The sequence below is a fragment of the Pseudomonas sp. Teo4 genome (assembly GCF_034387475.1).
Lineage (GTDB): Bacteria > Pseudomonadota > Gammaproteobacteria > Pseudomonadales > Pseudomonadaceae > Aquipseudomonas.
The window spans coordinates 1-57159 of record NZ_JAXCIL010000004.1; the positions used below are offsets into that span (position 1 = coordinate 1).

Sequence of the window (57159 nt, forward strand, 5' to 3'; positions counted from 1 at the left end):
GATTGGGGCGCGGAGCGGCCCTTGGAGCAGGCGACGAAGACCTGTAACAACAAGAGGGCGGGACACCTTGAGCACTGCCGGAAAATCGATCCTCATGGTCGACGACGACCAGGAGATTCGTGAACTGCTGCAAACCTACCTGAGCCGTTCGGGCTTCCAGGTGCATGCCGAGGCCGACGGCCAGGGCTTTCGCCAGGCACTGGAAAGTACCCCCTGCGACCTGGTGATCCTCGATGTCATGCTGCCCGACGAAGACGGTTTCAGTCTGTGCCGCTGGGTTCGCCAGCACCCGCGTCAATCGCGGGTGCCGATCATCATGCTCACCGCCAGTTCCGACGAAGCCGACCGTGTGATTGGCCTGGAGCTGGGCGCCGACGACTACCTGGGCAAGCCCTTCAGCCCCCGCGAGTTGCAGGCGCGGATCAAGGCGCTGCTGCGTCGCGCCGAGTTCGGCCAGGCCGCGCCGAACGGCGTCGTGCTGGCCTTCGACGACTGGCGTCTGGACACGGTCAGCCACCGCCTGTTCCATCGCGATGGCGAGGAAGTCACGCTTTCCGGCGCCGATTTTGCCTTGCTCAAGCTGTTTCTCGATCACCCTCAGCAGATTCTCGACCGCGACACCATCGGCAACGCCACTCGTGGCCGCGAGCCGATGCCGCTGGACCGTATCGTCGACATGGGGGGCAGCCGCCTGCGCCAGCGCCTGCGCGACACCGACAAGCCGCCACGGTTGATTCGCACCGTGCGCGGCAGTGGTTACCTGCTGGCTGCCAATGTCCGCTGCACGTCCTGAGCGGCGCTGGCGCCTGCTGCCCCGCTCGTTGCTGGGGCGCATGCTGCTGCTGACCTTGTTGGTGGTGCTGATCGCCCAAGGCCTGTCGAGCGTGATCTGGGTGGCCCAGCTACGCGCCAGCCAGTTGCAGGGCCTGCGCGCCAGTGCCGGTAGCCTGGCCCACTCCATGAGTGCCAGTGTCAGTTACTTCCGCTCGTTGCCGGTGGGCTACCGGCCGATGGTGCTCGACCAGTTGCGCAGCATGGGGGGAACGCGCTTTTTCGTCTCGCTCAACGACAAACCGCTGGAGATGCCGGTGTTGCCCGTCACGCCGCGCAAGCAGGCGGTGATCGATGTGTTCCAACAGGTACTGCACGAACGGTTGGGGCCGCAGATGGAAATCTCTGTGGAGTTTGTCAGCCCTGATGACCTGCGTATTTTCAACAGCGGCCTGAAGCTCGACGAGCTGCCGCGTTCCTGGGCGCACTATTCGCTGACACTGGAACCGCTCAACCCACCAGTGCTGGTGACGCAGATTCGTCTGGGCGAGGGCGAGTGGCTGTACATCGCTTCGCTGCTACCTGAGCCCTACACCAGCCTCGAAGCAGAGCGCCTGCCACGCCAGCAGATCGGTTTCATCGTGCTGACCACCGCCTTGTTACTGTTGTTCATTGGCCTGCTGGTGCACTGGCAGAGCTGGCCGCTCAAGCGCCTGGCACGGGCGGCGCGGGAGATGTCGCTGGGGGCTGATGTGGCGCCGGTGGCTGAAGGCGGTGGCAGTGAGGTGGCCGAAGTGGGGCGGGCCTTCAACAGCATGCGCGAACGCATCAGCCGCTACCTCACCGAACGCTCGCAACTGTTCAGCGCCATTTCCCATGACTTGCGAACGCCCATCACCCGCTTGCGACTGCGGGTCGAACTGTTGGAAGACGAGCGCCTGCAGGCCAAGTTCAGCCAGGATCTGGATGAACTGGAGCTGCTGGTCAAAGGCGCGTTGCAGTGTGTGAAGGATACGGACATCCACGAGAACATCGAGCTGATCGACCTCAATCAGGTATTGGAAATTCTCGTTGGGCCGTATCTGGTCGATGGCCGCATCACGGTCGAGGGCTGCGCCCTGGCGCCGTATCCGGGCAAACCGCTGGCCTTGCGTCGCTGCATCGGCAACCTGATCGACAACGCCATCAAATATGGCGAGCGGGCGCATCTGCGCATCATCGACAGCGACCAAGGGTTTGTCCTGCAGGTGGACGACCAGGGGCCAGGCGTGCCGGAACAGCGCCTGGAGCAGGTGTTCGAGCCGCACTTCCGATTGGCCGGGCAGCAGCAGGGGTATGGGCTGGGGTTGGGGATTGCGCGCAACATCGCCCACAGCCATGGAGGGGAGGTGAGCCTGCTCAACCTGCGCGAGGGTGGGCTGCGGGTGACGCTGTTCCTGCCGCGTGGTGATTGATTGTGGTTGTGTCAGTCCCGGTCCTTTCGCGGGTGAATCCGCTCCCACAGGTTCTGTGTTGTTTTCAGACGCAGGGTAAAAGGCAATGTAACCAAACGATGACATTCACACATCGCTTCGTTACCTGGCGCGGCCTGCGCGCTGATTAGACTCATGTCATGCAAGCGTCAGACTTGCCCGGCATAACAACAAGAAAAGGTGCTCTCATGTATTCCACGCTCCGCCTCGCTGCCGCGATCTCCTTCGCCTCGCTCCTTCCACTCAGCGCCTTCGCCGCCGACTCCAAAGGGAATGTCGAGGTGGTGCACTGGTGGACGTCTGGTGGAGAAAAAGCGGCGGCCGATGTGCTCAAGGCCCAGGTCGAAAAAGATGGGTTCACCTGGAAGGATGGCGCCGTCGCAGGCGGTGGCGGTGCCACGGCCATGACCGTGCTCAAGAGCCGCGCAGTGGCCGGCAACCCGCCAGCCGTGGCCCAGATCAAGGGGCCGGACATTCAGGACTGGGCTGCTACCGGCCTGCTCGACGCCGATGTGCTCAAGCCTGTGGCCGAGCAGGAAAAATGGGACACGCTGCTCGACAAGAAAGTGGCTGCCGCGGTGAAGTACGACGGTGACTACGTCGCGGTACCGGTGAACATTCACCGCACCAACTGGTTGTGGATCAACCCCGAGGTGTTCAAGAAAGCCGGCATCGACAAGGCACCGACCACGCTCGACGAATTCTACGCCGCCGCCGACAAGCTCAAGGCTGCCGGTTTCATCCCGCTCGCCCATGGCGGTCAGCCCTGGCAGGACAGCACCGTGTTCGAGAGCGTGGCGCTTTCGGTCATGGGCGTCGATGGCTACAAGAAGGCGCTGGTCGACCTCGACAAAGAGGCGCTGACGGGGCCGGCAATGGTCAAGACGTTGACCGAGCTGAAGAAGCTCGCCACCTACATGGACCCTGACGGCAAAGGCCAGGACTGGAACCTCGAAGCGGCCAAGGTCATCAGCGGCAAAGCCGGCATGCAGATCATGGGCGACTGGGCCAAGAGCGAGTGGACCCTGGCCAAGAAGACCGCTGGCAAGGACTACCAGTGCGTGCCATTCCCAGGCACCAACCAGGCCTTCCTCTACAACATCGACTCGCTGGTGGTGTTCAAGCAGAAGGACGAGGGTACCGCTGCCGGCCAGCAGGATATCGCCCGGATCGTGCTGGGCAAGGACTTCCAGAAGCTGTTCAGCACCAACAAAGGTTCGATTCCGGTGCGTAACGACATGCTCGCCGACATGGGGCAGTACGGCTTCGATGCCTGTGCCCAGGCCTCTGCCAAGGACTTCCTGGCCGATGCCGGAAACGGCGGCCTGCAACCGAGCATGGCGCACAACATGGCCACGACGCTGGCCGTGCAGGGGGCGTTCTTCGATGTGGTGACCAACTACATCAACGACCCTCAGGCCGACCCGGCCGATGCGGCGAAGAAGCTGGCGGCGGCGATCCAGGCTGCCAAGTGACGATCTGACGGCCTCATCGCCGGCGAGCCGGCTCCCACAGCAAGAGCACTGAACTTGGGATCTGTACGGCCTCTGTGGGAGCCGGCTTGCCGGCGATGAGGCCAGTACTGACAACACAAGCGGCAGCGCCAGACACTGCCCAGCCTTCGGGTAACCATCCATGACAACAGCAACCGCCCAACTGCGGGCCTCACCCCTGGACGCTCTACAGCGCTGGCTACCGAAACTGGTCCTGGCGCCCAGCATGTTCATCGTGCTGGTGGGCTTCTATGGCTACATCCTGTGGACCTTCATCCTCTCGTTCACCACCTCCACCTTCCTGCCGACCTACAAATGGGCGGGCCTGGCGCAGTACGCACGGTTGTTCGACAACGACCGCTGGTGGGTCGCCAGCAAGAACCTGCTGGTGTTCGGTGGCCTGTTCATCGCCATCACCTTGGTCATCGGTGTATTCCTGGCGGTGCTGCTCGACCAGCGCATCCGCCGCGAGGGCTTCATCCGCACCATCTACCTCTACCCGATGGCGCTGTCGATGATCGTCACCGGCACCGCCTGGAAGTGGCTGCTCAACCCCGGCATGGGGCTGGACAAGCTGCTGCGCGACTGGGGTTGGGAGGGCTTTCGCCTGGATTGGCTGATCGACCCTGACCGGGTGGTGTACTGCCTGGTCATCGCCGCCGTCTGGCAGGCCTCGGGCTTCATCATGGCGATGTTTCTCGCAGGCCTCCGGGGCGTAGACCAGTCGATCATTCGTGCCGCTCAGATCGATGGCGCCAGCTTGCCGCGTATCTACTGGACTGTGGTGCTGCCGAGCCTGCGTCCGGTGTTCTTCAGTTCGCTGATGATCCTTTCGCACATCGCCATCAAGAGCTTCGACCTGGTGGCGGCGATGACGGCGGGCGGGCCTGGGTACTCCTCCGACCTGCCGGCCATGTTCATGTATTCCTTCACCTTCAGTCGCGGCCAGATGGGCATGGGTTCGGCCAGCGCCATCCTGATGCTTGGGGCGATTCTCGCGATCCTCGTGCCGTACCTGTACTCCGAACTCAGGAGCAAGCGCCATGCATAGCCCTTCGGACAAGCCGGCCATGAGCCTGAGTCGCCTCGCCATCCACGCGGTGCTGTTGCTGGCGGTGCTGCTGTACCTGGTGCCGCTGGTGGTGATGTTGCTCACCAGCTTCAAGACCCCGGAAGACATCGGCAGCGGCAACCTGCTGAGCTGGCCGGCGGTGGTTACCGGCATCGGCTGGGTCAAGGCCTGGAGCACGGTGAGCGGTTACTTCTGGAACTCGATCATGATCACCGTGCCGGCCGTGCTGATCTCCACGACCATTGGTGCGTTGAACGGCTACGTGCTGTCGATGTGGCGCTTTCGTGGTTCGCAGCTGTTCTTCGGCCTGTTGCTGTTCGGCTGCTTCCTGCCGTTCCAGACCGTGCTGCTACCGGCGTCGTTCACCCTCGGCAAGCTCGGCCTGGCCAGCACCACCAGTGGCCTGGTGCTGGTGCATGTGGTGTATGGCCTGGCGTTCACCACGCTGTTCTTCCGCAACTTCTACGTGAGCATCCCCGATGCGCTGGTCAAGGCGGCACGCCTGGATGGCGCCGGGTTCTTCACCATCTTTAGCCGCATCATCCTGCCGATGTCGACGCCGATCATCATGGTCTGCCTGATCTGGCAGTTCACCCAGATCTGGAACGACTTCCTGTTCGGGGTGGTGTTCTCCAGTGGCGATTCGCAACCGATCACCGTGGCCCTGAACAACCTGGTCAACACCAGCACTGGGGCCAAGGAATACAACGTCGACATGGCGGCGGCGATGATCGCCGGCCTGCCAACCCTGCTGGTCTACGTGGTGGCAGGCAAGTATTTCGTCCGCGGGCTGACCGCCGGCGCCGTCAAGGGGTAAGTCATGGCAACGCTTGAACTTCGCAACGTCAACAAGACCTACGGCAGCGGCCTGCCGGACACCCTCAAGGACATTCAGCTGTCGATCAAGGACGGCGAGTTCCTGATCCTGGTGGGCCCTTCGGGCTGCGGCAAATCGACCTTGATGAACTGCATCGCCGGTCTCGAGCAGATCACCGGTGGCGCGATTCTGATCGACGACCAGGACGTCAGCGGCATGAGCCCCAAGGACCGCGATATCGCCATGGTGTTCCAGTCCTACGCCTTGTACCCGACCATGAGCGTGCGCGAGAACATCGAGTTCGGCCTGAAGATCCGCAAGATGCCGCAGGCTGCCATCGATGAGGAAGTGGCGCGGGTGTCCAAGTTGCTGCAGATCGAGCATCTGCTCACGCGCAAGCCCGCCCAGCTTTCCGGTGGCCAGCAGCAGCGTGTGGCCATGGGCCGGGCCTTGGCGCGGCGGCCGAAGATCTACCTGTTCGACGAACCGCTGTCGAACCTCGACGCCAAGCTGCGGGTAGAGATGCGCACCGAGATGAAACTGATGCATCAGCGCCTGCGCACCACCACGGTGTACGTCACCCATGACCAGATCGAGGCGATGACCCTGGGCGACAAGGTGGCGGTGATGAAGGACGGCATCATTCAGCAGTTCGGCACGCCGCAGCAGATCTACAACGACCCGGCCAACCAGTTCGTCGCCAGTTTCATCGGTTCGCCGCCGATGAACTTCATTCCCGTGCGCCTGACTCGGCAGGAGGGGCGTCTGCTGGCCTTGCTCGACAGCGGCCAGGCACGTTGCGAACTGCCGCTTGGGGCGGCCAGTGATGCACTTGATGGGCGCGAGATCATCCTGGGTGTCCGCCCGGAGCAGATCACCTTGGGCGGTGGCGAGGGCAATGGCCTGCCGGGCATTCGCGCCGAAGTGGAAGTGACCGAACCCACCGGGCCGGACCTGCTGGTGTTCGTCACCCTCAACCAGACCAAGGTCTGCTGCCGACTGGCGCCGGATGTGGCGTGCCGGGTCGGCGACAACCTCAACCTGCAGTTCGACCCGGCACGGGTGCTGCTGTTCGACGCCGCCACCGGCGAGCGTCTGGACCCTGCCAGCAGCAGCGCTGCGGTCAAGGACAACGTGGCCCGCTTCAAGGGGCGTTGAAACGTCTACACCATCAAATAAGAAAAAAGAGGACGCAAAAGGATGGAACAGCGCAATCGCATCAGGACTTTAGGCTCGCTTGCCTTGCTGGCCCCGTTGGCCATGCTCGGCACTGGCGGGGCGCAAGCTGCCGAAGCATTTTCCAGCGAGTCGAAGTGGATGACCGGCGACTGGGGCGGTGCCCGCACCGAGCTGCTGGAAAAGGGCTATGACTTTACCCTCGATTATGTCGGTGAGGTGGCCGGCAACCTGCACGGCGGCTACAACGACGACAAGACGGCCCGTTACAGCGACCAGTTCGCCCTTGGTGCGCACCTGGACCTGGAAAAGATCTTTGGCTGGCACGACACCGAGTTCAAACTGGCGATCACCGAGCGTAGCGGGCGTAACCTGTCCAATGACCGCATCAGCGACCCACGCGCCGGGCAGTTCAGTTCGGTGCAGGAAGTGTGGGGGCGTGGCCAGACTTGGCGCTTGACCCAGATGTGGATCAAGCAGAAATATTTCGACGGTGCCCTGGATGTGAAATTCGGCCGCTTCGGCGAGGGCGAGGATTTCAACAGCTTCCCTTGCGACTTCCAGAACCTGGCGTTCTGCGGCTCCCAGGTGGGCAACTGGGTGGGTGGCATCTGGTACAACTGGCCGGTCAGCCAGTGGGCGCTGCGGGTCAAGTACAACATCACCCCGGAGTTCTTCGTGCAGGTGGGGGCCTTCGAGCAGAACCCCTCCAACCTGGAAACCGGCAATGGCTTCAAGCTCAGCGGCAGCGGCACCAAGGGTGCGATCCTGCCGGTGGAGATGGTCTGGTCGCCCAAGGTCAATGGCCTGCCGGGTGAGTACCGGCTGGGCTACTACTACAGCACCGCCAAGGCAGACGATGTGTTCGATGACGTCAACGGCAACCCGCAGGCGCTGACCGGTGAAGCCTTCAAGTCGCATTCGAGCAAGCACGGCTGGTGGGTAGTGGCGCAGCAGCAGGTTACCGCCCACGGCGGCGACGTGAATCGTGGCCTGAGCTTGTTCGCCAACTTCACGGTGCACGACAAGGCCACCAACGTGGTCGACAACTACCAGCAGGTCGGTCTTGTCTACAAAGGTGCCTTCGATGCCCGGCCCAAGGACGACATCGGCTTCGGCGTCGCCCGTATTCACGTCAATGACGATGTGAAGGACCGTGCCGAGTTGCTCAACGCCCAAAGCGGTATCAGCGATTACGACAACCCAGGCTTCGTGCCGCTGCAGCGCACCGAATACAACGCCGAGCTCTATTACGGCTTCCACGTGACCAACTGGCTGACCGTACGGCCGAACCTGCAGTACATCAAGAGCCCAGGTGGCGTGGATGAGGTGGACAATGCATTGGTCGCAGGCTTGAAGATTCAGTCGTCATTCTGAGAAAAATTGTTGTAAATTTACGCCAATCCAATTCCGACCCCGGCACCCACTGGCTTGCAGTGGTTGTCGAGGATACGGCAAGACAGCGCTATCTCAAACAACAAGAGCTTCGGAACCATGCCTGAACATCCGCTACATCGCTTCTTTTCCTCGCAAAGGCCCAGGCCGACCTTCGAGTGGGAGCGTTACCAGCAGCGCGATGTGCTGATCATCGATCATCCTCGCTGCCAGGCGGTATTCAGCCGCCAGGGTGCGCAGTTGCTGCACTTTCAACCGGCCGGCGAACGGCCATGGTTGTGGTGCGCCGAACAGTGGCCGCAGGTGGGCGCAATCCGCGGCGGTGTGCCGGTGTGCTGGCCCTGGTATGGCCGCCACCCCAGTGAGGACCTGTGGCCTGCCCATGGCTGGGCGCGCTTGCTTGACTGGAAACTGGTGGACAGCCGGGAGGACGAAGAGGGGGTGACCCTCAAGTGGCGGCTTGACCTGTGCGACTGGCAGGTCGACCTGCATGCAAGGCTGGGCAGCCGTATGGAGCTGAGCCTGAGTACCGAGCATCAGGACAGCGAACCCTGCCAGCTGAGCCATGCGCTGCTCGCTTACTGGCGTATTAGCGACGTGTCCGAGATAGCGCTGTCTGGGCTTGAAGATATCGAAGGTTACGACCGCCTGAACCGCCAGGCCTGCCGCGAAGATGGCGCGCTCAAGCTCAACGGCGGCTGCCAGAAGGTGTTTCCAGGTACGCCCCGGGTGCAGTTGCAGGACCCGGCCTGGCAGCGCGAATTGTGCATCGACACTGGCGACAGTGACGACACCGTGGTCTGGCACCCTGGTAACCGGCCACTGATGGGCGTGAGCGGGCGCGAGTGCCTGGGGTTCGTCTGTGTCGAAGCGGCCAGTGGCAGCGGTGAGGGACTGAGCCTGGCGCCAGGGCAACGGGCCCACCTGCGCCTGCAGGCCCACCGCCTCAGTTGAGTTCGTCGTCCTCGATGGGGTAGCGGCTGGCGTTCAGGCTTTCCTTGATCTTGCGCAGGTGTGGCTGGAAGTCCACGCCGCGGCGCAGGGTCATGCCGGTGGCCAGTACATCGAGCACAGTCAGCTGGATGATTCGCGAGGTCATCGGCATGTAGATGTCGGTGTCCTCGGGCAGCGGGATGTGCAGGCTCAGGCTGCAGGCGTTGGCCAGCGGCGAGCCTGCCGCGGTCAGGCCCAGTACCGAGGCGCCGTTTTCCCGGGCCAGGCGCGCCACCTCGACCAGTTCGCGGGTGCGCCCGGTGTAGGAGATGATCACGAACAGGTCGCCGGTGTGGGCCACCGAGGCCAGCATGCGCTGCATCAGTACGTCGGCATGGGCCGACACGGCCAGGTTGAAGCGGAAGAACTTGTGTTGCGCATCCAGCGCCACCGGGGCCGAAGCGCCGAGGCCGAAGAAGTGGATCTGCCGGGCCTGGATCATCATGTCCACGGCGCGGCTGACCTGCTGCGGGTCGAGCTGCTGGCAGGCGCTGTCGAGGGAAGCGATGGCGCTGCCGAAGATCTTCTGCGTGTAGGCCGCCGGATCGTCGTCGGCTTCCACGGCGCGGCTGACGTAGGCGGCGCCACTGGCCAGGCTCTGCGCCAGTTGCAGCTTGAGCTCGGGGTAGCCGCTGACGCCGAACGAGCGGCAGAAGCGGTTGACGGTGGGCTCGCTGACCTTGGCCGCCTGGGCCAGCGCGGCAATGCTGAAGCGGGTGGCTTGTTGCGGGTTGAGCAGGATGACTTCGGCGACTTTGCGTTCGGCCTTGTTCAGCTCGTCGAGGCGTCCCTGGATCTGCTCCAGGAGGTTTCGCACGCGGTCCATGGTATGTCCTTGGGTCGAGAAGACAGCCGGCTGCCGGGGCAGCAGGCTTTTTGCACAGTCGTCTATCGTACTGTCGGTGCGGTTGGCGCACCACTTGTCTGTTACGTTTACCGGTAATGTTGTGTTTTTTACTACATTATCCCTTGAAAACCGTATGTGAAAGCGGTATTCCTAGACCAACTTTAGGAAAGAACCAACATCATGGCTGCGATCAGTGTCGAACCTTGCACCTTTGCCCTGTTTGGCGCCCTGGGCGACCTGGCATTGCGCAAGCTGTTTCCTGCGCTTTACCAGCTCGACCGTGCCAACCTTTTGCACCCGGACACCCGCTTGCTGGCGCTGGCCCGCGAGCCTGGCAGTGCACAGGAGCACCTGAGCACCATCGAAGCCCATCTACGCCGGCACGTGTCGGAGGCCGACATCGAGCCAGCGGCGCTTGGGCGTTTCCTCGGGCGCCTGAGTTACCAGCATCTGGACTTCCTGCAGCCTGAGGGCTATCAGGCGCTGGCCCAGCAACTGCCGGGCGAGCTGCCGTTGATTGCCTACTTCGCCACGGCGGCAGCCGTTTATGGGGCCATTTGCGAGAACCTCGACAGGGCTGGCCTGGCCCCGCGTACCCGCGTGGTGCTGGAAAAGCCCATCGGCCATGACCTGGAGTCATCGCGCCGGGTCAATGATGCGGTGGCGCGGTTCTTCCCGGAAAGCCGGGTCTACCGCATCGACCACTACCTGGGCAAAGAAACGGTGCAGAACCTGATCGCCCTGCGTTTTGCCAACAGTCTGTTCGAGACCCAGTGGAACCAGAACTCCATCTCCCACGTGGAAATCACCGTGGCCGAGAAGGTCGGTATCGAAGGCCGCTGGGGTTACTTCGACAAGGCCGGTCAGCTGCGCGACATGATCCAGAACCACCTGCTGCAGCTGCTGTGCCTGATCGCGATGGACCCGCCCAGCGACCTGTCCGCCGACAGCATCCGTGATGAGAAGGTCAAGGTGCTCAAGGCACTGGCACCGATCACCGGGGAGGGGTTGAGCACTGCTGTGGTGCGTGGCCAGTACATCGCCGGCTACAGTGACGGCAAGCCGGTGCCCGGTTACCTGGAGGAAGACAACGCCAACGCCCAGAGCGACACCGAAACCTTCGTCGCGCTGCGCGCCGACATCCGTAACTGGCGCTGGTCGGGCGTGCCGTTCTACCTGCGTACCGGCAAGCGCATGCCGCAGAAGCTGTCGCAGATCGTCATCCATTTCAAGGAAACACCGCACTACATCTTCGCCCCGGAACAGCGTTTGCAAATCGGTAACAAGCTGATCATCCGCCTGCAACCGGACGAAGGCATATCTTTGCGGGTGATGACCAAGGAACAAGGCCTGGACAAGGGCATGCAACTGCGCAGCGGCCCGTTGCAGCTGAACTTTTCCGATACCTGGCGTAGTACGCGCATTCCGGATGCCTACGAGCGGTTGTTGCTCGAAGTGATGCGCGGCAACCAGAACCTGTTCGTGCGCAAGGACGAGATCGAGTATGCCTGGAAGTGGTGCGACCAGCTGATTGCTGGCTGGCGCAACGCTGGCGACGCGCCCAAGCCCTACGCAGCAGGGTCCTGGGGGCCGATGAGCTCGATTGCATTGATCACACGCGATGGGAGGGCGTGGTATGGCGATATCTGAACTGAATTTGCCGGCAACAGTGAAGGCCCATCAGTTGGCTGATGCCCAGACCCTGGCGACGACGCTGGCCCATGATGTGGCCGACCGCCTGCGTGCAGCTATCGCCGCCAACGGCCAGGCTTGCGTGGTGTTGTCGGGTGGCCGAAGCCCGGTACCGTTCCTCGAGCAATTGGCGGCGCAGCCGCTGGATTGGGCGAAGGTCACGGTGAGCCTGGCCGATGAGCGCTGGGTGCCGGTGGAGCATGCTGACAGCAACGCTGGCCTGTTGGCCCGGCACCTGCTCAAAGGGCCTGCAGCCAAGGCGCGTTTTGTAAGCCTGTACCAGAATGCTGCCAACCTTGAAGCCGCCGCCGAGCAGGCCGATCAGGTTGTGGCCGAGCTGCCGCCGATCGATGTGCTGGTGCTGGGCATGGGCGATGATGGCCATACCGCTTCGCTGTTCCCCGGCAGCCCGCTTCTGCGCGAAGGCCTGGACCTTGCCAGCCCGCGCCGCATTCTGCCGATGCTGGCACCTAGCGTACCACGCCAGCGCTTGACCATGAGCCGTTCCTTGCTGGCCAGCGCCGCATTCATCGCGCTGTCCGTGCAAGGCGAGGGCAAACTCGCTACCCTGCGCGCCGCGCTGGCGGGCAACAACCTTTCCGAAATGCCGATTCGCGCCTTTCTTCACGACCCCCTGGACATCTACTGGTGCCCATGAGCAAAGGATCCACTGTCATGACCACCCTCGAACGCCCACAGCCCAAGCTCTCGATGGCCGAGAAAGCCGCACGGATCGACGCCATCTGCGAAAAGGCGCGCATCCTGCCGGTGATCACCATCGCCCGTGAGGAAGATATCCTGCCCCTGGCCGACGCCCTGGCGGCGGGTGGTATCCGTACCCTGGAAGTGACCTTGCGTTCGCAGCATGGCCTCAAGGCCATTCAGGTGCTGCGTGAACAACGCCCGGAGTTGTGCGTGGGTGCCGGTACCGTGCTCGATCGCAGCATGTTCGCCGCCGTCGAAGCGGCCGGTGCGCAATTCGTCGTCACCCCGGGCATCACCCAGGACATCCTCGAAGCCGGGGTGGACAGTGAGATCCCGCTGCTGCCAGGCATCAGCACGCCGTCGGAAATCATGATGGGCTATGCCCTGGGCTACCGTCGCTTCAAGCTGTTCCCTGCGGAAATCAGCGGTGGCGTGGCGGCGATCAAGGCTTTCGCCGGCCCGTTCGGTGATATCCGCTTCTGCCCGACTGGCGGCGTGAACCCGGCCAACGTGCGTAACTACATGGCACTGCCCAATGTGATGTGCGTGGGCGGTACCTGGATGCTCGACAGCAGCTGGATCAAGAACGGCGACTGGGCGCGCATCGAGCAATGCAGTGCAGAGGCGATTGCGCTGCTGGACGCCAACTGAATTTGTTGTGTGCTTTACGGCTTGTGGGGCGCTTGGTCGGCGCCCCTTTTTTTTGCCTGATGTTTTTGTATGGCGTGTGCCGGCCTCTTCGCGGGTAAACCCGCTCCCACAGATCCATAACTGACCTCAAGGCCTGTGGTGTGCCTGTGGGAGCGGGTTTACCCGCGAAGAGGCCAGCACAGGCAAAAAAAAGCCCGCATCAATGATGCGGGCTTCCGGTATCGCGCTACTACTTACGCCGCCTTGGCCTCTTGCTGGCTCAGCGACCGGTTCAGTGCACTGAACAGTGCCTTGAAGCTGGCGGTGGTGATGTTTTCATCGATGCCCACACCATGCACCGGACGACCACCGGCCACGCGCAGTTCGATGTAGGCCGCCGCCTTGGCATTGGTACCTGCGCCGATGGCGTGTTCGTTGTAGTCCATGATCTCAACCGAGATCGGCAGGCCGGCTACCAGGGCTTCCAGGGCGCCATTGCCCTTGCCGCGCCAGTGCAGGGTGGTTTCGCCTTCACCGGCGACTTCCACTTCCACGGCACTGTGGCCGTTCTCTTCCTGCAGGCGATGGCTGACCAGCGCGTACGGGCTGTTGGCCTGGAGGTATTCCTTGTGCAGCAGGCTGTAGATCTGCTGGGCGGTCATTTCCAGGCCCAGGCGATCGGTTTCACCTTGTACCACCTGGCTGAACTCGATCTGCATGCGGCGTGGCAGGCTGATGCCATATTCCTGCTCGAGCAGGTAGGTGATGCCGCCTTTGCCCGACTGGCTGTTGACGCGGATCACCGCCTCGTAGCTGCGGCCGATGTCGGCCGGGTCGATCGGCAGGTACGGCACTTCCCACAGCTCGCCTTCCTGCTGCTTGGCGAAGCCCTTGCGGATGGCGTCCTGGTGCGAGCCGGAGAACGCGGTGTGAACCAGGTCGCCAACGTACGGGTGACGTGGGTGCACCGGCAGCTGGTTGCACTCTTCGACCACTTTGCGCACGCCGTCGATGTCGGAGAAGTCCAGTTCAGGGTCGATGCCCTGGGTGTAGAGGTTCAGCGCCAAGGTCACCAGGTCGACGTTGCCGGTACGCTCGCCGTTGCCGAACAGGCAGCCTTCGGCGCGGTCGGCACCGGCCATCAGGCCCAACTCGGTAGCGGCAATGCCGGTGCCACGGTCGTTGTGGCAGTGCAGGCTGATGATCACGCTGTCGCGGCGGCTGACGTTGCGGCAGAACCACTCGATCTGGTCGGCGTAGATGTTCGGCGTGGAGACTTCCACGGTGGCCGGCAGGTTGAGGATGATCTTGTGCTCAGGGGTCGGGTTCCACACCTCGATGACCGCGTCGCAGACTTCCTTGGCGAACTCCAGTTCGGTGGCACTGAAGGTTTCAGGCGAGTACTGGAAGGTCCACTGGGTTTCCGGCTGCTGGGCGGCGTATTTGACGAACAGTTTGGCCGCGTTCACCGCGATGTCCTTCACGCCTTGCTTGTCCTGGTTGAAGACAATGCGGCGGAACGATGGGCTGGTGGCGTTGTACAGGTGGACGATGGCCTTCTTCGCGCCGCGCAGCGACTCGAAGGTACGGGCGATCAGGTCTTCACGGGCCTGGGTCAGCACCTGGATGGTGGTGTCGTCAGGAATGTGGCCGTCTTCGATCAGCATGCGCACGAAGTCGAAATCGGTCTGCGAGGCGGACGGGAACGAGGCTTCGATTTCCTTCACGCCTACCTGCACCAGGGTCTTCCAGAAACGCAGCTTCTTCTCCGAATCCATCGGCTCGATCAGCGACTGGTTGCCATCACGCAGGTCGGAGCTGGCCCAGATAGGCGCCTGGGTGATGGTTTTCGACGGCCAGGTACGGTCGGGCAGGTCGATGGTCGGAAAGGCGCGGTATTTCTTCGAAGGGTCTTTGAGCATGGTCATGGAAGCAATCCTTTTATGTGCGGCCGAGATCGGGCCTGCCGAGCGATAACGAGATGAAGAGGCGAGGCGACGCGATTCAGCCTGGTAGTCGGGCGCTGACCAGGCAGAGGCTGCGATGTTGTCGGAGCAGAATGAGGGTGCTGAAGGTTTTCATGCCTTCAACCCTAACCAGTGAGATGGGGGATGGCAAGCGTTTGGGGAAAATTGAGAGGAATGCTTAAAAAAAGCAGTTTTGCGAGATTTTATGGCTGAGATTAATGGGTTGCATATGGTTTTTTGCGCGGTATTTTTCGATGGCGCAAGCCGCTGAAATCGATGTCGATGGTACTGGCCTCATCGCCGGCAAGCCGGCTCCCACAGGTATTGCGGGTTGCGGCAGGTGTGGGAGCCGGCTTGCCGGCGATGGAGGCGACTCGGTCTCAGGGCTGGAACGCGCCAATAAAGATCGCCGGGTCCACCCGCGCATCGTTCAGGCTGACGTTCCAATGCATATGTGGCCCGGTAGCCCGCCCGGTCGAGCCAACCCGGCCGACCACATCGCCACGGCGCAATTGCTGTCCGACATTCACATCGATCTTCGACATGTGACAGAACATGCTGATGAAGCCCTGACCATGGTCGACGAACACGGTGCGGCCATTGAAGAAATAGTCGCCCACCAGAATCACCTTGCCATTGGCCGGCGTCTTGATCGGCGTGCCAGCAGGCACCGCGAAGTCCAACCCCGCGTGCGGGTTGCGTTCCTCGCCATTGAAGAAGCGGCGTACGCCGAACTTGCTCGACAGCGGGCCGTTGACCGGTTTGTCGAGAACCAGGTTGCTCGGCAGGGCCGGGCTGAAGCTGCGGTAGGCCTTGATCTGCTCGGCCAGTTCACGGTCGATGCGCTTGAGGTCGGCTGGGTCCGGGTTGACCTGGCGCTTGTTCTTCAGGGTGATGTGCTGTTCGGGGTATTTCTTGCTGCCGACAGTGAAGGGCAGGGTGCGGCCGCCCTGGCTGAGCGTGGCGGTGCCTGGCTTCTGCGTCAGCGGAATGCCGACGATGGCCAGCCAGTTGTCCTGCTCCTTGACCACCAGCACCGGTTTGCCATCGAAGCGTGCACTCGGCGCGGTAGCCGAAGGGCCGAGGTCGACCACCGCGACACCGCCGGGCACCGGCTTGTTCAAGGTGCGGGTGATGTAGCTGGCCTGGGCGCCGCCAGCCAGCAACAGCAGGGAAAGGGCAAGCAGGGGCGCGATCAGGCGGGGCATGAGTCAGTCCAGTAAAGAGAGAGTGACCGGAGTCAGGTGGTTGTCCTCGACCCGCACCAGCAACTCGCCTTCATTGAGGCGGGCGGTCAAGCGCTGGCCGTTGTGGGTCTGGTCGGCGCTGCGGATGGCCTGGCCACGTTCGTCGAGGAGGATGCTGTAGCCGCGGGCCAGGGTGGCCAGCGGGCTGACCACCTGCAATGTCTGCAACTGTGCCTGGAAACGCTGGCGCCGGTCCTTGAGCACTTCGCGCATGGCCCTTGGCAGGCGTTCGGCGAGGCTGTCCAGGCGCTGGCTCAGCAGCTTCAGGGAGCGGCCAGGGTGCTGCGCGGCCAGGCGCGTGTCGAGACGCGCCAGGCGCTCGCGGCGTTGGTTCAGGTTGAGCGTGAAGGCCCGGCGCAGGCGCATGTCCAGGTCGTCCAGGCGCTGGGCCTGCTGACGCAGGCGTTCGCCGGGGTGGCGCAGGCGGCGGGTGAGAGACTCCAGGCGCAAACGGTCATGGGTCAGGCGATTCTGCATGCGCAGCAGCAAGCGCCGCTGCAGTCCATCGAGGCGTTGCTGCAGGCCGCTATTGTCCGGGGCCAGCAGTTCGGCTGCCGCCGAGGGAGTCGGTGCCCGCACATCCGCCACGAAGTCACTGATCGAGACATCGGTTTCATGGCCCACGGCGCTGACGATCGGCGTCACGCAGGCAGCCACGGCGCGGGCCACGGCTTCTTCGTTGAAGCACCAGAGGTCTTCCAGCGAGCCACCGCCTCGGGCCAGGATCAGCGCATCGAAGCCACGGCTGTCGGCCAGTTGCAGGGCGCGGACGATCTGGCCGATGGCTTCACGGCCCTGTACCGCGGTGGGGATCAGGTTCAGCTCGACCTGCGGCGCGCGGCGGCCGAACACGCTGATGATGTCGCGGATCACCGCGCCGGTGGGCGAAGTGATGATGCCGATCCGCTGTGGGTGGGCCGGCAGCGGCTTCTTGCGTTCGGTACTGAACAGACCTTCGGCGCCGAGCTTTTCCTTCAGCGCTTCGAAGGCCAGGCGCAAGGCGCCATCACCGGCTGGCTCGACAGTGTCGAGAATCAACTGGTAGTCGCCACGCCCCTCGAACAGCGAGACCTTGCCGCGCACCCGTACCGCCAGGCCGTCGCGCAGCGCCTGGCGCACGCGGGTGGCGTTCTGCCGGAACAGCGCGCAGCGCACTTGGGCCCCGCTGTCCTTGAGAGTGAAATACATGTGGCCGGAGGCCGGGCGGGCGAGGTTGGATATCTCGCCTTCCACCCAGACGCTGCGGAACACGTCTTCCAGCAGCACGCGGGCACGGCCGTTGAGTTGGCTGACGGTGAGGACCTCGCGGTCCAGGCCGAGTCGTTCGAAGGGGTCTTTGATCATGGCGGGCATGATAAGGGGAGGGGGAGTGCATGTCTTGGGTTTTCTGGTGCCTTTGAGATCGAGCGCCGCCCGCGCGGCGCATCGCGAGCAAGGCTCGCTCCCACATTTGTTTCGGGCCAATTATTCCTGTGAGGTTTGTGCGCGAACGCTCTTGGCGCACGGCTCGATATCGCGTCGAACAATCAAGGCGGTCGCGCGCAAATGGTGCAGGCATAATTGGCCCGAAATAGAGGTAGGAGCGAGCCTTGCTCGCGATGCGCCGCGCGGGCGGCGCTCGATCTCAAAGGCGCTATAAACCTCAAGGCATGCGCCTGTTCGCCCACATGCAATCACAAGGCATGCGCATTTAAAGGACTATCCCAATGCTAACCCAGCTCTCCCTAACCCCCTTCGACTGGCTCCCCATGCTCCTCGCCATCGCCGCCGCCTACATTGTCTTCGGCATCGCCGGCTTCGGCACCGCTTTGATCGCCGGCCCAGTCCTCATCCATTTCATGCCGCTGTCGCGCATCATTCCGTTGCTGGTGCTGCTGGATTTCGTCGCCGCCTTCGGCAACCTGCTGCCTTCGAGGCGCGACGTGGTGCGTGGCGAACTGCTACGCCTGCTGCCCTGCATGGCCGTGGGTTGCACTTTGGGTGTGGTATTCCTGTTGCAGCTCAAATCCGACCTTCTGCTGTTGCTGATGGGCCTGTTCGTGACGGCCTATGCCATTTATGGTCTTGCGGTAAAGGTCAGGCCAGCCAAGCTGTCTGGCGTGTGGGCAGTGCCGATGGGCACAGTTGGCGGCTTGTTCGGTGCATTATTCGGCAGCGGTGGCTTTCTCTACGCCCTCTACCTCAGCGCACGGCTGGAAGTAAAAGAGCAGGTGCGAGCAACCCAAAGTGCGCTGATCAGTTGCAGCACAATCGTTCGCCTTTCGCTATTTCTGATCGCGGGCGTATACGCCGATAGCAGTCTGCTTCTACTGGCAGCCTGTCTGCTACCGGTGATGTTCGCCGGGCTTTGGGTTGGCCGTCGGCTGTCGATGAAACTATCCCGTGAAGCCTTCATTCGCCTGGTCACTTGGCTGGTCCTGGCCAGCGGCCTGGCCCTGATCGGTCGCTACCTGAGCGGGTGAGCGGTAGAATTGCGCCAATATCGCAGTTCGCAGGCCAGTTTTTGCAATGAGCACCCAGAGCATCATCGTCCCCAAACTTTCCACCGTGCCGGTTCACGAAGCCCGTGCCAGGGCCATCCTGCGCTGGCTGGTGCGCGAGAAAATCGTCGAGGAGCAACTGACCACCTGTGGTCGTACCGGCAACCGCATGGGCCATGCCCTGGCCGAAGGTGCGCGCAAGGTTGCCCTGCACCCCGAGAAACTGCCGTTCGGTGAGCAGGTCAACGGCCTGGAAGTGATGCTCAAGCGCTGCATCTACACCCCGACCGAAGGTTTTCTCGAAGAAGCCGGTTGCCCGGAGTGCCGGCGTGAAGTCGGCGAGCCGCTGTTCGAAAGCCTGGAAGAGTGGATGCCGGGCGTCAGCGACAACTTCACCTGCCCGCTGTGTGGCTTCGAAGATGACATCAATGGCTTTCTCTTCCTGCAGCCATGTGCCTTTTCCAACCTGGGGTTCATCTTCAACAACTGGGGCGAGGCCGGGTTTACCCAGGCCTTCCTTGACAGCTTCGCCGACTGGCTCGACCAGCCGGTGGCCGTGGTGCAGGTAAAAGTGCCACGCGCCTGACCGAAGGCCCCTTTTTTGCATTGAGCGGCGCGCCGTGGATGAGTATAATGGCGCGCTTCCATTTTTCCCGCCCGGGAGCCCCCGCGATGCTGCGTATCAGCCAAGAAGCCCTGACCTTCGACGATATCCTCCTTGTACCTGGTTATTCCGAGGTACTGCCCAATGAAGTCAGTCTCAAGACCCGTTTGACCCGTGGCATCGAGCTGAACATTCCGCTGGTTTCCGCCGCCATGGATACCGTGACCGAAGCGCGCCTGGCCATCGCCATGGCCCAGGAAGGCGGCATCGGCATCATCCACAAGAACATGACCATCGAACAGCAGGCCGGCGAAGTCCGCAAGGTCAAGAAGTTCGAGGCTGGCGTGGTCAAGGACCCGATCACCATCGACGCCGACGCCACTGTGCGCGACCTGTTCGACCTGACCCGCCTGAACAATATCTCCGGCGTTCCGGTGCTTGAGAACGGCGACCTGGTCGGCATCGTGACCTCCCGTGACGTGCGCTTCGAAAGCCGTCTGGACGCCAAGGTCCGCGACGTGATGACGCCGAAAGAGCGTCTGGTCACCGTCCGCGAAGGCGCCGACAAGAACGAAGTCCGCGAGTTGCTGCACAAGCACCGCCTGGAAAAAGTCCTGATCGTCGACGACAAGTTCGCCCTCAAGGGCATGATGACCGTCAAGGACATCGAAAAAGCCAAGGCCTACCCGCTGGCCAGCAAGGACGACCAGGGTCGTCTGCGCGTCGGCGCGGCCGTCGGCACCGGCAAGGACACCGGCGAGCGCGTTGCCGCCCTGGTTGCCGCCGGCGTTGACGTGGTGGTCGTCGACACTGCCCACGGTCACTCCAAAGGCGTGATCGACCGCGTTCGCTGGGTAAAAGAAAACTACCCGCAAGTTCAGGTGATCGGCGGCAACATCGCCACCGGCGCCGCTGCCAAGGCCCTGGCTGAAGCTGGCGCCGACGCGGTCAAGGTCGGTATCGGCCCAGGTTCCATCTGCACCACCCGTATCGTGGCCGGTGTCGGCGTGCCGCAAATCAGCGCCATCGCCAACGTCGCCGCCGCGCTGGAAGGCACTGGCGTGCCACTGATCGCCGACGGCGGTATCCGTTTCTCCGGTGACCTGTCCAAGGCCATCGTTGCCGGCGCCTCGTGCGTGATGATGGGCTCGATGTTCGCCGGTACCGAAGAAGCGCCGGGTGAGGTCGAACTGTTCCAGGGTCGTTCCTACAAGGCCTACCGCGGCATGGGTTCGCTGGGTGCCATGGCACAGGCGCAAGGCTCCTCCGACCGTTACTTCCAGGACTCCTCGGCCGGTGCCGAGAAGCTGGTTCCGGAAGGCATTGAAGGCCGCGTGCCCTACAAAGGCGCTCTGGCTGCGATCATCCACCAGCTGATGGGCGGCCTGCGTTCGTCCATGGGCTACACCGGCAGCGCGACCATCGAAGAGATGCGCACCAAGCCGGAATTCGTGCGCATCACCGGTGCCGGCATGGCCGAGTCCCACGTGCATGACGTGCAAATCACCAAAGAAGCCCCTAACTACCGCGTAGGCTGAGGCTTCAAGCAACATGTGCAAGCGGGGCTGTCATGACAGCCCCGCGTCGTTTCCGATTTCCACTGACGAGATTGAGTCATGGCCCTCGACATTCACGCTCACCGCATCCTGATCCTCGATTTCGGTTCCCAGTACACCCAATTGATCGCCCGCCGCGTGCGCGAGATCGGTGTCTACTGCGAACTGCACCCGTTCGACATGGACGATGAAGCGATCCGCGAATTCAACCCTCGCGGCATCATCCTGGCAGGCGGCCCAGAGTCGGTCCACGAAGCCAACAGCCCGCGTGCACCGCAAGCAGTGTTCGACCTGAAGGTGCCGGTGCTGGGTATCTGCTACGGCATGCAGACCATGGCCGAGCAGATGGGCGGCAAGGTCGAAGGTTCCGACCTGCGCGAGTTCGGCTATGCCCGCGTCGACGTGGTCGGCAAGAGCCGCCTGCTCGACGGCATCGAAGACCATGTCGACGATGACGGCGTACTGGGCCTGGATGTGTGGATGAGCCACGGTGACAAAGTCACCCAGATGCCGGGCAACTTCCACGTTCTGGCCAGCACCCCGAGCTGCCCGATCGCCGGCATGTACGACGACTCCCTGGGCTACTACGGCGTGCAGTTCCACCCGGAAGTGACCCACACCAAGCAAGGCGGTCGCATCCTGTCCCGCTTCGTTCAGGACATCTGCGGCTGTGAAGCCCTGTGGACCCCATCCAACATCGTCGAAGACGCCATCGCCCAGGTGCGTGAGCAAGTCGGTTCGGCCAACGTCCTGTTGGGCCTGTCCGGCGGTGTTGACTCCTCGGTGGTTGCCGCGCTGCTGCACCGCGCCATTGGCGACCAGCTGACCTGCGTATTCGTCGACAACGGCCTGCTGCGCCTGCACGAGGGCGACCAGGTGATGGCCATGTTCAAGGAGAACATGGGCGTCAAGGTCATCCGCGCCGACGCTGAAAAGCAGTTCCTCGACAACCTGGCCGACGAAGCCGACCCGGAGAAGAAGCGCAAGATCATCGGTCGCACCTTCATCGACGTGTTCGATGCCGAGGCCAGCAAGCTCGAGAACATCCAGTTCCTCGCCCAGGGCACCATCTACCCTGACGTGATCGAGTCGGCCGGCGCCAAGAGCGGCAAGGCCCACGTGATCAAGTCGCACCACAACGTTGGTGGCCTGCCTGAGGAAATGAACCTCAAGCTGGTCGAGCCGCTGCGTGAGCTGTTCAAGGACGAAGTCCGCAAGATCGGCCTGGAGCTGGGCCTGCCGTACGACATGGTCTACCGCCACCCGTTCCCGGGCCCAGGCCTGGGTGTGCGTATCCTCGGCGAAGTGAAGAAGGAATACGCCGACATCCTGCGTCGCGCCGACCACATCTTCATCGAAGAACTGCGCAAGGCCGACTGGTACCACAAAACCAGCCAGGCGTTCGTGGTGTTCCAGCCGGTCAAGTCGGTGGGTGTCGTTGGCGACGGCCGTCGTTACGCCTGGGTCGTGGCCCTGCGCGCCGTCGAGACCGTGGACTTCATGACCGCACGTTGGGCGCACCTGCCGTACGAGCTGCTGGAGACTGTCAGCGGCCGTATCATCAACGAAATCGACGGTATCTCCCGCGTTACTTACGACGTGTCGAGCAAGCCGCCGGCCACCATCGAGTGGGAATGATCGGGCTGCCGGCCTAAGCTGGCACCGACAGGCATGGATACACCAAAAAGCCCGCATAATTGCGGGCTTTTTGGTTTTTGTTCATTCAGGTTGCTTAGGTTTTTCAGGCTTTTTGGCAAATAGCGCTTTCTGGTAGAAATTATAGGAAAGCAGCCTGTTCTTGACCGCGGTGAACTCATCACCCTCTACACGTTGCGGGTGCTTTTCCTGCGGGTCTTCCTCGATATTGTATTTCGTCAGGGTGTCCGAGCTGAATTCGTAAATGTATTTGTAGGGGTGCTCTACCAACGCAGATGACAGTTGGTCAAAGAACGTGGACATGAAGAACGTTCGCTTACCATGTTCCCTCAACAAACTGATGCCTTGTACAGAGAGGGGAGATTCGGTAACGCCAAAGAAGTCGGCCACCGTAGGCGCAATATCGGTCTGGTGACTGGTCATTGAAGCGGGCTTGGGCAGAGGTTTTCCATTTGCCCAGAAAATGAGCGGTACGGTCACTTCTTCTTCATGCATGGAGGAGTTGTGAATGAACAGGCCGTGCTCACCGAACGACTCACCGTGGTCACCTACGAACACGAATAATGTCGAGTCCAGAAGGCCTTTTTTGTCAAATGAAGTCAGCATTTCCCCCAGCACGCTGTCTGTTTTGGCTATGCAATCTTCATATTTTTCAAGTTCGCTCTGTGATGTGCTGCCTTGGCTGCAGTAGTAGGGATAGTGGGCTGCGCTTGGGAAGTAGAGCGCGATGAACCCTTTGCCATTCTTTTTGATGTTCTCCAGGTAAGGGATGCTGGACGAAAACAGCTGTTCATCACTTTCACCGAAGCTACTGGCGTTTTGTGGCCGATTTTCGGCGGGGATGATGTCCGAGACTGCATAGGCATTCGATACGCCGATGGACTTCAAGAACCCCTCCATGTTTTCGAACTGCAGATACAGCGAGCTGAAGGCGACGGCTTCCATGTTTTTTCTGTTTTTCAGCTCATGAATGACGCTAGGTTGCAGCAGGTACATGGCCTCTTTGATTTCAACGTCGGGGTAGGCGTGAAGCCCAGTCAGGATCGCGTGGTAGCCTTTGGACGAGTGCGGGATTGATACGTATGATTTGAAGAGCATGCCCTCTTGGGCAAGCTTTTCGAAGGTGGGGTACTTTTCAGCGGTATTGATACCGGGCGCAAAAATGCTGTTCCAGCGAACCGACTCGAGAACGACGAAAACCAGGTTCTTGAAGTCTGGCGTGGCTTGAGCGGGAAGTTTTTGCACGTTATTTACGCTGGATAGCGGGTAGGCGGGTTGCTCGAATGGCAGTGGAGGTCTGTGCGGCGCAGCGTTTAAAGACGTCGTGTCTCTGAGCGTGGTGACCAGTGGGCTGATGACAATATTTTCGTTCAGGTCGTAGCGCGCGTCTTTGGCATAGATGGCACCGATGAGCAGGGCGGATATCACGAGTAGCGAAGCCCAGCGGTATGGGGCTCTCTTGGTCGCGTCCGTGCGCTGTTCTTTATAAGCGATGTAAGTAGCCAGCCCAACGAAAGACCACGTCGCCAGGTAAGCAAGAAAGAGCACGAAGACAATGAACCTGAATGTGAACCCAAATCCGGCGGATTGCTTGAGGAAAACCTCGGCCCCGGAGGTCAGGTTGCTTGCGTTTTGCAGGCTGTAGCTTATCAGTTGCCAGTCCAGTGGCTTCAGCCATAGTTCCCGAACACGCATGTCCACCAGCAGGAACAGCAGCAAGGCGCCTGAGACGATGCTCAACAGATAGAAGTTGAACCTGTTTCTGGTAATGGTGTTGACGGCGATCACATAAAGGGCAGCCACAAGAATCACGTCTTGTAGCAAGTATTGGGCAATATCGAGAGCGCCGGTATCGACCCATCGATAAGAGAAAAACTCGATCAGGATGATCTTCGGTACGAGAAGAAGGCTAACAGCGAGCAGGAGAGAAATGTGTAGTAACGAATTCCTTTTCCACATGTTGTCGAACCCTCGCTTTGACTGAGCAGGCGTCTTGTTGGAAACGGTTGATGGGTAGAAGGCCAGCACCTGCGCACCCCATCTGCTTGAACTTAAGCAGTCCACCCTTGATTGAGCAAGTCGGCCCCAGCGGCGTCAGTCTGGCACTCACGGGCAGGACGGGCATCGGCGGGCGGGCGCGGTCGCTTGCCGGTGGTGCGGCAAGACTTCACTTAATCTTTCGCAAATGCAGGTGTATCGTATTCGCCCTTCATCGCCAGCCCCTGCTGGCAGACTGATTGCGCAGAAATGAGGTACCCGCACCGATGTCCTTTACCCGTCGACAAATGCTCAAAGGCCTTACTGGCCTGGTTGTGGTAGGCCTGGGCGCCGGAGGCGCGGCGCGGTACTGGCTGGGCAAGGTCGAGGACGAGAACGCCGGGCACGACTACGAGCTGATCGCCGCACCGCTGGATGTGGAGCTGGTACCGGGCTTCAAGACCGAGGCCTGGGCCTTTGGCCCTTCGGCACCGGGCACTGAGTTGCGGGTGCGCCAGGGCACCTGGTTGCGGGTGCGCTTCATCAACCATCTGCCGGTGGAAACCACCATCCACTGGCATGGCATTCGCCTGCCGCTGGAAATGGACGGTGTGCCATATGTCTCGCAGCTTCCGGTCAAGCCGGGTGAGTACTTCGACTACAAGTTCCGCGTGCCGGATGCCGGCAGCTACTGGTACCACCCCCATGTCAGCAGTTCCGAGGAGCTTGGTCGTGGACTGGTTGGCCCGCTGATCGTCGAGGAGCGTGAACCCACCGGTTTCCTTCACGAGCGCACGTTGAGCCTGAAGAACTGGCATGTGGACGAGCAGGGCGCCTGGCTGCCTTTCAGCATTCCCCGCGAGGCTGCGCGTAACGGCACTGCCGGGCGGCTGATCACCATCAATGGGCAGGCCGATTCGGTGACCGAGTTGCCCGCCGGCCAAGTCGTGCGCGTGCGCCTGCTGAACCTGGACAACACCTGGACTTACCGCCTGAACCTCAAGGGCAACTGCGAAGCCAGGATCTACGCCCTCGACGGCAATCCAGTCACCCCACGCCCGCTGGAAGACGAATACTGGCTCGGCCCTGGCATGCGCATCTGCCTGGCCATTCGCATTCCAGAGGTGGGCGAAGAGATATCGCTGCGCGACGGTTTCGTGCGCTTGGGTACCCTGCGGTCTGTGGCCAGCAAAGACGCGCCCTCCGATTGGCCAGCCGCGCTGCCCGCCAATCCGATCGCCGAGCCAGACCTGGAGAATGCCGAGAAGCTCAACTTCAATTTCGAGTGGGTCGGCAAGGTTTCGGTCAACACCGAAAACGGCAAGCCGCCAAGCTTGTGGCAGATCAACGGTCAGGCCTGGGACATCACCGACAAGACCTGCGCCGACCGACCGATTGCCACGCTACAGAAGGGCAAGAGCTACATCTTCGAGCTGAAGAACATGACCCAGTACCAGCATCCGATCCACTTGCACGGCATGAGCTTCAAGGTGATCGCGTCCAATCGACGCAAGATCGTCGAACCTTGGTTCACCGACACCTACCTGTTGGGCAAGAACGAGCGTGCCCAGGTGGCTTTGGTCGCGGATAACCCAGGCACCTGGATGTTCCATTGCCATGTCATCGACCACATGGAAACCGGCCTGATGGCCGCGATCGCGGTGGTCTGATGCGTCCACAGATCATCGATCGCAGCCGCGATCAGGAGTTCATGCGCCTGGCATTGGAGCTGGCCGCTCAGGGCGCCGCAATGGGAGAGGTGCCGGTCGGGGCGGTGCTGGTGCAGCACGGGCAGGTGATTGGGCAGGGCTTCAACCGGCCTATCGTCGACAGCGACCCCAGTGCGCATGCCGAAATGGTGGCCATTCGGGCTGCGGCGAAATCGGCCTGCAATTATCGGCTGCCTGGCAGCACGCTGTATGTGACCCTGGAGCCTTGCAGCATGTGTGCAGGGCTGATCGTGCACTCGCGGGTGGCGCGGGTTGTGTATGGCGCGCTAGAGCCCAAGGCGGGCATCGTGCAGAGCCAGGGGCAGTTCTTCAGCCAAGGGTTTCTCAACCATCGGGTTATGTTCGAGGGTGGGGTGCTGGCCGAGGAATGTGGCGCGATTCTTAGCGAGTTCTTCAAGGCTCGGCGGGCCAAAGCCTGACCCTTGCAGGGTTTTTGGTGCTTTGTCGGCCCTTTCGCGGGTAAACCCGCTCCCACAGGGTTTTCAAGGGACCTGAAAGTTGTGGAGCACCTTGTGGGAGCGGGTTTACCCGCGAAAGGGCCCGTACAGGCAGCCAATTGCCTCAAGCCCAGCTCATCACATCGGCGGCGACTGATCCGCCGGCTTGTCCTTGTTGACCCCAGGCACATGCAGATTGCCTTCGGCTACCTGGCCTTCGAGCTGCGGCTGGGTCACCCAGGTGAGGATGTCGTAGTAGCGGCGGATGTTGGCCACGAAGTGCACCGGCTCACCGCCACGGGCATAGCCATACTTGGTCTGACGGTACCACTGCTTCTGTGACAGCCGTGGCAGCATTTTCTTCACGTCCAGCCACTTGTTCGGGTTCAGCTTTTCGCGTTTGGCCAGGGTGCGGGCATCTTCCAGGTGGCCGCTGCCGACGTTGTAGGCGGCCAGGGCGAACCAGGTGCGGTCCGGTTCCTGGATGCTGTCGTCCAGCTCTTCCTTGATTTTCATGAAGTACTTGGCGCCGCCCTGGATGCTCTGCTTCGGGTCCAGGCGGTTCGATACGCCCATGGCCTGGGCGGTGCGCTGGGTCAGCATCATCAGGCCGCGTACGCCGGTCTTCGAGGTGACCTCCGGTTGCCACATGGACTCCTGATAGCCAATCGCGGCCAACAGGCGCCAGTCGACCTGCTCGACCTTGGCATAGCTCTTGAAGTGCTTCTCGTACTTGGGCAAGCGTTGTTGCAGGTGCTGGGCGAAGGTGTACGCACCGACATAGCCCAGAACGTCGACATGGCCGTAATAGCGGTCTTTCAGACGCTGCAGGGTGCCATTCTTCTGCGCCTTGTCGAGGAATTCGTTGACCTCGTTGAGCAGGCTGTTGTCTTCACCGGGCGCCACCGCCCAGCGCTGGTCACGGGTGTCGCCCAGGTCGAAGGCCACCCGCACGTTGGGGAAGTAGACCTGGTTCATGGCCAGTTCGTTCGAGTCGACCAGGGTCAGGTCGATCTGGCCTTCATCGACCATGCGCAGCAGGTCGACCACCTCGACCGCATCGGACTCTTCGTACTGCAGCCCCGGGTACTGTTTTTTCAGTTCGGCCAACTGATCGGCGTGGCTGCTGCCCTTGAGCACCATGATTTTCTTGCCGACCAGCCCTTTGGCGGCGGTCGGGCGTGGGCGGCCGTTGCGGTAGATGACCTGCGGAGTCACTTCCAGATACGGGTGGGAGAACCTGGCCTGGGCCTTGCGCCGTTCGCTACTGACCAGGCCGGCCGCTGCCAGCACCGGGCCGGACGGTTTGCTGAGTTGGTCGAACAGTTCGTCAAGGTTGTCGGCAGTTTCGATCTGCAGCTTCACGCCGAGATCGTCGGCGAAATGCTTGACCAGCTCGTATTCGAAGCCGGTTTCGCCGTTGCGGTCCTGGAAGTAGGTCGCCGGGCTGTTGCGGGTAATGACGCGCAGCACGCCGTCCTCCTTCACGCGCTCCAGGGTGCTGGGTTTTTCAACACAGGCACCGAGCATCAGAAAGAGTCCGGTTGCGATGAGCCATCTGGCGCAGCGCTGGCGCAAAACAGTGTGGGCGAACATAGTTTGCAGTATACGCAAAGGACAGGCCCCGCCATATCTCGACAACAGATAGCTTGTCTGGTAGCGCGTTCTATGCTGTTGGTGCTTGCCGATGCAGGTGTGGCGTTTGTGAGATCGAGCGCCGCCCGCGCGGCGCATCGCGAGCAAGGCTCGCTCCTACGTTTGTTTACGGCTAATGTGGCCTGTGACAGAGGCGCGCGACCGCCTTGCTTGTACGACTCAACATCGCGTAGTGCACCAAAGCGGTCGCGCGCAAATCGCGCAGGCATAACTGGCCCGAAACAAACGTAGGAGCGAGCCTTGCTCGCGATGCGCCGCGCGGGCGGCGCTCGATCTCGCAGGCACTGCACCTCTCAAACGGATCACCTCAAATTTCTGACCCGCAAGTCCGGTTCCACCGCCCGGCAGCCGTGGCGTAGAGCGGGTGCCGAAAGCTGTCGAATTAGGCTAGAATGCACGGCCTCTAAGCACACCCCTTCCTGAGGCTGTCCCGACGATGTTGATCCTGCGCGGCGCTCCTGCCCTTTCTGCCTTTCGCCACGGTAAATTACTCGAGCAACTGAGCCAGAAAGTCCCCGCTGTTACTGGTTTGTATGCCGAATTCGCCCATTTCGCCGACGTCGACGGCGAGCTGACCGCCGACCAGCAGCAGGTGCTGGGCCGTCTGCTCAAGTACGGCCCGAGCGTTCCGGTACAGGAGCCCAGCGGCCGCCTGTTCCTGGTCGTGCCGCGCCTGGGCACCATCTCGCCCTGGGCCAGCAAGGCCAGCGACATCGCCCACAACTGCGGCCTGCAGTCGATCCAGCGCCTGGAGCGCGGCATCGCCTACTACGTCGCGGGCAACCTGAGCGATGCCGATGCCCAACTCGTCGCCGCCGAACTGCACGACCGCATGACCCAGCGCGTACTGGGCCAGCTGGAGCAAGCCGCTGACCTGTTCAGCCACGCCCAGCCCAAGCCGATGACCTCGGTCGACATTCTCGCCGGTGGCCGCGCGGCTCTGGCCCAGGCCAACATCGACCTGGGCCTGGCCCTGGCCGAAGACGAGATCGACTACCTGGTCAACGCCTTCCAGAACCTTGCGCGCAACCCGAACGACATCGAACTGATGATGTTCGCCCAGGCCAACTCCGAGCACTGCCGCCACAAGATCTTCAACGCCAGTTGGGACATCGACGGCCAGGCTCAGGAAAAGAGCCTGTTCGGCATGATCAAGAACACCTACCAGATGCACAGCGAAGGCGTGCTGTCCGCTTACAAGGACAACGCCTCGGTGATCGTCGGTAATGTGGCCGGTCGCTTCTTCCCGAACCCTGAAACCCGCCAGTACGGCGCGGTGCAGGAGCCGGTGCACATCCTGATGAAGGTCGAGACCCACAACCACCCGACCGCCATCGCCCCGTTCTCCGGTGCCTCCACCGGCTCCGGCGGCGAAATCCGTGACGAAGGTGCCACCGGTCGCGGTGCCAAGCCCAAGGCTGGCCTGACCGGCTTCACCGTGTCCAACCTGCGTATTCCGGGCTTCGAGCAGCCTTGGGAGAAGGCCTACGGCAAGCCTGAGCGTATCGTCGACGCCCTCGATATCATGATCGAAGGCCCTCTGGGTGGCGCCGCGTTCAACAACGAATTCGGCCGCCCGGCCCTGACCGGCTACTTCCGTACCTTCGAGCAAGCCATCAACACCCCGCACGGTGAAGAAGTGCGCGGCTACCACAAGCCGATCATGCTCGCTGGCGGTATGGGCAACATCCGCGAAGACCACGTGCAGAAGGGCGAGATCACCGTCGGCGCCAAGCTGATCGTGCTCGGCGGCCCGGCCATGCTGATCGGCCTGGGCGGCGGCGCCGCTTCGTCGGTCGCCACCGGTGCCAGCTCCGCCGACCTGGACTTCGCCTCGGTACAGCGCGAAAACCCGGAAATGGAGCGCCGTTGTCAGGAAGTCATCGACCGTTGCTGGCAGCTGGGCGACAAGAACCCGATCGCCTTCATCCACGACGTCGGTGCCGGTGGTATCTCCAACGCCTTCCCTGAGCTGGTCAACGACGGTGGCCGTGGTGGCCGCTTCGAACTGCGCAACGTGCCCAACGACGAGCCGGGCATGGCCCCGCACGAAATCTGGAGCAACGAGTCGCAGGAACGTTACGTGCTGGCCGTCAGCGCCGAAGACTTCGAGCGTTTCCAGGCCATCTGCGAACGCGAGCGCTGCCCGTTTGCCGTGGTCGGCGAAGCGACTGAAGAGCCGCACCTGACCGTCAGCGACAGCCACTTCGGCAACACGCCGGTGGACATGCCGCTCGACGTGCTGCTGGGCAAGCCGCCACGCATGCACCGTTCGGTTACTCGCGAAGCCGAGCTGGGCGATGACTTCGACCCAAGCGAGCTGGACCTGGACCAAGCTGTCCAACGCGTGCTGAACCACCCGGCCGTGGCCAGCAAGAGCTTCCTGATCACCATCGGCGACCGCACCATCACCGGCCTGGTTGCCCGCGACCAGATGGTCGGCCCGTGGCAGGTTCCGGTGGCTGACTGTGCCGTCACCGCCACCAGCTTCGACGTCTACACCGGCGAAGCCATGGCCATGGGCGAGCGTACTCCGCTGGCCGTGCTGGATGCCCCGGCGTCCGGGCGTATGGCGATCGGCGAGACCATCACCAACCTGGCCGCCTCGCGCATCGACAAGCTGTCCGACATCAAACTGTCGGCCAACTGGATGTCCGCCGCCGGCCACCCGGGTGAAGACGCCCGCCTGTACGACACCGTCAAGGCGGTCGGCATGGAGCTGTGCCCTGAGCTGGGCATCACCATTCCGGTCGGCAAAGACTCGATGTCGATGAAGACCAAGTGGAGCGAAGAGGGCGTCGAGAAGAGCGTCACCTCGCCGATGTCGCTGATCATCACCGGCTTCGCCCCGGTCACCGACATACGCCAGACCCTGACCCCGCAGCTGCGCATGGACAAGGGCGAGACCGACCTGATCCTGATCGACCTGGGCCGTGGCAAGAACCGCATGGGCGCCTCGATCCTGGCCCAGACCTACGGCAAGATCGCTGCCCAGGCGCCGGACGTGGATGACGCTGAAGACCTCAAGGCCTTCTTCGCCGTGATCCAGGGCCTGAACGCCGACGGTCATTTGCTGGCTTACCACGACCGTTCCGACGGCGGCCTGCTGACCACCGTGCTGGAAATGGCCTTCGCCGGCCACTGTGGCCTCGACCTGCAACTCGACCCGCTGACCGACAGCAAGGCCGACGTGCCGGCTATCCTCTTCAACGAAGAGCTGGGTGCGGTGATCCAGGTGCGTCAGGACGCCACCCCGGACGTGCTGGCACAGTTCAGCGCTGCAGGTTTGGGCGAAGGCTGTGTGTCGGTGATCGGCAAGCCGGTCAACAACGGTGAAGTGTCCATCAGCCTCAATGGCGAAGTGCTGTTCGACGACGACCGTCGCATGCTGCAGCGTCAATGGGCTGAAACCAGCTACCAGATCCAGCGCCTGCGCGACAACGCCGACGGTGCCGATCAGGAATTCGACCTGCTGCTGGAAGAAGACAACCCAGGCCTGTCGGTCAAGCTGGGCTATGACGTCAACGACGACATCGCTGCGCCGTACATCAAGAAAGGCATTCGCCCGCAAGTGGCGATCCTGCGTGAGCAGGGCGTCAACGGCCAGGTCGAGATGGCAGCCGCCTTCGACCGCGCAGGCTTCGCCGCCATCGACGTGCACATGAGCGACATCCTCGCTGGCCGTGTCGACTTCGAAGCCTTCAAGGGCCTCGTGGCTTGCGGTGGTTTCTCCTACGGTGACGTGCTGGGTGCCGGTGAAGGCTGGGCCAAGTCGGCGTTGTTCAACGCCCGTGCCCGCGATGCCTTCCAGGCCTTCTTCGAGCGTACCGACAGCTTCGCCCTGGGTGTGTGCAACGGTTGCCAGATGATGTCCAACCTGCACGAGCTGATTCCGGGCACCGAGTACTGGCCGCACTTCGTGCGTAACCGCTCGGAGCAGTTCGAGGCCCGTGTGGCCATGGTCGAGGTGCAGAAGTCCAACTCGATCTTCCTGCAGGGTATGGCCGGTTCGCGCATGCCGATCGCCATCGCTCACGGTGAAGGCCATGCCGAGTTCGCCAGCGAAGAGGCACTGCTGGAAGCCGACCTGTCCGGTTGCGTGGCCCTGCGCTACGTCGACAACCATGGCAAGGTCACCGAAGCCTACCCGGCCAACCCGAACGGCTCGCCGCGCGGTATTACCGGCCTCACCAGCCGCGATGGCCGTGTGACCATCATGATGCCGCACCCGGAGCGTGTGTTCCGTGCCGTGCAGAACTCCTGGCGCCCGGACGAGTGGCAGGAAGACGCCGCACTGATGCGCATGTTCCGCAATGCGCGTGTTTGGGTGAATTGAGGGTGAACTAAGGGTGTACAAGCTCGCCTTCTTCGTCCCCGCCAGCCATGTCGAAGTGGTCAAGGCCGCCGTGTTCGCCGCTGGAGGCGGCCGCATTGGCGACTACGACCACTGCGCCTGGCAGACCCTTGGCCAGGGCCAGTTTCGCCCGTTGGACGGCAGCCAGCCGTATATCGGGCAAACCGGCCAGGTCGAGGTAGTGGAGGAGTGGAAGGTGGAGCTGGTGGTGTCCGACGACCTGATCGCTCAGGTCGTCGATGCGCTCAAGCAGAGCCACCCGTACGAGACGCCGGCCTATGAGGTCTGGCGTCTGGCCGAGTTCTAAGACCGCGCCGCCTTTATCGCCGGCAAGCCGGCTCCCACAGGTACCGCGCAGATCTTGAGATCACTGCCGTACCTGTGGGAGCTGGCTTGCCGGCGATAGGGCCGGTTCATTCGGCAACCATTTCCCGCCCTTGCTCAGCACGCCGTAACCCCGCACACGCCAACAACCCCACCTCGAACAGCACCCACATCGGCACCGCCAGCATCGTCTGCGAAAACACGTCAGGCGGCGTCAAAATCATCCCCACTACAAAACACCCGACGATCACGTAAGGCCGGCTGCGCCGCAATGTGGCCACGTCGGTGAGCCCCACCCAGACCACGATGAACGTCGCCACCGGGATCTCGAAGGCCAGGCCGAACGCCAGGAACAACGCCATGATGAAGTCCAGGTACTGGCTGATGTCGGTCATCATCGCCACGCCCTCGGGCGTCACGCTGGCGAAGAAGCCGAACATCATCGGAAACACCAGAAAGAACGCAAACGCCATGCCGGCGTAGAACAGCACAATGCTCGACACCAGCAGCGGCAGGGCGATGCGCCGTTCACGGCGGTACAGCCCCGGGGCCAGAAAGCCCCAGGCCTGGTGCAGCAGCAGCGGCATGGCCACGAACAGTGCGCACATGGCCGTCAGCTTGAACGGTGTCAGGAACGGCGAAGTCACGCTGGTGGCGATCATGCTGGCGCCTTCCGGCAGAAAACGCCGCAGTGGTTCGGAAATCAATGTGTAAAGGGTCTGGGCGAAGGGAAACAGGCCGGCGAACACCAGAACGATCACCCCCAGGCAGCGCACCAGACGTTTGCGCAGCTCTCGCAGATGTTCGGTCAGTGGCATAGCCGTTGCCGGGTCCATGGCAACGCTCATGAGGCATTCTCCCTGGCGGATGCATCGTTGGCTGGTGCTGCGTTCAGGCTGATGCCTTGGCGAATATCGTGTTCCAGGCGCTGCAAAGGCGCGCTGTCCAGATTCGGCATATCGATTTCGCGTTCCATCTGCGTGCGCAGTGCGTTCATGGCCCGGCGTGCCTGGCCGAGGCCGCGCCCCAAGGTGCGCGCCGCCACCGGCAGGCGCTCCGGGCCAAGCACCAGCAGAGCGATGACACCGACCAGCAGCAATTCGCTGAAACCTACCTCGAACATCAGGCTTGTCGATCCGCTTGTGATTGCTGTGTTGTCAGTGGTGCCTGCTGTTGCGGTTGCGGGGGCGTGTTGGCATCCGCGTCGCCGCCCATGGATTTGCGAAAGCCCTGTATCGCGTCGCCTACATCGCTGCCCAGGCCCTTGAGGCGCTTGGTGCCGAACAGCAGAAACACGATCAGCAAAACGATCACCAGTTGCCAGATTCCAATACCGCCCATGTACGGCTACTCCTGTAAGGTCATGAAAAGGAAGGGCAATCCTGCCCGGTGCAGATGACGTGAACATGACTGCAGCGTGATTGCCATCTGGCTGCAACAACCTGGGTGTTGACTGGCGCTTTTAATAGTCAGGAAGGCGGGTGCAGATGGGCGGCGGGCGACAGCAGGGCGCGGCACTGCTGATGGTGATGGTGGTGCTGGCGATGCTCGCGGCGGGCATGGCTTGGCTGGTGGAAGACGGCCGTCGTCAGGTCGATGAGGTACGCCTGTTGCACCAGCGTGTGCAGGTGCGGGCCATGGAACAGGCGGGGTTGGCCTACGCCGAACAAGCGCTGCGCGATCCGGCGTGGCGCCAGAGCCCGCTTTTCTGGCAGGCCTTGCGCGGGCAGCCGTTGACCTATGATTTTGGCGCCGGGCAGGCGCAATTGCGGGTAACCGACCAACACACCTGTTTCAACGTCAATGCACTGCTCGGGGCGGACGGCGAGCGGGCCGAGCGCCAGTTACGCTATTTGCTGGGGGACGACATGGCGGCCGAACGCCTGGTCGATGCCCTGGCCGACTGGCTCGACAGCGACAGTGATGCGCGCCTGCAAGGTGCCGAGAGTGCTCAATACCTGCGCCAGCAACCGCCACGCCTGGCCGCGAACCAACCCATGCTCGACCCCAGTGAGTTGAACCTGCTGCTCGAACCCGATGCTTCGCGCCAGGGCCGCTTCCCGATGCTCTGCGCCTTGCCGCAGACCACGGGCTGGCGACTGAATGCCAATGCCTTGGGGCTGGAGCATTTGCCGTTGCTCGATGCGCTGTATGAGGGGCGTTACCCGCGTGCTCTGCTCAGTCGCATTGTCAGTGGTCGACCGGCGTCAGGGTATGTGGATGCAGCGGCATTGCGTCAGGCACTCGGAGCGGTGGATGACCAGACCTTCGAGGCGCTGAGTGAAGGATTGCTGCTCAACAGCGGGCATTTTCTGCTGCGGCTGTCGTTCGAGGAGGAAGGGCGGTCGATGCGCAGCGAGTTTCAGCTGGAGGCGCTAGGGGTGGTGCAGTGGCACGCGCGGGTGCCGGCGCAGCAGGTGCGGGTCAGGAGTAGGGCGCCGATAGCCTGGTGAGTCATGGGGGCTGCTTTGCAGCCCAATCGCCGGCAAGCCAGCTCCCACAGGGATCGCGCAGCTTTTTAGAAACTGAGCAAGACAGTTGCACCCACATGGACCGCGCAGATTTTGAGATCACTGCCGTACCTGTGGGAGCCGGCTTGCCGGCGATTGGGCCGCAACGCGGCCCCTCTACCGATGAGGTCAGGCGGTACCGATCTCCCCGCCATCATCGCGCTGAATCACCACCGTCGACGCCCGTGGCCGTACCGTGCTCCCAGCCGGGGTGGCATCGGTAGCCTTGTCGGTATACGGCCAGTTACCCGGGTGCTGAATGTTCACGAACAGCGTCTTGTTATCCGGCGTAAAGGTAATGCCAGTCACCTCACAGCCATTCGGGCCGACGAAGAAGCGGCGCAGGTCCACCTGGTTCTGGGCATTGACCGGGATCTGCTTGCCGCTGGCATCCACCAGGTCGGTCGGGATCACCGCCAGCAACTGGTCGTTGGTGTAGTCGGTCACGGTGGATTCGCCGTTGTCGGTCTCGAACCACAGCACGCCACGGCTATCGAAGCTCATGCCGTCGGGGCTGGCGAACTGGTTGAGTTCGGTCAGGCCCGAGCGGTTGATGTCGGCGGTGCCGGCGGCGTTGGCGCCGAACACGAAGATGTCCCAGGTGAAGCTCAGCTGGTCGTCGCTGTCGTGCCAGCGGATGATATGGCCGTGGCGGTTCGGGCCACGCGGGTTGGCAGCATCGACCTTGTCTGCGGTACGTGCGCTGTTGTTGGTCAGGGTCAGGTAGACATCGCCATTGAGCGGGTTGACCGCGGTCCACTCCGGGCGGTCCATCGGCGTAGCGCCCACGGCATCGCCAGCGCCACGGGTGTTGAGGATGATGCCCGGCAAGTCGCCATACAGCGCACCCAGGGTGCTGCCGCCGGTGGTGGCGGTAGTGACGTCGAGCAACAGCCAGACGCCAGTGCCGTCGGCGTTGAAGCGGGCCACATAAAGCTTGCCCTGGTCCATGTACTTGGCGCCGGTGGCCAGGCGGTCGGCGGGGGTGGCGTCGGCGGTGTCCCATACGGCGTCGGACACGAATTTGTACAAGTATTCGTTGTTGGAGTCGTCACCCATGTACCAGACCAGCGGCTTGCCAGCCACCGCCAGGCCTGGGCAGCAACCTTCGTGGCGGAAGCGGCCCAGGGCGGTGCGCTTGGTAGCCTGGGTGGCGCTGTTGTACGGGTCGATTTCGACGATGAACCCGTAGGTGCTGGCTTCGTTGCGGAAGTCGTCGGTGGCGCTGGCGCCTTTGATGGTGACGTCGAAGCGGGCGAATTCATCGTCTACCTCGGTGGCATCGCCGGCTGCGGTTTCCCACTTGTACTGGCCGCTGGAGGTACCCACACCAATGCGCGCCTGGTCGGCCGGGCGAGTGCCCTTGTTGACGAAGATGCCAGGCCAGTTCTCTTCACAGGTCAGGTAGGTGCCCCACGGCGTGTAGCCGTTCCCGCAGTTGTTGTTGGTGCCACGGCACTGGGTACCGTCTGGCGAGAACTTGGTCTTCACATGGTCGGTGCCGCGTAGCGGGCCGGCGATGTCCATTTGCGAGACGGTGGTGAAGCGGCGGTTCAGCGGGTCGTTGTCGACCACCTGCCAGCGGCCGCTGACTTTCTGCAGGCGCACCACGCCAGCACCATGGGCGTTGATTTCCTTGCGCACCTCCTCTACCGGGCGATTGCCGCTGCCGTCGGTAGTGGGGCCGGCCGGGTGCAGGGCGGCGGTGTCGATGTACTCGAAGTTGATCGCCAGCAGGCCGTCTTCTGAGCTGCCGTTGATGGGGAAGAAATGCATGCCGTCGTGGTGCATGCCCATGGCGTTGGCCTGGTCGGTCGAGGTATTGCTGCCGTCGGACTTCCACGGGTTGCCATTGCTGTTGAGCGGCGTGCCCCAGGGCGCAAGTACGTAGGCGCTGTAGCCGGCGGCGACAACGCAGGCATCGGTGCGCGAGCCTGGAATGGACTGGAAGCCCAGTGCCAGTTTTGGCGGTTGCGGATCGGTCACCGGCGGCTCGGAGCTTGCGTCGTCATCTGAACCACCACTGTCGAAGCAGCCCGTCAGGCCGGCTCCGGCAATCATGGCAATGGCAGCGCCAAGGCTGCCGCGCATCACGCTGCGACGGCTCAGGTAGGCGTCCATGACGCTGGTCATCGGCAGGTTGCCACTCAGGTTGCGGTCCAGGTTATCGCCGCTTTCTCGACTCATCAGGGTGTCCTTATGTTGGCTGAGTTGGAGGAAAGCGCGACTTTAGAGCGCAAGTATGATGATTGATTGGCAGAAATGTTAACGGGTTTTTAAAACTGCCCGTTCTTAGCAATTGTGCAGAAAGATCAATTTGGAATTGTTGTCGAATTTCTGCCATTAAACTGTCATGCAGACGCCGCAACATCCGGGGCCCAACATGAACTCGGATAAGGACGGCGGGCAAGCATGCACAGGCGCGAAGTAATCAGCTGGATGGGTATCGGTGCCTTGGCACCGTTGCTCGGCGCCTGTTCCACATTGCCTGGCAGTCAGGGTGACAACGCCAGCTTCGACCTGCTGTACGTCGCCGACACGCTCGATGCCCGTCAGCCAGGCCCGGCCGTGGTACCGGCCACCCGTTTGGGGCCTGTCAGCCACTTGGGGCGTGCGCCCTGGATGACCGGGGCCAGCGCTAGCCTTGGCCACCCGCAACTGGCGCCACTGCTGAATGCCAGCCAGGCGTCCGTGGCGCAGCTGGGGGGCTATGGCGTGCTGGCCGCCTTGCTCGAGCAGTTGCGCGGGGAGGCTGGTGCGGGCAACTGCCTGACCTTGGAGAACGGCCAGGGCTGGAACGGCAGTGGCCTGGCCTACCTGACCCAAGGTGAAAGCGGCCTGCAAGGCAGTCAACTGCTGGGCAGCGAGGTGCGGGTCAGCAGCGACGAGCGCGTGCTTTGGCCACAGCGTTGTGCCGGCCTTTATCGCCAGTCTTCCTCCATTACCCTTGGCGCCGGGCTCGCTGCCGAGCAAGGCCAGGCCTTGGGGCTCAAGCCGCTGCACATCTTCGAGCGTGGCGGAGCGCGTATTGCTGTGGTCGGCGTTACCGACCCGTACGCCCAGGACCAGAAAGCCTCGTTGAAGCAGTGGTACCAGTCGCTAAGCCCGGTTTTCGAGCAGGCTCGACGCGAGGCCGACCTGGTGGTGGCCCTGGCCGATGTAGGTACCGGGCCTGGTCTGTGGCTGGCCGAACGTGTTCCAGAAATCGATGTACTGCTCTGTGCCCGTGGCCAAGACCTGTGGCCCGAGCCTGTGCCGGTGACCCAAGCCAGCGGCCGCCGCGTGCCGGTGCTCTTTGCCGGTTGCCGAGGCAGTGGGGCATTTCGCCTGCGTTGCCAGCAGGTGGCTGGGCAATGGCAGTTCGATGCACGCTTTTTCCCTGCGTTCGCACATCAGCTTTCACCGGCGGCGCAGCTGCGCGCCGGCCAACTGCAAACCCATCTGCATCAGCAGCGTGCAAGTCATGCGGCCTGGCTTGACCAGCCGCTGGGGCGTGCACCACAGGCCCTGTGGCGCCGCGATACCCGCGCTGGCAGTTGGGACCGCCTGCTGCACCAGGCCTTGGCCGACGACAGCAGCATGCCTGTGTTGTTGCCCGGCCTGCGCTATGACTACCCGGTGGCGATGGGCGAAGCCATCACCCGCGAGCATCTGATCAGCCTCACCGGCAGCTATCCGGCCCCCGTGGTCGAAGCCCCGGCGCGCCAGGTCGAGCAAGTGCTGGAAAACGCTGCCGAGCAACTGTTCGGCGACCCCTTGCTGCTGGACAACAGCCAGGACCTGCCGCGTTGGCAGGGCCAGCCATGGCGCATCAGCTACAGCCCACAAGGCAAACGCATCAGCGGACTGGACCCGGTTCAGGGGTTGTGTCGCACTTTCGGTTTACAGTTCGAGTCCCAGGCCGGCGAGCCGCTGTGGCAGCGGGTCGAAGCCTGGCTGGCGCGCCAGCAGGCGGGGTGGGAACTGGCGCCGCTGCAGTTGCCTGAGGTGCGCTATGTGCAGGGGCACCCCGGCTGGCACCCACGGCAGGTGGCCTCGTGAGTCTGGGCGCCAGGCTGGTCACCGGCGGCTGCCTGACACTGGCCGCCTGGCTCGCCGCCCAGTGCGTGCTGCAACTGGGGCGCTCGCCGCAACCGGCCAGCCCGCCTGCCGCCAGCGAAACACCACTGCCAGGGCTGATGGTCGGCCACTGGTCGGCGCCAGGCGACGGCACTGCGATTGCCGTCACCCGTCTGCCACTGCAGTACCTCGGTGGCCTGAAGGCCAAACCATTGTCCGCCAGTGTGGTGGTACTGCGCTTTGGTCAGCAGGTGCGCACGCTCGGCCGTGGCCAACGCCTGGCACCCGGAATCGTATTGCAGGACATCGACGCCGATGGCCTGATTTTCGACAATCAGGGGCGGCGTGAACGCCTGCCCTGGCCGCCACGCCCCGCCGTGACCGGCTTCAAGCGCCAAGGATGAACGATGCTCGTTAGATACTGCGTGGCTGCGGCCTTGAGCCTGGCGCTGACGCTGGCCTGGGCGCAAGAACCGGAAGTGTTCGATGATGACGGCACACCGCTGTACGAAGTCAATTTCGTCGACACCGAGTTGGGCGAGTTCATCGACAGTGTGTCGCGCATCACCGGCACCACGTTCATCGTCGACCCTCGGGTCAAAGGCAAGGTCACGGTCCGCACCGTCGACCGTCACGATGCCGATGCCATCTATGACATCTTCCTGGCGCAGCTGCGCGCCCAGGGGTATGCCGCCGTCGACCTGCCCAATGGCAGTGTGAAGATCGTCCCCGACCAGGCCGCGCGCCTGGAGCCGGTGCCGGTGGAGCCTGCCGGCAAACAGGGTGAAGGCAGCGATGGCGTGGCCACCCGGGTATTCAATGTGCGCAACGCCGCCAGCGAGCAGATGCTGGGCATCCTCAAACCGCTGATCGACCCTCGGGTTGGGGTCATCACCCCTTATCCTGCGGCGAACCTGCTGGTGGTGACGGACTGGCGCAGCAACCTCGAGCGCATCGACAGCCTGTTACGCCAGCTTGATCAGGTCAGCGACGAGCCGCTGCAGGTGATGCCGCTGCAGCATGCCAGCGCCGCCGACACCGCCCAGTTGCTGACCCGTCTGCTGGCCCGCGAACAAGGTGGCGACAGTACCCAGGTGGTTGCCGACCCTCGCAGCAATGCCCTGCTGGTGCGAGGCAGCACTGACCGCGTGCGTGCCCTGTTGAAGCAGCTCGACCGCCCCAGCGACAACCAGCACAGCAGCAATACCCAGGTGATCTACCTGCGCCATGCCAACGCTGGCGAGGTGGTGAAGGTACTGCGCGGCCTGAGCCAGGAAGGCGGGGTGCCCGGCGAAGGTGAAGGGGAGGGCAAGGACAAACCCATGGTGCCGGCCAGCGATTCGGGTATCCGCCTGGAGTCTGAAGAAGGCACCAATGCGGTGGTGATGGTCGGCCCCGACAGCGAGCTGGCGGCTTACCGCAACATTGTCGAGCAGCTGGACATCCGCCGCGCCCAGGTGGTGGTTGAAGCGATCATTGCCGAAGTCTCCGATAGCCGCGCCCAGGAGCTGGGAGTGCAGTGGCTGTTCGCGGATGAAAAGTTCGGGGCAGGCATCGTCAACTTCGGCAGCAACGGGGTGAACATCGCCAACATAGCCGGCGCCGCTGCCAGCGGCGACAGCGAGGCACTCGGTGACCTGCTGTCGGCCACCACAGGCGCCACGGCCGGCATCGGCCATATTGGCGGCGGCTTCAACTTCGCCATGCTGATCAACGCACTCAAAGGCAAGAGCGGCTTCAACCTGCTGTCCACGCCGACGCTGCTGACCCTGGACAACGCCGAAGCGTCGATTCTGGTTGGCCAGGAAGTGCCATTTGTCACCGGCTCTGTCACCCAGAACAACGCCAACCCCTACCAGACCATCGAACGCAAGGAAGTCGGGGTGAAGCTGCGTATCAAGCCGCAGATCAACATCGACAACAGCGTGCGTCTGGACATCGTCCAGGAGGTTTCGTCCCTTACCGACTCCACTGCCGCCAGCGATGTGATCACCAACAAGCGTGAGATAAAGACCAAGGTCATGGTCGAGGACAACGGTTTGGTCATCCTGGGCGGCCTGATCAGCGACGAGCTGAGCACCACCGACCAGCGCGTGCCATTGCTGGGTGACATCCCCGGCCTGGGCCGATTGTTCCGCTCCGATACCAGCAAGAACACCAAGCAGAACCTGATGGTGTTCATCCGCCCGCGCATCCTGCGAGATGCGCCAAGCCTGGCGGGCCTGAGCGAGGACAAGTACCGCACCTTGCAACAGACCACCCCGCTCAAGCTGCCAGACCTGGCCGAGGGCACGCCGCTGATGCAGGTTTTCCCTGCCAGCCGGGCACGCCTGGAAGGCGGTGACTGGTGATGCTGCCCTATCGCCTGGCACGTCTTACCGGTATTGCCAGCGCGCCAGCCGACGGCGGCTGGCATCTGTGGCTGCGCCGGGATGCCGACTGTCGTCAGCTGCAAGAGCTGCTGCGCGTGCATGGCCAACCCACGGCGCTCGAATACCTGGCACCTGACGCTTTCGATGAGCGCCTCGGCCAGCTATACCAGGCCGCAGATGCAGCCACCGAGGCGCTGATAGAGGGCATTGGCGAGCAGGTCGACCTGGACAGCCTGATGAGCGAAATGCCGCGCATCGAGGACTTGCTCGAAAGTGACGATGAAGCGCCGGTCATCCGCTTGATCAATGGGTTGTTCGGCCAGGCCTTGCGCCTGCGTGCCTCGGACATCCACATCGAAACCTTCGAGCAGAGCCTGGTGGTACGTCTGCGGGTGGACGGCCATCTGCGCGAAGTGCTGCGCCCGCCACGGGCGTTGTCGGCGATGCTGGTATCGCGGATCAAGGTCATGGCGCGTCTGGACATCGCCGAGAAGCGCCAGCCGCAGGACGGGCGCATCACCCTGCGTGCTGCCGGGCGTGAGGTGGATGTGCGGGTATCGACCCTGCCCGGCATCCATGGCGAGCGGGTGGTGATGCGCGTGCTCGACAAACAGGCCAGCTTGCTGGCGCTGGGCAACCTGGGAATGCCGAGCGCCGTGCTGCAAGGCCTGCGCGCCTGCCTGGCGCGGCCCAACGGTATCGTGTTGTCCACCGGCCCGACTGGCTCAGGCAAGACCACCACCCTTTATGCCAGCCTCAACAGCCTCAACGATGGCAGCCGCAATATCCTCACCGTCGAGGACCCGGTGGAGTACGCGATTGCTGGCATCGGCCAGACGGCGATCAACCCGCGTGCCGGGTTGACCTTCGCCAGCGGCCTGCGTGCCATTCTGCGTCAGGACCCGGATGTGATCATGCTCGGTGAAATCCGCGATCAGGAAACCGCGCAGATCGCCGTGCAGGCCAGCCTCACCGGCCATCTGGTGCTGTCGACCCTGCACACCAACAGTGCGGTGGGCGCCGTGACGCGCTTGCGTGACATGGGCATCGAGCCGTTCCTGATCGCCTCATGCCTGCGTGGCGTGCTGGCCCAGCGCCTGGTGCGCCGGCTGTGCCAGTGCGCAGTGGCGCAACCGCTGCAAGCGGCCGAGCGAGAACTGTGGCCCGAACTGGCAGCGCTGGGCAGCAGCTACCATGCGGTGGGCTGTGAGCACTGCCAGGGCAGCGGCTACGTCGGGCGCCTTGGCCTTTATGAGTTCATCGAGCTGGACGCCGGGTTGATCGGGCTGCTGTACGACGGTGCGAGCGAAGTGGCCATGCAGGATTACCTCGCCCCGCGGCGCCAGAGCCTGGTGGCCATGGCCAGCGACTGCCTGGCGCGTGGCCAGACCAGCCTGGCCGAAGTGCTGCGTGTGGTGCAGGGCTGAGCCATGCCGACTTATCGCTACCAAGCCGTCGACCTGGCCGGCAAAACCCACAAGTCCAGCCTGCAGGCCGACAGCGAACGTCACGCGCGCCAGTTGCTGCGCGAGCAAGGGTTGTTCGCCCGTCAGTTGCACTGCTTCGAGGGCGGTGCTCGCCAGCCGCGTCGACAGCGCCTGAGCCGTGCGCAGCTGTGTGAACTGACACGTCAATTGGCCACGCTCACCGGCGCGGGCATTGCGCTGGTCGATGCCCTGGCCACGCTTGAGCGCCAACTGCGTGAGCCGCAGTTGCACAGTGTGCTGGTGGCCTTGCGGGGCTCGCTGGCCGAAGGCCTGGGGCTGGCGCGCAGCCTGGCTCGACTGGGCGCGCCGTTCACGGGGCTTTATTGCGCACTGGTCGAGGCCGGCGAGCGTTCCGGGCGCCTGGCCCAGGTGCTCACACGTCTGGCGGACCACCTGGAGCAGGTGCAGCGCCAGCAGCACAAGGCACGTACGGCGCTGATCTACCCCGTCGTTTTGATGGGGGTGTCGCTGGCGGTCGTGGTCGGCCTCATGACATTCGTCGTGCCCAAGCTTACCGAGCAGTTTGCCCATGCCGGGCAAAGCCTGCCGCTGATCACCTCGCTGCTGATCGGCCTGAGCCAGGGCCTGGTCCACGCCGGCCCCTGGTTGCTGGGCCTGGCGCTGGTGCTGACGGGGCTTTCTGGCTGGCTGCTGCGCAAGCCGCACTGGTGCCTGCGTCGCGACGTACTGCTGCTGCGCCTGCCGCGTATCGGCAGCCTGCTTCAGGTACTGGAAAGCGCGCGGCTGGCGCGCAGCCTGGCGATTCTCAGTGGCAGTGGCGTGGCGTTGCTCGAAGCCCTGCAGGTGGCCACCGAAACGGTCGGCAACCGGCGTATCCGCCAGGCCATGGAGCAGGTGCGCCTGCAAGTGCAGGGCGGTACCAGCCTGCACCGCGCCCTGGACGCCAGCCAGCAGTTCCCGCCACTGCTGGTGAACATGGTCGGCAGTGGCGAAGCCAGCGGCACCCTGGCCGACATGCTCGAACGCGTGGCCGACGACCAGGAGCGCGGCTTCGCCCGCCAGGTGGACACCGCCATGGCGCTTTTCGAACCCCTGATGATCCTGGTGATGGGCGCCGTGGTGCTGTTCATCGTGCTGGCGGTGTTGCTGCCGATCATGCAACTGAACCAGGGCCTGCAACTGTGAAGACAAGGAGTATCAACATGCAGCAACGACGCACCCGCCAGCGGGGCTTCACCCTCATGGAAATCATGGTGGTGATCTTCATCATCGGCCTGCTGATCGCCGTGGTCGCGCCCAGCGTGCTGGGCAATCAGGACAAAGCCATGCGCCAGAAAGTCATGGCCGACCTGGCCACACTGGAGCAGGCCTTGGACATGTATCGCCTGGACAACCTGCGCTTCCCCAGCAACGAGCAGGGCTTGGCGGCACTGGTTAAAAAGCCCGCCCAGGAGCCGCTGCCACGTGCCTGGCGCAGTGACGGCTACGTGCGCCGCTTGCCGGAAGACCCCTGGGGCACGCCGTACCAGTACCGCATGCCGGGCGAGCATGGCCGAGTCGATGTGTATTCGCTGGGTGCCGATGGCATGGAGGGCGGCGAAGGGCAGGACGCCGACCTGGGCAACTGGGACCTGTAACGCATGACTGGCCAGCGGGGTTTCAGCCTGCTCGAGCTGCTGGTGGTACTGGCCATTGCCGGGTTGATGACCGGGCTTGCCGTGGCCTCTCTCGACAGCGGCAGGGCGAGTGTCGACCAGGCTTTGCTGCGCCTTGCAGCCGAGACCAGGGCCCAGGCCACGTTGGCGCGCCACGCCGGACAGTTGCGCGGGTTGCGTTGGACTGGCCAGCATCCGGAGTTCGTCCGCAGGGAGGGGCACCGTTGGGTCGTCGAACCGATCAGCTTGGGCGACTGGCCCAAGGGCCTGCGCCCAGACTGGCCAGCCAGCGCACAACCACGCCTGCTGTTCACTGCCCAAGGATGGGCGCAGCCGGGCAGTGTGCGTTGGCGCTGGGCCGAGGGTAGCCAGCGCTGGGACTGGGGCCGTGATGGACAGCTACGTGTGGCGGCTACGCCATGAGGAACGGACAACAGGGCTTCACCTTGCTTGAAGTCACCGTGGCCCTGGCCATTGCCGCCGTGCTGGCGGTCATCACCAGCCAGGTCCTGCGTCAGCGCCTGGCGGTTCAGGACAGCTTGCAGCACCACCGCCTCGGCCTGCTGTGCGCGCGCGAGCTGCAAGCGCGTTTTGCCGTCGAGCAATACTGGCCGGCCGGTAACCAGGTTGGCGGTGTACTGAGCCAGGGCGGCCAGGCCTGCCATTGGCAGTTGCAGTTGCGTCGTACCGGTGTGCGCGACCTGCGCCGGGGTGAGTTGCAGCTCTACGCCGACCGAGATCAGCGTCTGCCGCTGGGCCAGTTCAGCATTTTTCTGGAGCGGCCATGACTGCGCTGGCCCAATCGCCGGCAAGCCGGCTCCTACAGGTACTGCGCAATCTTTGTGGGAGCCGGCTTGCCGGCGATGCGGCCATGACCGCCAGCACAGGAACTGCCCCATGAAGCGGCACCAGGCAGGCCTGACCCTGATCGAACTGATGGTCGCGCTGGCTTTGACTGCGTTGCTGGGCGTCATGCTCTCGGCGTTGGTCAACGGCTGGCTGAAGGTGCGCGAACGGCTGCAGGCTACGACCCAGGAAACCAGCGTGCTGGACTTTTGCCTGGCCCTGGAACGGCGCTTCGACAGCCCGGTGCTGCGCCGCGTCTATGAACAACGCCTGCCCCTGGCCAGCCGATGGCTCGATTGGCAGCCCGATCGCCAGCAACTGCTGTGGGTGGCCGCTGCCGCCATACCCGAAGCCGAGGGTGGCTCACGCCTTCAGCGCCAGCGCTTGCGTTTCGACGCCCGCGAGCAGCGCCTGGCGCTGGAAAGCTCGGCCGACTTGTACGCCGCTGCCGCGCCACGCTGGGTACTGCGTGAGCAGCTGGAGCGGGTTAGCGCGATGAGCATTCTTTACCACCAGAGCGGCCGCTGGCTGGCCTGGCCTTCCGATCAACCGGCGCACCCGGGTCGAGGTGTGCGTCTGGAACTGCAGCGTGATGGAGCACCCTATGTCTGCACCTTCGCTCTCCCTTGGGGGCGGTCATGAGTTTTAAGTGGCGTCGTCGGGCACCACAGCGCCCGTACCTGCTAGTGCGGCCAGGCATCGTCTGGGACTGGTTGCTGGTCGATAAAGGTGAGGCGATAAGCCAAGGGGTGGGTAAGCCGCCTGTGCGTGAGAACGTTCAGGTTGTGCTGATCATCCCCGCAGAGTATTGCAGCCAGTTTCAGGTGGCGGCACCGCCAGGGCTCAGGCGCGAAGAGTGGCCAATGCTGCTGGAAGACCGGCTGCTTCAGAGCCCAGATGAGGTCGTGTGCGCGTGTCTATCCCGCCAGCCTGGGCAACTTCATTTGTTGGCAGTGGCCCGTCAGCCCCTGGATGGCTGGCGCGAACAGTGTGTCGAGTGGGGGCTGCAGGTCGAGCACTGTTGGGCCGAATTCCAGTTGTTGCCGATGCCTGAACCGGGGGCTGCCTGGCAGTGGCGAAGGTCGCCGGGCATGAGCCTGCTCAAGGGCAGGACTGCAGATGAGCACGAAGTGTGGCTGGCTTGGCCAGATGGGCTGGGTGAGCTGCCTGAACAACCGTGGTCAAGCCTGTGCTTCAAGTCCGAGGACGGCCCGTGGCCAACACAACTGGCACCGCTGGCACAACTGTCACGCGTATACGAACACCCCCGAGGGGCACGCAGGTTGCCGGGCTTGTCACGGCAACAGCGCGGTCTGCTGGTGGCCTGCCTGTCGTTGGCGTGCCTGTGGGGTGGATTGTGGTTGACCCAGCAATGGCGCCAAGCCCAGGTCTGGCGAGCCCAGGTAGTGTCAGTGACTGGCGAACAGGCCTCGCCCCGCCAGGCGGCCCAGGCGCTCAAGCGCTTACGCGAAACGCAGGTGCAGCAGCAGGTGCGCTTACGCCAGCTCGACGACCTGCAGACACGCCTGCAAAGCTGGCTCCATGAGCACCCCGAGTGGCGGCTGCAGGCGGTGCGCTTCGACGGCCAGCGTTGGCACCTGCGTCTGGAGGGCGACGGCGTTACGCCACCTTGGCGCGAGATGGCCGAGGCGGCTGGTGCCAGCGTCGAGGTGCAAGGTGGTGCGCCAGCATTGCAGTGGCAAGTGACCTTCGATCTGGGGGGCGCGGCATGAGTCTGCATGGGTTGCTGCGCCAGCGAATGGCATTGGCCTGGTGGCTGATCGCGCTGCTGCTGGTGGTGTTGGTCACCCGTGAAGGGCTAGGTGTGTGGCGAGAGGTGGGGCAATGGCGTGGGCTGGCGGCAACGGCTGCAAGCTTGCCAGAAGCTGGCCCGACCTTGAGCCTTGAGCGCCTGCATCAGAGCGCGCAGGCGGCGCGCGTCGACCTGCGCCAGGTCGAACCGCAAGGCGAGCGCTGGCAGCTGCGCGGCCAGGTTGCTGACGCACAGTTTCTGCAGGGCTGGCTGCAAACACTGCGGGCAGAAGGCGTACAGCCGCTGCAATGGGGCCTGGAGCAGGGCGCCCAAGGCTTGCAGTTCGACCTATTGGTGCAGCCATGAGTCGGCGCGGGTTGCTGTGGATGGCTGTGGTGTTCGGGGTGACTTTGTTGATGGAGTTACCCGCCAGTTGGCTGGTGCGCGCGTCGGGACTCGCGATTCACGGTGTCAGCGGAACACTTTGGCAAGGACAGGCGCAGCAATGGGGCGCGGTCGGTCCGCTGCAATGGACCTGGCAGCCATGGCGCCTGACTGCAACCGGCACGTTGGGTTACCAGGGCCAGGCCTGGCAGGTGCGTGCCGATGGCTGGCCGTGGCGCTGGCGGTTGCAGGCCCAGGCGGCAGGTGCGCAAGCCACAGCACAGGCGGACTATCGCTTGTCGGGGCAGTGGCAGGGCATGCTGAGGGCGCAAGGCTCGGGTCGGCAGTGCGAAGGTTCCGAAGGGCGTCTGAAGGTCGTGGACTTGGCGGTGAGCGCCCCTTGGGCACTGGCTCTGGGGCAAGGCTGGATCGAGCTCGACTGCCGGAAGGGCTGGCACCTGCTCGGGCAATTGGCGCTGCAGGATCAGCATCAGGTGAACCTGGATGCCGACCTGATGAAGCGCACGGCGCAAATTCGTTTCGAGATGCAACCGGATGCAGCCCTCATCCCCTTGCTGCGCGGCGCACAGTGGATGGAGGCACAAGCGACCGCTGGCCAGCGTCGGGTAACGTGGTAGCCGGGTAGGGCGGTCCGTGGCCAGATGCCGCGAGTGAAACCTTGTATCGGATAGGTCCTACGAAAAGCTAAAGGCAGTGGGCAACACGTTTATTGGCCGGGCTGACGATCCTGCCGATCACGTTCTAGGCCGCAGTCGCGGTGGCCTGACAACCAAAATCCGCATGCTCTGCGACGCCAACAGGACACCGTTGCGCTTCCTCCTCTCTGGCGCTCAAGTCAGTGACATCAGCTACGCCCAGCCGCTGCTGGACGAAGTCAGCACTCCATCCAGCCAACGTGGCCGTACGCGTAAACGTTGTAAGTGGCTGCTTGCCGACATGGGTTCGATCCAGAAGTCCCAGTTTTGCTTGAGCGTGTAGTGATGGCGCTAGGGCTTGCCAGTGCTTTTGTACTGGCAAGCCCCGTTTTGGTTGTAGCAGGATTGGTGGGTGGTATTACGGGCGGTATGGCAGGGCATTGGGCCGGAGTCGAACTATTTGGTGAGGGTTCTGACGGTCAGAAGTTGATGGCATTTGGCGGGGCTATGCTTGGTGGCGGTATTGGTGCTAAAGGTGGAGAGGCTTTCGATGCTCGTCACGAAGTTTATGAGTGAGGTTGGTATGTTTTCTAAGGATGATTTGTTGCAGTCTTTCGCTAGCGTAGATGAATACGCTGGGTGCTATTTTTTTCAGCACAAGCTTCCGAAGGCGATTTATGAATATTGCTTGAAAAGCGCAGGTGAGCAAGATTTGCTCGTTATTTCTGAAAATATAAGTGATAGGGATTTTTCTGTAGCGGTTGTTGGTCAGGCGCCTGTTTTTTTGAGTCAGAATAAGACAGCTTTATTCAAAATCTCTCCAAATGAGTATGGATTTACTCATGCGCTAGTCGTGCCGAACACCTATCACGGTAGCTTGAAGGGTCGATTGGAAGGCAAGAGAGAGAATCTGTATCTTTGTATTCCGATACATCGATGCGAGTTCTCAGGCGCTGAGTCTGAGGGTGAGTTTAAAGAAATGATTCAGCGAATGATTCCCGTCTTTCGTTGGGATAGGCATGTTTGCCCTAAGATCAAGGTGTATTTTGACAATCCAGCCACCGAAACTGGTACCAATGAGGCTGGCGTGCTAATGAAGTATCCTACCCTGCTGTCTGAGATAGATAATCTCAGTGGTGTGGTTAGTGGGTTCATTGAGGTTACAAATTACAAGGGAGATGTAGTGGAGGTTCTTTCTGCAAGTAAAGGCGTATTTACGCTGATTCGTAATCGGAAAGATGAAGAAGTGCTGAGTCATTCAAAGTTGATCGAGGCTTTGAGAAGCTTTGTCCTAGTGGAATGATTGGATCTGCTGGATTGAGGTTCTTTGCGTTCTCGATAAGGCGGAGCGGCTGGAGTCAGAAGTTCAGTAATGTATTAATAGACTTCTTTTAGGGTGTTGAGGGTATAGGATGAAAGGGTTCGAGTCGCTGAGGGAGCACATTGTGGTTGAACTCAAAGGGTATGAGGTATATTTCTCATCCGATGATGTTCCTCCGGAAGTGAAGTTTCCTGAGCAGTGGGTTGGCTTTGGTCTTTCATCTGGGTGTGAGCGGTTTGTTCCTGCGGAATGGTCCGATTTCTCAGACCTTTTGCCGTGGGTAAGTGCGTGGCTTGATAAATGTGTTGTAGGTACGGTATTAGCCGTTGCTGACAAACCATACCTTATATACGTATACAGCGAAGATGGTTCTCTGTATTTCTACATGGGAGGAGCCCCCTTAAATTTTGAGGCGATAAGTCTTGATGAGTACTCTTATCTTTCGGTGGAATTGAAGAAATTCTACATGGAGGTGCACAACGGATTTGGGTTCTACATTGGTTGCACTATGGGGCCTTCAAGGTTGGAGGATTTCGTTGTCATTAAGGATCTATGTGACGAAGATTACCCTTCGCTTCCGAATATGGTTGGTGTGTTCTCTAATGGAGGCGGTGATTATCTGTCATTGAGCAGTGAATCATTAGGTCGGGAAGCTTTCATCTGGTGGCATGAAAACCCCGAGGAACCGACATGTGGAGTCGATTTATGGGATGTGATGGATTCATGGATGTCTATTTTTTTGGAGAATTCTGATTCTAATAAGAGTTTTTGAACTAATGGCGTCGGTTGACAGGGTGTCTACTATGATCAGCGTGCGCTGATTTGTTCCTGATTTCGTAGGTACGCCCAGCCCCACAAACCAGCGCCGCTCTCCAAGCCGACGCTGTTCTTGCACTCATTGACGAACCGGGCTACCCGCCCATCTCAATCAATCCCGCTTGCCCTGAACGCTTGCCCCCCATTCCTGATTGCGATTGTGCCCACTGGTCCGCAGCAACCCCAGGTCCAGCGCATTCTCCCCATCCGCCGCGCCTTTGCCCTTGGTCATCTGAGCCACGGCGGTGCCCAGGTCGACTGGCGAGTTGGAGGCATCGATCGACACCTCACGGCGATAATCACTGCCACTGAGGGTTTCATGCGTCACTGCTTGCGCACGCAATGCGACATCGCCTTTGGCCGACTGCAACCGCGCACCCAGCAACTGGGCATCGCCGGCGACGTTCAGCTCGATACCTTCGCTGCCCTTGAACGTTGTCTGCTGGGCGACGTTGTCACGCTGGGCGTGAGTGAGGTCGAGGTTGAAGGTGGGGGAGAAGCCAGGCTCCACTTTGCTCAAGGCCGGGCCGGCTTTTTTCGCGACGTCTCCCCCCAAAGGCCCGGCCAGCGAGCTGGCGGCATTGGTGTAACCCTGCGGGTTCTTCTCATGGCTTAACCGTGCATCGGCCTTGACTGTCAGGGTATCGACGCTGTCCTTGAGGCTGGCCACCTTCAGGTCACCGCCGATAGTGCCCGTGATGCGCCCAGCTTCCAGGCTGACGCCTTCGACCCGTGTATCGCCAAGGCTTTCCAGGCTGATTTGCCCGGCACGCAGGGTGTTGGCGTTCCAGGTCTGGTTGTCGCGCTTGTCCAGGTCGACCTTGACGCGGCCGTGCAGGCCGCGGGTGTTGGTGGCGCCTTGAGCCAGATTGAAGCCGGCACCGGCGGTGATATCCAGGTTGTTGCGGCGCTCGATGTTCTTCGAGGCTTCGACCAGCAGTCCGCCATTGCTGGCGTTCAGTTCGATCTGTTCGGCAGAAACCTGCAGCCCCTGCAGGTGCACGGCGATGTCTTCGCGGGCGTTGCTGGCCACGGTCACCTTTCCTGCGCTGGTAATCTGGGCATCGACTGCTTGGCTGGCGTTTTCGTCCACCTTGCCTTTGCTGAAGTGGCCACCGAGGGTGCCACTCTGGGTCGCGCCACTCTTGGCCGCCAGCTCCATGCCGCCGCCCAGGTTGGCGCCGTTGGACTTTTGCTTATCGCTGGCCGCCTTCACGTGCAACCGGCCGCCACTTTCCAGGTGGGTATTGCCCACCCTGGCGGTACGTTCGCCGATGCGAGTGCCTTCAAGCAACAGGTCGCCCTTGCTGACCAGGCGCACATCGCCCTTGGCATCGATCTGGGCGACCTGTGCCTTGGTCTGCTCGCTGTTTTTCTGGGCGTGGTCGAGGTAACCGCGCGCTTCGCCTCCGACGCTGTCCGGCCGGTTGCCGCCCTTGGCCCAGGCGTTGCCGTCAAGTTGGCGCGACGACTGTTTGCCATGGTCGGTCGCCTGGGTCAGCGCCAGGGCGCCGCCACTCTGGATGACGACGTTGCCTTCGCCGCCTCCGATTCGCGTGCCTTCGTACAGGCCGTCGCTACCCAACTGCACCTGGATGCCTTGCTGCCCATAAAGGCTACCGGGTACCGCTGTGTTGGCGATGTCCAGCTTGTCCAGCGAGCCGCCCTTGCCGGAGGCGCGCACGTTCAGGTCGCTGCCGGTGGTGCTGTCCACACGCAGGTCGCCGCCGTAGGTCAGCCGCTGGACTGTAGTCTGCTGGGTGTTTTCTGCCGCACGCAGATGATGTTGGTCGGCGTCGATCTGCAAGGTGCCGGCGTTGGCTCGCCATGCGGTGCCTTGGTCTTGGATGATGTCGGCTTTGGTCGTCACCGCACTGCCGGACAACTCGCTGACCTGGGCATAGCCGCGGCGCTGGTTTTCCAGGCGCTTGATGTGCTCCAGCGTGAGGTCGGCGCCCACACTGGGCGCTGCCATGGCATCTTCCGGCGAGGCTTGCTGGAAGCGCTGGGCTTCTTCACCCAGTACGAGGCGTTCGATCGGGCGGGTAAGGTCACGGTACTCCACGCTGGCACCCAGGCTGCCTCGCCAGTTATCGATGTTTTCTTCATGCTGTTCGGTGTCTTGCAGGGCGCGATTTTCGATGTGCTTGGCGACGACTTGCAAGGTTTTACCGGCCTCTACGCGGGCCGCTTCGTTCACCAGCTCGCCAGCGTCGATTTTCAGGTCGCCGCTGGCCTGCAGTTCGCTGCGTTGTATCTTGCTGCTGTGCTCGGTGAGTGTGCGAGTGTTGTGGTGGCCGTCGAACGCACTGCCAAGCCTGTCGATGCCGCCGGTCACGGTCAGGCCGCCGCCGCTTTCCTGAGTGCGGGTGGAGTCGTCGGTATCGTTGCGCGTGGCGCCCAGGGTCAACTGTTTGCCTTTCAGAGTCAGGTCGCCCGCGCTGGCCTGAACCTTAGAGCCGTTGACCTGCAGATGGGCGCCACTGTCCAGGCCCACCGATGCGCCTTTGAGTTCGCTGGCAACCTGGCGGGTCTCGTCACGTTTGCCGGTTGTGGTGGCGACTTCATAGCCCACGCTGGCTGCGTATTGGCGGGATTCAGGTTTGCCGTCCTGGGCCTCTTGGGTTTGCTTGGCATCGGCCGTGAAGCTGCGATGCTGGGACGAAGTTTGGGTGATGTCCCGCGACTGGGCGCTATCAACCAGCAGGTCGCCCTTGGCCTCGACCTGCAGGTGTTTGCCGGCCTCGACCTTGGCGCCATGAATGCGCATCTCCTTGGCGCTGGTCAGGCGCAGATTAGTGGTGGAAGAGACGTCGCTGATCAGCACCTGCTCTTTGTTCGTCTGGTTCTCATGCTTGTTGCCGAGCAAGCCGAACAGCTTGCTGCTGCCATCGCGCTCGGTGGAGGTGCTGCTGCCATGGTCGGCTTCGATGGCCAGTCGACCTTTTTCGCTGTACAGCACCCCATCGCCCTTGGCCATGACCCGGCTGCCCTTGAGGCTGACCTGGTCGGCAACCACCTGCATGGCGCCGTCGCTGGTGATACTGCTGCCGGCAACGCTATTGCCCTTGCTGTCCTTGCCTTTGCGGTCGCCGAAGAAGGTGCCGGAAACCAGGTCGCCTCGGTAATTGCGCTGGGTACCCTGTTCTTTCAAGGACGTTGTACCCACCTCGACCTGCTTGGCCTTGATGGTCTGTTCGCCGCCGCTATGAAGTGTGCTGCCTTTGACCTTGAAGGTATCGGCAACCTTGATTGTCATGCGCCCGGCATCGAGCGTGCTGGCGCGGGCCGTTTCATCGAGCTGATCCGAGTCATGGTCACCGCGCCACAAGTCCTTGCGATGACGCACCGTTTCCTGGGTGCGCTGGCTGGCGATGCCGGCCTCGATGTCCAGGCTGGCGCCGCTGTTCAGGTCAAGGTCACCTGGGGTGCTGAGGTTGGCCGCCACCATCTTCATGTCCGCCCCCGACTGCAATGCCATCCCGTCGCGGCCGTGCAGCGTTGTGCCATGCTGCTCTTTCTTGGTGGTGGTGCGCTCGCGGTTGTAGGTTTCCCGGGTGACGAACAGGAACTTCTTGCTCCACTTGTCTCGATTGCGCTCGATGGTTTCCTGGGTTTCGGCGTCCAATGTCAGTTTCTTGCCGGCCTTGGCCTCGATGCGCCCTGCGTGCCCGTCGACGGCGCTCAATGTCAGGTCGTCGGCTGCACCGAGTGCCATCGCGCCTTGCTCACTGCGCAGCTTGGCAGGCGTGCTGGCCCCGCCTTTTACCTGCAAGCTACCCGCTGAGCGAATGTCGATGCCTTCGCGGCCTTCGACCTCCACTGCTCCCACCCGTACCCCCGCACCTTCGGCGGTACTGACCACGCGGATGCGCCCGGCACGCATGGCGCCGAACAGGCTGGCGTCGATGGTGGAGGGCAGCGCGGGCAGGTGCTCGACGCTTTGGCCGCTGCCGTGGTCGATTCGGTTGCGGCCTACGGTGATGTTGAGATCATGCTTGGCCTGAAGCAGCCCTGTGCTGTCCAGGCGTGGGGCAATCAGGTCGAGGGCGCCTTCGCGGTTGCTCTGGCCTCCTTTGAGCACGTTCAAGCTACCGCTGGCATTGAGTGTGTCGAGGTACTTGAGTCGCTGCTCCTGCAGCTCTGGCGTGCCGACCACGAACCCGGCCCGGGTGGTGTTGATGAAACTGCCGCCGTTGAGGGTGATGCCATTCGGGTTGGCCAGAATGTAGTCGGCCGGTCGTCCGAAGATTTCCTGCGGCCCTTCGATCAGCGATGCGTTGCGGCTGACCACCTCGTTGAGGATGGTGGAGGCCGCCTGGCCCTGGAACTGCGGGTTGGAGGCCAGGGCGCCGGCCAATTGAGATTGGCCGGCTTGCAGGGCGTTATTGAGCACCACGCCGGGTTTACCCACGTTGTAGTCCAGGAACTGGTTGTGTGACAGACCAGTGGCGTTGGGGGCGACGATGTCGATGACCGGTACGCCGTGGCCACCGTTGATGACCGGTGTGCCGCCAGGGCCCGTTGTCGCTTGCAGGCCGCCTTGGGCCAGAGCGCTGCCGGGGCCCAGCAGGGCGAGGAAGATGGCCCAGCGCAAGGTGTCGGGACGGGGTGACTTCAACTGCGAGAGTGCTTGCATGGTCTCGTTCTCTTTTTTGTGGGTGAATCAGATGTTCAGGGACCACTCCACTACCCAGAAGCCTCGTTCCATTCGGGAACGGGGCAGGTTGCTGGCGTAGAGGGCGTGTTGGTAGTCCAGGCGCAGGCGGCTGTTCGGCAGGCTCAGTTCCAGGCCTGCCGCTGCGCCCGCCAAGCGGTGCGAGGGTGCGTCATGGGCAAGCTGCACCCAGCCAAGGTCCAGGCCGAGGTGCGGGCGTACTTGCACAGGCCCGGTCCAGTCCATGGGTAGGGCCTGGCTGAAGGTGTTGCGCCACAAGGCCGCGTTGGCGCCAGCGAAGGTGGCCTGGCGAAATCCGCGCACGGCCGAGTCATCGTTGAGCAGGAGTTGTTCGACGGCGGGTAGTACGTTGTCGCTGAACTGCAGGGCCAACTCGCTTTGCCAGCGCCATGGCCACTGAGCGGGGCCTTGGCGCAGATGAAACAGGTGGGCGCGGTACTTGCGAAAATCTGGGCTGGGGGCGTCGGCGCGCAGTGCCGATCGGTCTGCGCCGAACCAGTCGACACCTTGGGTCATGCCCAGGTAGGCATTCCACAGGCCGCGGTCGAGCCAGAGCAGGTTGACGCCGGCTTCGACCGTCGAGAGGGTAGGGCTCTGAATGGCCAGCACCGAGTTGTTGCTGCGGTTGATCAGCTGTTTGCGGTTCAGCCGGCCACTGACACTGAACATGCCACGCTGGTTGCGCCATAGCGTGCGCTCGACGTTCAGCCCTTGATAGCTGCTGCTGCCACTGGTGGTGTGCGGGCTCTGGGGAATGGGCGCGTCATAGCGCATTTCGCTGGCGTTGAGCGCAAAGGTCCATGGACCGTAGGGGATGCTGTAATGAAGGTTCACTCCTTGGCTCTGGCCTGGTGCATCGAAAACGCTCGAGACCACAGACAGTCGCAGGTCGTCATTCAGGCCCAGTGGGCTGTCCAGGCCTAGGCCGACAGTCAGTCGATGACGACCGGTAAGCTCGCTGCCGCGGTTGTCGAAGTGGCTGTCCAGGTGCCAGCGCGACGCCAGCTCGTGAGGCACAACCTGCACGCGGGTGCCACCTGGCATCTGGCCGGGCAGCAGGTCGATACCCATTGCATAGGCGCGCAAGCGGTTGAGTTGATCCAGCCCTTGTTCCAGATCGGGAAGGTACAGGGGGTGCCCCAGCATTCCGGGAAATGCGCCGCGCAGGGACAGCGGCAGTTCGGCTCCGACGAACTCGATCGATTCGACGAAGCCTTCGATGATGACGATGTCGAGCGGGGCGCCATCCCTGGGGGCTTGGTGCAGATAGGGGCGACTGGTTGGGAAGCCGGCTTCTACATAGCGCTGCGTTATGGCCTTGAGCAGTCGGTTGATGCTGGCAATGTCAATGCATGTGGGCACCAGTGGCCGCACCGTGGCTTCCAGCACCTGCGGCGTCAGCAGTTGGTTGCCGGCCAGCCGCACACCGGAAATCTCCCAGCAACGGCTGTCGATCGGCTCTTGGGGCGAGGTGTCTTTGGGGGTGGCAGGTATTGAGGGCCGCTGCCAGCGCTGCAGACGCTGCTGTTGTTCCAGCTGTCGCAGTGACTGTTGCTGATCACGCAGTTGCTGGCTGGCAGGGTCGTCGGCCAGAGCCTGAGCCACGGTCA

Annotated in this window: 47 protein-coding genes and 1 pseudogene (1 of these 48 only partly in view); 36 read left to right on the top strand and 12 right to left on the bottom strand. The window is 62.6% G+C overall.

What is annotated here, in order from left to right; all coding sequences use genetic code 11:
• Positions 1-67 precede the first annotated feature (67 nt).
• The 8 genes from gltR (at position 68) to PspTeo4_RS28540 (ending at position 9150) form a co-directional block, all read left to right on the top strand.
• Positions 68-793: a two-component system response regulator GltR gene (gene gltR, locus PspTeo4_RS28505; protein ID WP_322366942.1), complete on the top strand. Its 726-nt coding sequence runs from the start codon at positions 68-70 to the stop codon at positions 791-793.
• Positions 774-2225 carry an ATP-binding protein gene (locus PspTeo4_RS28510; RefSeq protein ID WP_322366943.1) on the top strand — a complete coding sequence of 484 codons (1452 nt, stop codon included), beginning with the start codon at positions 774-776 and terminating at the stop codon, positions 2223-2225. The genes gltR and PspTeo4_RS28510 overlap by 20 nt, the downstream gene beginning before the upstream one ends.
• Positions 2226-2431: 206 nt before the next feature.
• Positions 2432-3718, top strand: coding sequence for an ABC transporter substrate-binding protein (locus tag PspTeo4_RS28515; protein WP_322366944.1), 1287 nt, complete (start codon positions 2432-2434; stop codon positions 3716-3718).
• Between the two features lie 160 nt (positions 3719-3878).
• Entirely contained in the window at positions 3879-4787 is a 909-nt protein-coding gene (locus PspTeo4_RS28520; protein WP_322366946.1) for a sugar ABC transporter permease, read from the top strand.
• Positions 4780-5625 (top strand): carbohydrate ABC transporter permease, encoded by an 846-nt coding sequence (locus PspTeo4_RS28525; RefSeq protein ID WP_322366947.1) that lies wholly within the window; start codon positions 4780-4782, stop codon positions 5623-5625. Before PspTeo4_RS28520 ends, PspTeo4_RS28525 begins: the two co-directional genes overlap by 8 nt.
• 3 nt (positions 5626-5628) lie before the next feature.
• A complete protein-coding gene (locus PspTeo4_RS28530) occupies positions 5629-6783 on the top strand; it encodes a sn-glycerol-3-phosphate ABC transporter ATP-binding protein UgpC (RefSeq protein WP_322366948.1) in 1155 nt (384 codons plus the stop codon).
• Between the two features lie 102 nt (positions 6784-6885).
• On the top strand, positions 6886-8178 hold the full coding sequence (locus PspTeo4_RS28535) for a carbohydrate porin (RefSeq protein ID WP_322367000.1): 1293 nt from the start codon (positions 6886-6888) through the stop codon (positions 8176-8178).
• Between the two features lie 117 nt (positions 8179-8295).
• Entirely contained in the window at positions 8296-9150 is an 855-nt protein-coding gene (locus PspTeo4_RS28540) for a D-hexose-6-phosphate mutarotase (protein WP_322366949.1), read from the top strand.
• Here PspTeo4_RS28540 and hexR read toward each other — a convergent pair.
• The gene (gene hexR / locus PspTeo4_RS28545) at positions 9143-10006 is read right to left on the bottom strand and encodes a DNA-binding transcriptional regulator HexR (RefSeq protein ID WP_322367001.1); all 864 of its coding nucleotides are present in this window, start codon (positions 10004-10006) and stop codon (positions 9143-9145) included. The two genes, PspTeo4_RS28540 and hexR, sit on opposite strands and share 8 nt — an antisense overlap.
• 210 nt (positions 10007-10216) lie before the next feature.
• Between hexR and zwf the strand changes: the two genes are divergently transcribed.
• Genes zwf through PspTeo4_RS28560 form a run of 3 tightly spaced genes read left to right on the top strand, consistent with a single transcriptional unit; the run spans position 10217 to position 13084 of the window.
• Complete coding sequence (zwf, locus tag PspTeo4_RS28550) at positions 10217-11686, top strand: glucose-6-phosphate dehydrogenase (RefSeq protein WP_322366950.1); 1470 nt, start codon at positions 10217-10219, stop codon at positions 11684-11686.
• A complete protein-coding gene (gene pgl, locus PspTeo4_RS28555; protein ID WP_322366951.1) occupies positions 11673-12386 on the top strand; it encodes a 6-phosphogluconolactonase in 714 nt (237 codons plus the stop codon). The genes zwf and pgl overlap by 14 nt, the downstream gene beginning before the upstream one ends.
• A gap of 17 nt (positions 12387-12403) precedes the next feature.
• Positions 12404-13084 carry a bifunctional 4-hydroxy-2-oxoglutarate aldolase/2-dehydro-3-deoxy-phosphogluconate aldolase gene (locus PspTeo4_RS28560; RefSeq protein WP_322366952.1) on the top strand — a complete coding sequence of 227 codons (681 nt, stop codon included), beginning with the start codon at positions 12404-12406 and terminating at the stop codon, positions 13082-13084.
• Positions 13085-13317: 233 nt separating this feature from the next.
• Here the strand turns inward: PspTeo4_RS28560 and leuA are convergent, their stop codons facing one another.
• From leuA to xseA, 3 genes are all read right to left on the bottom strand, one after another.
• On the bottom strand, positions 13318-14991 hold the full coding sequence (gene leuA / locus PspTeo4_RS28565; RefSeq protein WP_322366953.1) for a 2-isopropylmalate synthase: 1674 nt from the start codon (positions 14989-14991) through the stop codon (positions 13318-13320).
• A 419-nt stretch (positions 14992-15410) separates the two neighbouring features.
• Positions 15411-16238 (bottom strand): peptidoglycan DD-metalloendopeptidase family protein, encoded by an 828-nt coding sequence (locus tag PspTeo4_RS28570; protein WP_322366954.1) that lies wholly within the window; start codon positions 16236-16238, stop codon positions 15411-15413.
• A gap of 3 nt (positions 16239-16241) precedes the next feature.
• Complete coding sequence (xseA, locus tag PspTeo4_RS28575) at positions 16242-17621, bottom strand: exodeoxyribonuclease VII large subunit (protein WP_322366955.1); 1380 nt, start codon at positions 17619-17621, stop codon at positions 16242-16244.
• 362 nt (positions 17622-17983) lie between these two features.
• Between xseA and PspTeo4_RS28580 the strand changes: the two genes are divergently transcribed.
• The 4 genes from PspTeo4_RS28580 (at position 17984) to guaA (ending at position 22555) form a co-directional block, all read left to right on the top strand.
• Positions 17984-18739: a sulfite exporter TauE/SafE family protein gene (locus tag PspTeo4_RS28580; RefSeq protein WP_322366956.1), complete on the top strand. Its 756-nt coding sequence runs from the start codon at positions 17984-17986 to the stop codon at positions 18737-18739.
• Positions 18740-18785: 46 nt separating this feature from the next.
• Positions 18786-19343 carry a sugar ABC transporter ATPase gene (locus PspTeo4_RS28585; protein WP_322366957.1) on the top strand — a complete coding sequence of 186 codons (558 nt, stop codon included), beginning with the start codon at positions 18786-18788 and terminating at the stop codon, positions 19341-19343.
• Between the two features lie 86 nt (positions 19344-19429).
• Complete coding sequence (gene guaB, locus PspTeo4_RS28590; RefSeq protein WP_322366958.1) at positions 19430-20899, top strand: IMP dehydrogenase; 1470 nt, start codon at positions 19430-19432, stop codon at positions 20897-20899.
• 78 nt (positions 20900-20977) lie between these two features.
• Positions 20978-22555 (top strand): glutamine-hydrolyzing GMP synthase, encoded by a 1578-nt coding sequence (guaA, locus tag PspTeo4_RS28595; RefSeq protein WP_322366959.1) that lies wholly within the window; start codon positions 20978-20980, stop codon positions 22553-22555.
• 81 nt (positions 22556-22636) lie between these two features.
• On the opposite strand, the gene PspTeo4_RS28600 is transcribed toward guaA, so the two are convergent.
• Positions 22637-24532, bottom strand: coding sequence for an LTA synthase family protein (locus PspTeo4_RS28600; protein ID WP_322367002.1), 1896 nt, complete (start codon positions 24530-24532; stop codon positions 22637-22639).
• 305 nt (positions 24533-24837) lie between these two features.
• On the opposite strand from PspTeo4_RS28600, the gene PspTeo4_RS28605 reads away from it, so the two are divergent.
• Positions 24838-26220, top strand: coding sequence for a multicopper oxidase family protein (locus PspTeo4_RS28605; protein ID WP_322366960.1), 1383 nt, complete (start codon positions 24838-24840; stop codon positions 26218-26220).
• Positions 26220-26699: a tRNA adenosine(34) deaminase TadA gene (gene tadA / locus PspTeo4_RS28610; protein WP_322366961.1), complete on the top strand. Its 480-nt coding sequence runs from the start codon at positions 26220-26222 to the stop codon at positions 26697-26699. The genes PspTeo4_RS28605 and tadA overlap by 1 nt, the downstream gene beginning before the upstream one ends.
• A 156-nt stretch (positions 26700-26855) precedes the next feature.
• Here the strand turns inward: tadA and mltF are convergent, their stop codons facing one another.
• Positions 26856-28313 carry a membrane-bound lytic murein transglycosylase MltF gene (gene mltF, locus PspTeo4_RS28615; RefSeq protein ID WP_322367003.1) on the bottom strand — a complete coding sequence of 486 codons (1458 nt, stop codon included), beginning with the start codon at positions 28311-28313 and terminating at the stop codon, positions 26856-26858.
• A 496-nt stretch (positions 28314-28809) separates the two neighbouring features.
• Between mltF and purL the strand changes: the two genes are divergently transcribed.
• Both purL and PspTeo4_RS28625 read left to right on the top strand, forming a co-directional pair.
• Positions 28810-32709: a phosphoribosylformylglycinamidine synthase gene (gene purL / locus PspTeo4_RS28620; protein WP_322366962.1), complete on the top strand. Its 3900-nt coding sequence runs from the start codon at positions 28810-28812 to the stop codon at positions 32707-32709.
• A 13-nt stretch (positions 32710-32722) separates the two neighbouring features.
• Positions 32723-33034 (top strand): NGG1p interacting factor NIF3, encoded by a 312-nt coding sequence (locus PspTeo4_RS28625; RefSeq protein ID WP_322366963.1) that lies wholly within the window; start codon positions 32723-32725, stop codon positions 33032-33034.
• Positions 33035-33140: 106 nt separating this feature from the next.
• On the opposite strand, the gene tatC is transcribed toward PspTeo4_RS28625, so the two are convergent.
• Genes tatC through tatA form a run of 3 tightly spaced genes read right to left on the bottom strand, consistent with a single transcriptional unit; the run spans position 33141 to position 34392 of the window.
• Positions 33141-33899 carry a twin-arginine translocase subunit TatC gene (gene tatC / locus PspTeo4_RS28630; RefSeq protein WP_322366964.1) on the bottom strand — a complete coding sequence of 253 codons (759 nt, stop codon included), beginning with the start codon at positions 33897-33899 and terminating at the stop codon, positions 33141-33143.
• A complete protein-coding gene (gene tatB / locus PspTeo4_RS28635) occupies positions 33896-34174 on the bottom strand; it encodes a Sec-independent protein translocase protein TatB (protein ID WP_322366965.1) in 279 nt (92 codons plus the stop codon). The genes tatC and tatB overlap by 4 nt, the downstream gene beginning before the upstream one ends.
• Positions 34174-34392, bottom strand: a complete 219-nt coding sequence (gene tatA / locus PspTeo4_RS30090; protein WP_416196998.1) for a twin-arginine translocase TatA/TatE family subunit — start codon at positions 34390-34392, stop codon at positions 34174-34176. The genes tatB and tatA overlap by 1 nt, the downstream gene beginning before the upstream one ends.
• Positions 34393-34538: 146 nt before the next feature.
• On the opposite strand from tatA, the gene gspK reads away from it, so the two are divergent.
• Positions 34539-35504: a type II secretion system minor pseudopilin GspK gene (gene gspK, locus PspTeo4_RS28645; protein ID WP_322366966.1), complete on the top strand. Its 966-nt coding sequence runs from the start codon at positions 34539-34541 to the stop codon at positions 35502-35504.
• A gap of 186 nt (positions 35505-35690) precedes the next feature.
• Here gspK and PspTeo4_RS28650 read toward each other — a convergent pair whose 3' ends face one another.
• Entirely contained in the window at positions 35691-37748 is a 2058-nt protein-coding gene (locus PspTeo4_RS28650; RefSeq protein WP_322366967.1) for a PhoX family phosphatase, read from the bottom strand.
• Between the two features lie 225 nt (positions 37749-37973).
• On the opposite strand from PspTeo4_RS28650, the gene PspTeo4_RS28655 reads away from it, so the two are divergent.
• The 16 genes and pseudogenes from PspTeo4_RS28655 to PspTeo4_RS28730 all read left to right on the top strand — a co-directional run bounded on the left by PspTeo4_RS28655 (position 37974) and on the right by PspTeo4_RS28730 (position 50827).
• Positions 37974-39602 (top strand): lipoprotein UxpA, encoded by a 1629-nt coding sequence (locus PspTeo4_RS28655; RefSeq protein ID WP_322366968.1) that lies wholly within the window; start codon positions 37974-37976, stop codon positions 39600-39602.
• Positions 39599-40024: a pilus assembly protein PilZ gene (locus PspTeo4_RS28660; RefSeq protein WP_322366969.1), complete on the top strand. Its 426-nt coding sequence runs from the start codon at positions 39599-39601 to the stop codon at positions 40022-40024. The genes PspTeo4_RS28655 and PspTeo4_RS28660 overlap by 4 nt, the downstream gene beginning before the upstream one ends.
• A 21-nt stretch (positions 40025-40045) precedes the next feature.
• Positions 40046-41971: a type II secretion system secretin GspD gene (gene gspD / locus PspTeo4_RS28665; protein WP_416196999.1), complete on the top strand. Its 1926-nt coding sequence runs from the start codon at positions 40046-40048 to the stop codon at positions 41969-41971.
• Positions 41971-43419: a GspE/PulE family protein gene (locus PspTeo4_RS28670; protein ID WP_322366971.1), complete on the top strand. Its 1449-nt coding sequence runs from the start codon at positions 41971-41973 to the stop codon at positions 43417-43419. Before gspD ends, PspTeo4_RS28670 begins: the two co-directional genes overlap by 1 nt.
• Before the next feature lie 3 nt (positions 43420-43422).
• Positions 43423-44625, top strand: a complete 1203-nt coding sequence (gene gspF / locus PspTeo4_RS28675) for a type II secretion system inner membrane protein GspF (protein ID WP_322366972.1) — start codon at positions 43423-43425, stop codon at positions 44623-44625.
• A 17-nt stretch (positions 44626-44642) separates the two neighbouring features.
• A complete protein-coding gene (gspG, locus tag PspTeo4_RS28680) occupies positions 44643-45077 on the top strand; it encodes a type II secretion system major pseudopilin GspG (protein WP_322366973.1) in 435 nt (144 codons plus the stop codon).
• A 3-nt stretch (positions 45078-45080) separates the two neighbouring features.
• On the top strand, positions 45081-45518 hold the full coding sequence (gene gspH, locus PspTeo4_RS28685) for a type II secretion system minor pseudopilin GspH (RefSeq protein ID WP_322366974.1): 438 nt from the start codon (positions 45081-45083) through the stop codon (positions 45516-45518).
• Positions 45515-45883 carry a type II secretion system protein GspI gene (locus PspTeo4_RS28690; RefSeq protein WP_322366975.1) on the top strand — a complete coding sequence of 123 codons (369 nt, stop codon included), beginning with the start codon at positions 45515-45517 and terminating at the stop codon, positions 45881-45883. Before gspH ends, PspTeo4_RS28690 begins: the two co-directional genes overlap by 4 nt.
• Before the next feature lie 109 nt (positions 45884-45992).
• Entirely contained in the window at positions 45993-46583 is a 591-nt protein-coding gene (locus PspTeo4_RS28695) for a prepilin-type N-terminal cleavage/methylation domain-containing protein (protein WP_322366976.1), read from the top strand.
• Positions 46580-47674 carry a GspL/Epsl periplasmic domain-containing protein gene (locus PspTeo4_RS28700; RefSeq protein WP_322366977.1) on the top strand — a complete coding sequence of 365 codons (1095 nt, stop codon included), beginning with the start codon at positions 46580-46582 and terminating at the stop codon, positions 47672-47674. Before PspTeo4_RS28695 ends, PspTeo4_RS28700 begins: the two co-directional genes overlap by 4 nt.
• Complete coding sequence (gene gspM / locus PspTeo4_RS28705; protein ID WP_322366978.1) at positions 47671-48060, top strand: type II secretion system protein GspM; 390 nt, start codon at positions 47671-47673, stop codon at positions 48058-48060. Before PspTeo4_RS28700 ends, gspM begins: the two co-directional genes overlap by 4 nt.
• Positions 48057-48716, top strand: coding sequence for a type II secretion system protein N (gspN, locus tag PspTeo4_RS28710; RefSeq protein ID WP_322366979.1), 660 nt, complete (start codon positions 48057-48059; stop codon positions 48714-48716). The genes gspM and gspN overlap by 4 nt, the downstream gene beginning before the upstream one ends.
• Positions 48717-48816: 100 nt before the next feature.
• Positions 48817-49065, top strand: a pseudogene (locus PspTeo4_RS28715) (IS5/IS1182 family transposase); the annotation flags it as partial.
• Positions 49062-49310: a hypothetical protein gene (locus tag PspTeo4_RS28720; protein ID WP_322366980.1), complete on the top strand. Its 249-nt coding sequence runs from the start codon at positions 49062-49064 to the stop codon at positions 49308-49310. The pseudogene PspTeo4_RS28715 and the gene PspTeo4_RS28720, both read left to right, overlap by 4 nt.
• Positions 49285-50037 (top strand): hypothetical protein, encoded by a 753-nt coding sequence (locus PspTeo4_RS28725; RefSeq protein WP_322366981.1) that lies wholly within the window; start codon positions 49285-49287, stop codon positions 50035-50037. The genes PspTeo4_RS28720 and PspTeo4_RS28725 overlap by 26 nt, the downstream gene beginning before the upstream one ends.
• A 142-nt stretch (positions 50038-50179) precedes the next feature.
• The gene (locus PspTeo4_RS28730; protein ID WP_322366982.1) at positions 50180-50827 is read left to right on the top strand and encodes a hypothetical protein; all 648 of its coding nucleotides are present in this window, start codon (positions 50180-50182) and stop codon (positions 50825-50827) included.
• A gap of 156 nt (positions 50828-50983) precedes the next feature.
• On the opposite strand, the gene PspTeo4_RS28735 is transcribed toward PspTeo4_RS28730, so the two are convergent.
• Both PspTeo4_RS28735 and PspTeo4_RS28740 read right to left on the bottom strand, forming a co-directional pair.
• Positions 50984-55510 carry a hemagglutinin repeat-containing protein gene (locus tag PspTeo4_RS28735; RefSeq protein ID WP_322366983.1) on the bottom strand — a complete coding sequence of 1509 codons (4527 nt, stop codon included), beginning with the start codon at positions 55508-55510 and terminating at the stop codon, positions 50984-50986.
• 27 nt (positions 55511-55537) lie between these two features.
• On the bottom strand, positions 55538-57159 hold the 3' portion of the coding sequence (locus tag PspTeo4_RS28740) for a ShlB/FhaC/HecB family hemolysin secretion/activation protein (RefSeq protein ID WP_322366984.1). It continues 61 nt past the right edge of the window; the window shows 1622 of its 1683 coding nt (coding positions 62-1683); the start codon falls outside the window, past its right edge; it ends in the stop codon at positions 55538-55540.

Coding starts and splice junctions, on each gene's coding strand:
- PspTeo4_RS28510 (WP_322366943.1), top strand. CDS start 774: ATGTCCGCTGCACGTCCTGAGCGGCGCTGGCGCCTGCTGCCCCGCTCG.
- PspTeo4_RS28515 (WP_322366944.1), top strand. CDS start 2,432: ATGTATTCCACGCTCCGCCTCGCTGCCGCGATCTCCTTCGCCTCGCTC.
- PspTeo4_RS28520 (WP_322366946.1), top strand. CDS start 3,879: ATGACAACAGCAACCGCCCAACTGCGGGCCTCACCCCTGGACGCTCTA.
- PspTeo4_RS28525 (WP_322366947.1), top strand. CDS start 4,780: ATGCATAGCCCTTCGGACAAGCCGGCCATGAGCCTGAGTCGCCTCGCC.
- PspTeo4_RS28530 (WP_322366948.1), top strand. CDS start 5,629: ATGGCAACGCTTGAACTTCGCAACGTCAACAAGACCTACGGCAGCGGC.
- PspTeo4_RS28535 (WP_322367000.1), top strand. CDS start 6,886: ATGCTCGGCACTGGCGGGGCGCAAGCTGCCGAAGCATTTTCCAGCGAG.
- PspTeo4_RS28540 (WP_322366949.1), top strand. CDS start 8,296: ATGCCTGAACATCCGCTACATCGCTTCTTTTCCTCGCAAAGGCCCAGG.
- zwf (WP_322366950.1), top strand. CDS start 10,217: ATGGCTGCGATCAGTGTCGAACCTTGCACCTTTGCCCTGTTTGGCGCC.
- pgl (WP_322366951.1), top strand. CDS start 11,673: ATGGCGATATCTGAACTGAATTTGCCGGCAACAGTGAAGGCCCATCAG.
- PspTeo4_RS28560 (WP_322366952.1), top strand. CDS start 12,404: ATGACCACCCTCGAACGCCCACAGCCCAAGCTCTCGATGGCCGAGAAA.
- leuA (WP_322366953.1), bottom strand. CDS start 14,991: ATGACCATGCTCAAAGACCCTTCGAAGAAATACCGCGCCTTTCCGACC.
- PspTeo4_RS28570 (WP_322366954.1), bottom strand. CDS start 16,238: ATGCCCCGCCTGATCGCGCCCCTGCTTGCCCTTTCCCTGCTGTTGCTG.
- xseA (WP_322366955.1), bottom strand. CDS start 17,621: ATGATCAAAGACCCCTTCGAACGACTCGGCCTGGACCGCGAGGTCCTC.
- PspTeo4_RS28580 (WP_322366956.1), top strand. CDS start 17,984: ATGCTAACCCAGCTCTCCCTAACCCCCTTCGACTGGCTCCCCATGCTC.
- PspTeo4_RS28585 (WP_322366957.1), top strand. CDS start 18,786: ATGAGCACCCAGAGCATCATCGTCCCCAAACTTTCCACCGTGCCGGTT.
- guaB (WP_322366958.1), top strand. CDS start 19,430: ATGCTGCGTATCAGCCAAGAAGCCCTGACCTTCGACGATATCCTCCTT.
- guaA (WP_322366959.1), top strand. CDS start 20,978: ATGGCCCTCGACATTCACGCTCACCGCATCCTGATCCTCGATTTCGGT.
- PspTeo4_RS28600 (WP_322367002.1), bottom strand. CDS start 24,532: ATGTGGAAAAGGAATTCGTTACTACACATTTCTCTCCTGCTCGCTGTT.
- PspTeo4_RS28605 (WP_322366960.1), top strand. CDS start 24,838: ATGTCCTTTACCCGTCGACAAATGCTCAAAGGCCTTACTGGCCTGGTT.
- tadA (WP_322366961.1), top strand. CDS start 26,220: ATGCGTCCACAGATCATCGATCGCAGCCGCGATCAGGAGTTCATGCGC.
- mltF (WP_322367003.1), bottom strand. CDS start 28,313: ATGTTCGCCCACACTGTTTTGCGCCAGCGCTGCGCCAGATGGCTCATC.
- purL (WP_322366962.1), top strand. CDS start 28,810: ATGTTGATCCTGCGCGGCGCTCCTGCCCTTTCTGCCTTTCGCCACGGT.
- tatC (WP_322366964.1), bottom strand. CDS start 33,899: ATGAGCGTTGCCATGGACCCGGCAACGGCTATGCCACTGACCGAACAT.
- tatB (WP_322366965.1), bottom strand. CDS start 34,174: ATGTTCGAGGTAGGTTTCAGCGAATTGCTGCTGGTCGGTGTCATCGCT.
- tatA (WP_416196998.1), bottom strand. CDS start 34,392: ATGGGCGGTATTGGAATCTGGCAACTGGTGATCGTTTTGCTGATCGTG.
- gspK (WP_322366966.1), top strand. CDS start 34,539: ATGGGCGGCGGGCGACAGCAGGGCGCGGCACTGCTGATGGTGATGGTG.
- PspTeo4_RS28650 (WP_322366967.1), bottom strand. CDS start 37,748: ATGAGTCGAGAAAGCGGCGATAACCTGGACCGCAACCTGAGTGGCAAC.
- PspTeo4_RS28655 (WP_322366968.1), top strand. CDS start 37,974: ATGCACAGGCGCGAAGTAATCAGCTGGATGGGTATCGGTGCCTTGGCA.
- PspTeo4_RS28670 (WP_322366971.1), top strand. CDS start 41,971: ATGCTGCCCTATCGCCTGGCACGTCTTACCGGTATTGCCAGCGCGCCA.
- gspF (WP_322366972.1), top strand. CDS start 43,423: ATGCCGACTTATCGCTACCAAGCCGTCGACCTGGCCGGCAAAACCCAC.
- gspG (WP_322366973.1), top strand. CDS start 44,643: ATGCAGCAACGACGCACCCGCCAGCGGGGCTTCACCCTCATGGAAATC.
- gspH (WP_322366974.1), top strand. CDS start 45,081: ATGACTGGCCAGCGGGGTTTCAGCCTGCTCGAGCTGCTGGTGGTACTG.
- PspTeo4_RS28690 (WP_322366975.1), top strand. CDS start 45,515: ATGAGGAACGGACAACAGGGCTTCACCTTGCTTGAAGTCACCGTGGCC.
- PspTeo4_RS28695 (WP_322366976.1), top strand. CDS start 45,993: ATGAAGCGGCACCAGGCAGGCCTGACCCTGATCGAACTGATGGTCGCG.
- PspTeo4_RS28700 (WP_322366977.1), top strand. CDS start 46,580: ATGAGTTTTAAGTGGCGTCGTCGGGCACCACAGCGCCCGTACCTGCTA.
- gspM (WP_322366978.1), top strand. CDS start 47,671: ATGAGTCTGCATGGGTTGCTGCGCCAGCGAATGGCATTGGCCTGGTGG.
- gspN (WP_322366979.1), top strand. CDS start 48,057: ATGAGTCGGCGCGGGTTGCTGTGGATGGCTGTGGTGTTCGGGGTGACT.
- PspTeo4_RS28725 (WP_322366981.1), top strand. CDS start 49,285: ATGCTCGTCACGAAGTTTATGAGTGAGGTTGGTATGTTTTCTAAGGAT.
- PspTeo4_RS28735 (WP_322366983.1), bottom strand. CDS start 55,510: ATGCAAGCACTCTCGCAGTTGAAGTCACCCCGTCCCGACACCTTGCGC.